This is a genomic window from Streptomyces sp. NPDC048479 (assembly GCF_040651435.1).
In the GTDB taxonomy this organism is placed as follows: Bacteria; Actinomycetota; Actinomycetes; order Streptomycetales; family Streptomycetaceae; genus Streptomyces.
This window is the reverse complement of the sequence record NZ_JBEZKA010000010.1, coordinates 225840-266487: the sequence shown is the minus strand read 5'-3', so window position 1 is coordinate 266487 and position 40648 is coordinate 225840. Positions and strand designations below refer to the sequence as shown.

The 40648-nt window shown below is 70.5% G+C and carries 37 protein-coding genes and 2 pseudogenes (1 of these 39 running past the window's edge); 18 read left to right on the top strand and 21 right to left on the bottom strand.

The annotated features are described in order from the left end of the window. Positions 1-563: pseudogene (locus tag AB0D12_RS18510) on the bottom strand (hypothetical protein); the annotation flags it as partial. A 310-nt stretch (positions 564-873) separates the two neighbouring features. Here AB0D12_RS18510 and AB0D12_RS18505 point away from each other — a divergent pair. Further along, positions 874-1527 carry a class F sortase gene (locus tag AB0D12_RS18505; protein ID WP_362683421.1) on the top strand — a complete coding sequence of 218 codons (654 nt, stop codon included), beginning with the start codon at positions 874-876 and terminating at the stop codon, positions 1525-1527. Between the two features lie 26 nt (positions 1528-1553). On the opposite strand, the gene AB0D12_RS18500 is transcribed toward AB0D12_RS18505, so the two are convergent. Next, the gene (locus tag AB0D12_RS18500) at positions 1554-2393 is read right to left on the bottom strand and encodes a polysaccharide deacetylase family protein (protein WP_362683418.1); all 840 of its coding nucleotides are present in this window, start codon (positions 2391-2393) and stop codon (positions 1554-1556) included. Between the two features lie 104 nt (positions 2394-2497). Next, positions 2498-5800: a bifunctional lysylphosphatidylglycerol synthetase/lysine--tRNA ligase LysX gene (lysX, locus tag AB0D12_RS18495; RefSeq protein ID WP_362683415.1), complete on the bottom strand. Its 3303-nt coding sequence runs from the start codon at positions 5798-5800 to the stop codon at positions 2498-2500. Positions 5801-5861: 61 nt separating this feature from the next. On the opposite strand from lysX, the pseudogene AB0D12_RS18490 reads away from it, so the two are divergent. The 6 genes and pseudogenes from AB0D12_RS18490 (at position 5862) to AB0D12_RS18465 (ending at position 10157) form a co-directional block, all read left to right on the top strand. Next, a pseudogene (locus tag AB0D12_RS18490) lies at positions 5862-6330 on the top strand (universal stress protein). A 153-nt stretch (positions 6331-6483) separates the two neighbouring features. Continuing rightward, complete coding sequence (locus tag AB0D12_RS18485) at positions 6484-7038, top strand: sigma-70 family RNA polymerase sigma factor (protein WP_362683412.1); 555 nt, start codon at positions 6484-6486, stop codon at positions 7036-7038. Between the two features lie 400 nt (positions 7039-7438). Then, entirely contained in the window at positions 7439-8197 is a 759-nt protein-coding gene (locus AB0D12_RS18480; RefSeq protein WP_362683409.1) for a hypothetical protein, read from the top strand. Continuing rightward, positions 8194-8583: a GntR family transcriptional regulator gene (locus AB0D12_RS18475; protein ID WP_362683406.1), complete on the top strand. Its 390-nt coding sequence runs from the start codon at positions 8194-8196 to the stop codon at positions 8581-8583. The genes AB0D12_RS18480 and AB0D12_RS18475 overlap by 4 nt, the downstream gene beginning before the upstream one ends. Before the next feature lie 178 nt (positions 8584-8761). Beyond that, complete coding sequence (locus tag AB0D12_RS18470; protein WP_362683403.1) at positions 8762-9427, top strand: hypothetical protein; 666 nt, start codon at positions 8762-8764, stop codon at positions 9425-9427. A 208-nt stretch (positions 9428-9635) separates the two neighbouring features. Further along, entirely contained in the window at positions 9636-10157 is a 522-nt protein-coding gene (locus AB0D12_RS18465) for a hypothetical protein (RefSeq protein WP_362683400.1), read from the top strand. Between the two features lie 80 nt (positions 10158-10237). Here the strand turns inward: AB0D12_RS18465 and AB0D12_RS18460 are convergent, their stop codons facing one another. The 5 genes from AB0D12_RS18460 to AB0D12_RS18440 form a co-directional block, all read right to left on the bottom strand. Further along, positions 10238-11458, bottom strand: a complete 1221-nt coding sequence (locus AB0D12_RS18460; RefSeq protein WP_362683397.1) for a histidine kinase — start codon at positions 11456-11458, stop codon at positions 10238-10240. Then, positions 11455-13191 carry a cation acetate symporter gene (locus AB0D12_RS18455; RefSeq protein WP_362683394.1) on the bottom strand — a complete coding sequence of 579 codons (1737 nt, stop codon included), beginning with the start codon at positions 13189-13191 and terminating at the stop codon, positions 11455-11457. The genes AB0D12_RS18460 and AB0D12_RS18455 overlap by 4 nt, the downstream gene beginning before the upstream one ends. A 23-nt stretch (positions 13192-13214) precedes the next feature. Then, positions 13215-13595 carry a hypothetical protein gene (locus tag AB0D12_RS18450; RefSeq protein ID WP_362683391.1) on the bottom strand — a complete coding sequence of 127 codons (381 nt, stop codon included), beginning with the start codon at positions 13593-13595 and terminating at the stop codon, positions 13215-13217. A gap of 85 nt (positions 13596-13680) precedes the next feature. Beyond that, complete coding sequence (locus AB0D12_RS18445; RefSeq protein WP_362683388.1) at positions 13681-13953, bottom strand: hypothetical protein; 273 nt, start codon at positions 13951-13953, stop codon at positions 13681-13683. A gap of 199 nt (positions 13954-14152) precedes the next feature. After that, positions 14153-14989 (bottom strand): LytTR family DNA-binding domain-containing protein, encoded by an 837-nt coding sequence (locus AB0D12_RS18440; protein WP_362683385.1) that lies wholly within the window; start codon positions 14987-14989, stop codon positions 14153-14155. Between the two features lie 298 nt (positions 14990-15287). Between AB0D12_RS18440 and AB0D12_RS18435 the strand changes: the two genes are divergently transcribed. Next, positions 15288-15962 (top strand): zf-HC2 domain-containing protein, encoded by a 675-nt coding sequence (locus AB0D12_RS18435; protein ID WP_362683382.1) that lies wholly within the window; start codon positions 15288-15290, stop codon positions 15960-15962. 72 nt (positions 15963-16034) lie between these two features. On the opposite strand, the gene AB0D12_RS18430 is transcribed toward AB0D12_RS18435, so the two are convergent. The 7 genes from AB0D12_RS18430 to AB0D12_RS18400 all read right to left on the bottom strand — a co-directional run bounded on the left by AB0D12_RS18430 (position 16035) and on the right by AB0D12_RS18400 (position 24217). Then, complete coding sequence (locus tag AB0D12_RS18430) at positions 16035-16895, bottom strand: DNA-formamidopyrimidine glycosylase family protein (protein ID WP_362683379.1); 861 nt, start codon at positions 16893-16895, stop codon at positions 16035-16037. Between the two features lie 37 nt (positions 16896-16932). After that, positions 16933-17784 (bottom strand): amidohydrolase family protein, encoded by an 852-nt coding sequence (locus AB0D12_RS18425; RefSeq protein WP_362683376.1) that lies wholly within the window; start codon positions 17782-17784, stop codon positions 16933-16935. 3 nt (positions 17785-17787) lie between these two features. Further along, positions 17788-18099, bottom strand: coding sequence for an L-rhamnose mutarotase (locus AB0D12_RS18420; protein ID WP_362683373.1), 312 nt, complete (start codon positions 18097-18099; stop codon positions 17788-17790). Further along, positions 18096-19073 (bottom strand): aldo/keto reductase, encoded by a 978-nt coding sequence (locus AB0D12_RS18415; RefSeq protein ID WP_362683370.1) that lies wholly within the window; start codon positions 19071-19073, stop codon positions 18096-18098. Before AB0D12_RS18415 ends, AB0D12_RS18420 begins: the two co-directional genes overlap by 4 nt. Positions 19074-19274: 201 nt before the next feature. Beyond that, complete coding sequence (locus AB0D12_RS18410; protein ID WP_362683367.1) at positions 19275-20654, bottom strand: wax ester/triacylglycerol synthase family O-acyltransferase; 1380 nt, start codon at positions 20652-20654, stop codon at positions 19275-19277. A 102-nt stretch (positions 20655-20756) separates the two neighbouring features. Beyond that, positions 20757-22832, bottom strand: a complete 2076-nt coding sequence (locus AB0D12_RS18405) for a SpoIIE family protein phosphatase (protein WP_362683364.1) — start codon at positions 22830-22832, stop codon at positions 20757-20759. Positions 22833-22885: 53 nt separating this feature from the next. After that, entirely contained in the window at positions 22886-24217 is a 1332-nt protein-coding gene (locus AB0D12_RS18400; RefSeq protein ID WP_362683361.1) for a DUF6777 domain-containing protein, read from the bottom strand. 142 nt (positions 24218-24359) lie between these two features. On the opposite strand from AB0D12_RS18400, the gene AB0D12_RS18395 reads away from it, so the two are divergent. From AB0D12_RS18395 to AB0D12_RS18385, 3 genes are read left to right on the top strand one after another with little or no spacing between them, the layout of a single operon-like run. Further along, the gene (locus tag AB0D12_RS18395; protein ID WP_362683463.1) at positions 24360-25178 is read left to right on the top strand and encodes a YndJ family protein; all 819 of its coding nucleotides are present in this window, start codon (positions 24360-24362) and stop codon (positions 25176-25178) included. Then, a complete protein-coding gene (locus AB0D12_RS18390; protein WP_362683358.1) occupies positions 25175-25705 on the top strand; it encodes a DUF1990 domain-containing protein in 531 nt (176 codons plus the stop codon). Before AB0D12_RS18395 ends, AB0D12_RS18390 begins: the two co-directional genes overlap by 4 nt. Positions 25706-25716: 11 nt before the next feature. Further along, on the top strand, positions 25717-27123 hold the full coding sequence (locus AB0D12_RS18385; protein WP_362683355.1) for a lipase maturation factor family protein: 1407 nt from the start codon (positions 25717-25719) through the stop codon (positions 27121-27123). On the opposite strand, the gene AB0D12_RS18380 is transcribed toward AB0D12_RS18385, so the two are convergent. Together AB0D12_RS18380 and AB0D12_RS18375 are read right to left on the bottom strand one after the other, a co-directional pair. Beyond that, complete coding sequence (locus tag AB0D12_RS18380; protein WP_362683460.1) at positions 27101-27226, bottom strand: alpha-L-fucosidase C-terminal domain-containing protein; 126 nt, start codon at positions 27224-27226, stop codon at positions 27101-27103. The two genes, AB0D12_RS18385 and AB0D12_RS18380, sit on opposite strands and share 23 nt — an antisense overlap. A gap of 889 nt (positions 27227-28115) precedes the next feature. Further along, positions 28116-28289, bottom strand: a complete 174-nt coding sequence (locus tag AB0D12_RS18375; RefSeq protein WP_362683352.1) for a hypothetical protein — start codon at positions 28287-28289, stop codon at positions 28116-28118. 251 nt (positions 28290-28540) lie between these two features. On the opposite strand from AB0D12_RS18375, the gene AB0D12_RS18370 reads away from it, so the two are divergent. Beyond that, positions 28541-29377 carry an SDR family oxidoreductase gene (locus AB0D12_RS18370; protein WP_362683349.1) on the top strand — a complete coding sequence of 279 codons (837 nt, stop codon included), beginning with the start codon at positions 28541-28543 and terminating at the stop codon, positions 29375-29377. On the opposite strand, the gene AB0D12_RS18365 is transcribed toward AB0D12_RS18370, so the two are convergent. The 4 genes from AB0D12_RS18365 to AB0D12_RS18350 all read right to left on the bottom strand — a co-directional run bounded on the left by AB0D12_RS18365 (position 29349) and on the right by AB0D12_RS18350 (position 32481). Next, the gene (locus tag AB0D12_RS18365) at positions 29349-30803 is read right to left on the bottom strand and encodes an SDR family NAD(P)-dependent oxidoreductase (protein WP_362683346.1); all 1455 of its coding nucleotides are present in this window, start codon (positions 30801-30803) and stop codon (positions 29349-29351) included. The two genes, AB0D12_RS18370 and AB0D12_RS18365, sit on opposite strands and share 29 nt — an antisense overlap. Before the next feature lie 167 nt (positions 30804-30970). Continuing rightward, positions 30971-31699 carry an SRPBCC domain-containing protein gene (locus AB0D12_RS18360; protein ID WP_362683343.1) on the bottom strand — a complete coding sequence of 243 codons (729 nt, stop codon included), beginning with the start codon at positions 31697-31699 and terminating at the stop codon, positions 30971-30973. A gap of 15 nt (positions 31700-31714) precedes the next feature. Beyond that, positions 31715-31864: a hypothetical protein gene (locus AB0D12_RS18355; protein ID WP_362683340.1), complete on the bottom strand. Its 150-nt coding sequence runs from the start codon at positions 31862-31864 to the stop codon at positions 31715-31717. Then, positions 31861-32481, bottom strand: a complete 621-nt coding sequence (locus AB0D12_RS18350; protein WP_327327390.1) for a helix-turn-helix domain-containing protein — start codon at positions 32479-32481, stop codon at positions 31861-31863. The genes AB0D12_RS18355 and AB0D12_RS18350 overlap by 4 nt, the downstream gene beginning before the upstream one ends. A gap of 538 nt (positions 32482-33019) precedes the next feature. On the opposite strand from AB0D12_RS18350, the gene AB0D12_RS18345 reads away from it, so the two are divergent. From AB0D12_RS18345 to AB0D12_RS18320, 6 genes are all read left to right on the top strand, one after another. Beyond that, the gene (locus tag AB0D12_RS18345) at positions 33020-35173 is read left to right on the top strand and encodes a hypothetical protein (RefSeq protein WP_362683337.1); all 2154 of its coding nucleotides are present in this window, start codon (positions 33020-33022) and stop codon (positions 35171-35173) included. 141 nt (positions 35174-35314) lie between these two features. Further along, positions 35315-36814: a GT4 family glycosyltransferase PelF gene (gene pelF / locus AB0D12_RS18340; RefSeq protein WP_362683334.1), complete on the top strand. Its 1500-nt coding sequence runs from the start codon at positions 35315-35317 to the stop codon at positions 36812-36814. Continuing rightward, a complete protein-coding gene (locus tag AB0D12_RS18335) occupies positions 36811-38172 on the top strand; it encodes a hypothetical protein (protein ID WP_362683331.1) in 1362 nt (453 codons plus the stop codon). The genes pelF and AB0D12_RS18335 overlap by 4 nt, the downstream gene beginning before the upstream one ends. Before the next feature lie 51 nt (positions 38173-38223). Next, positions 38224-39225: an SDR family NAD(P)-dependent oxidoreductase gene (locus AB0D12_RS18330; RefSeq protein WP_362683328.1), complete on the top strand. Its 1002-nt coding sequence runs from the start codon at positions 38224-38226 to the stop codon at positions 39223-39225. A gap of 69 nt (positions 39226-39294) precedes the next feature. Beyond that, positions 39295-40008: a nucleotidyltransferase family protein gene (locus tag AB0D12_RS18325; RefSeq protein WP_362683325.1), complete on the top strand. Its 714-nt coding sequence runs from the start codon at positions 39295-39297 to the stop codon at positions 40006-40008. 8 nt (positions 40009-40016) lie between these two features. Continuing rightward, a protein-coding gene (locus AB0D12_RS18320; protein ID WP_362683322.1) for an NAD(P)-dependent oxidoreductase crosses the window boundary here: on the top strand, positions 40017-40648 show its 5' portion. The gene runs 265 nt beyond the window's last position; only the first 632 of its 897 coding nucleotides appear in the window; it begins with the start codon at positions 40017-40019; its stop codon lies beyond the right edge, outside the window.

The following is a 40648-nucleotide window of genomic DNA, read 5'->3' as shown; positions in this document are numbered from 1 at the left end:
TTGTCATTGCGGATCCCGTTGTCGTTACGGATCCCGTTGTCGTTACGGATCCCGTTGTCATTGCGGATCCCGTTGTCGTTACGGATCCCGTTGTCGTTACGGATCCCGTTGTCATTGCGGATCCCGTTGTCGTTACGGATCCCGTTGTCATTGCGGATCCCGTTGTCATTGCGGATCCCGTTGTCATTGCGGATCCCGTTGTCATTGCGGTTCCCGTTGTCGTTCTGGTTGCCGTTCAGGCCGTTCAGGCCGTTGCACCTGACCGCCAGGTTGTACTGACCGGGAGTCGCATCGTTGTGGATCCGCGCGATGGCGGCCGAGATGCCCGAGCGCTGCTCGGAGAGGCGGGTCTGTGGGAAGGCGTTGGACGTGACCGTGCCACCGCGATTGCAACCCCGGACCGTGATCGTCAGGGTGCTGCCCTGGTGAGCCGCCTGCGGGCTCACGTTGACACGGATGGGATCGTTGTTCCGGATGTCGCCGCCCGCGGCGGCCAGCGGGGCAGAGAGCCCGACGGCCGCGCAGGCGGCCGCGGCCACTGCGAGAGCGCGTGAAGCACGCATCGTTGAACCTCCAGCGGAAGACGCCCCAAAGCGGGCGCTCCGGGAAATTCGACGAGTACGTCTTCCATGACGAACCCTCACTGGGGCGGGCAGTCGCCGCATTTCGGCGCTGGTCCACCCCGGTGAGGCGACACGCCGACGACGCGCCGCAAGATCTGACGGAGTAGCAGGTCACAGACCGTCAGAATTTTTATCTGCCTTTTGCTCGGATGGGTCACCATCGCAGGCCCCACCACCCATTCGCCCTTCCCTCCTCGCCGCTTTGACCGGGCGCACTTAGCGTGGCTACAGATGCCACGGAGGGAGAACTATGGGCCAGGACTATGGCGGCTGGAAATCGAGGAGACGCTCACCCTGGGGCGTTCTGGCGCTCGCCCTGCTCAGCGGGATCGCCCTGATAAGGAATGGCTCGGACGTCACCCTGGGACCGCCGCAGCCTGCCGCCGCGGCCGCACTGGCCGGCCGCGCGGTCGGCGAGACGTTCATTCCTCCCTCCGTCGAGCCGCTTGTGTACGCCCCCGCGGCACGGGTGAGGATCCCGGCGCTCAACGTGGACGCCCCGGTCGCGGATGTGGGCGTGGACCAGGACGGCTGGATCGCCGCCCCGCCGCCGCAGGACCCCAATCTGGCCGGCTGGTACCAGAACGGCGTCTCCCCCGGCCAGCGTGGTACCGCAGTCGTCGTCGGGCATGTCGACAATCTGTCGGGGCCCGCCGTCTTCTACGGCCTCGGCTCCATCCAGAAGGGCAACCACATCGAGGTGGACCGCTTCGACGGCAAGACCGCGGTCTTCGAGGTGTACGGCGTCGAGGTCTTCCCCAAGGATCAGTTCCCCGGCGCCCAGGTGTACGGCGACACCGGACAGCCGGAGCTGCGTGTGATCACATGTGGCGGCGGCTACTCGAAGGCAGGCGGGTACTCCGGAAACGTCGTGGTCTTCGCGCGCATGGTCAAGACCCTCTGAACCAGGACCGGCGAGCCGCAGCCGGTTCAGCGGCGCGGGACGGTGATGCGGTATCCGGCGTCCAGCAGCTCGGGCAGATAGCTGCGCAGCGCGGCGACGCTCTGCGAGCGGTCGCCGCCCGCGTCGTGCGAGAGGACGACGACGCCGGGACCCGCACCGTCCAGCACCCTGCGGACGATCGATTCGGTGCCCGGCTCCGTCCAGTCGAGGCTATCGACGGTCCAGGCCAGCGGCTCCATGCCGAGCTCCGCGCCGATCTCGAAGGAGAGCTTGTTCCAGGCGCCGTACGGCGCCCGGTACCAGAGCGGCGCGGAGCCCAGCGTCCGCTCGATCACCTCGCTGGTACGGCCCAGTTCGTCGCGGATCCCGGACGGCGGAAGCTTGGGGATCAGCGGGTGCGACCAGGAATGGTTGCCCACCACGTGCCCGTCGTCGGCCATCTCCCGGAGCAGGTCCCGGTTGCCGGAGGCCAGCTCGCCGCAGACGAAGAACATCGCCCGCACTTCGTGCTCACGCAGTGTGCTCAGGATGTCGGGGGTGTAGCGGGGGTCGGGCCCGTCGTCGAAAGTGAGCACCATGGTGCGGCCCGCCTCCGACATCCTGAGGAAGGGGCGCTGTCGCACCGGTGGCAGCGCCCGCCTGAAGTGCGGTGGCGTATACGCGGTCATGGGCTGCAGCCGGTAGGCCGACCTGTAGACCGGCGGGCCCGCGGCGGCCCGGGGACCGCCGGCCGGGGGCGTGGCGGCAGAGCCAGCGGGGGAATGCGCCTGCTCGGTACAGAGCAGCCCGGCGGTGGCGGCCGCGCCAAGACAGGCGGTGATACGGAGTACCGACCGCCGCCCCGGGAACATCTGATCCTTTTTCATGACTAACTGCTTGCACGGCTGTCGCTCCGGGCACCTCATCCACACCGGTTGCGCAGGCGAAACCCACCCGGTTGGAGCAGCGGAATGATGCGGGCAACGGACCCTCAGTTACGGCGGACCAGGGGGAAGGGCAGTGTCTCGCGGATGGTCAGCCCGGTGAGGAACATGACGAGCCGGTCGACCCCAATGCCGAGACCCCCGGTCGGCGGCATCGCGTACTCCAGCGCGTCGAGGAAGTCCTCGTCGAGCTCCATGGCCTCCGGGTCGCCACCCGCAGCGAGCAGCGACTGAGCGGTGAGTCTGCGGCGCTGCTCCACCGGGTCGGTCAACTCCGAGTAGGCGGTGCCCAGTTCCGTACCGAAGGCGACCAGGTCCCAGCGTTCGGCGAGGCGCGGGTCGCGGCGGTGCTGGCGGGTGAGCGGGGAGACGTCGGTCGGGAAGTCCTTGTAGAAGGTGGGCATCTTGGTCCGCTCCTCGACAAGGCGCTCATACATCTCCAGGACCACATCGCCGCGGGTGTCGTCGGGGATGTGCGGGACGCCCGCCCGGTCGCATATTGCTCGGAGCACGGTCTCTTCGGTATCGGCGTCGACCTCTTCGCCGAGCGCCTCGGACACCGCCCCGTACAACGTCTTGACCGGCCAGGGGCCCGAGATGTCGTGCTCGACGAGCTTGCCGTCCGGGCCGGCCTTGTGCGCGATCGCGGAGCCGAAGGCGGCGGTGGCCGCGCCCTGGATCAGTTCGCGGGTCAGATCGAGCATCACGTCGTAGTCGGCGAAGGCCTGATACGCCTCCAGCATCGTGAACTCGGGGTTGTGCTTGTACGAGACGCCTTCGTTGCGGAAGGTGCGGCCCATCTCGAAGACCTTCTCCAGGCCGCCCACGCACAGCCGCTTGAGATACAGCTCGGGGGCGATGCGCAGATACAGGTCGAGGTCATAGGCGTTGATGTGGGTGGTGAAGGGGCGGGCGTTGGCGCCGCCGTGGATCTGCTGCAGCATCGGCGTCTCGACCTCGAGATAGCCGCGCTCCAGCAGCCCCTGCCGCAGCGCCTGGACGGCGGTGGAGCGGTGGCGTACGACATCGCGGGCGTCGGGACTGGCGACCAGGTCCAGATAGCGGCGGCGCACCCGGGCCTCCGGGTCGGCGAGCCCGCGCCGTTTGTCGGGCAGCGGGCGCAGGCATTTGCCCGTCAGCTGCCACTCAGTCACAAAGACCGAGAGCTCGCCCTTGTCGCTGGCGCCGATCTCGCCGGTGGCGGTGATGTGGTCGCCGAAGTCGACGTCGGAGGTGAAACCCTTGATGACGTCACGGCCGGAGCCGTCACGGGTGAACGCGAGCTGGAGGTCGCCCGACCAGTCGCGCAGTACGGCGAAGACGACGCCGCCGAGGTCGCGTACGACCATCACGCGCCCTGCGACGGTGGTCTGCCGGCCGGTGCGGGTACCGGGGGCGAGCGCGGGGTGCGCGGCGCGGATCTCGGCGAGGGTGTCGGTGCGCCCGGCGATGTCCACGGGGTACGGGTCGGTGCCGTCCGCGCGCAGCCGCTCCAGCTTGCGGTGGCGGATGAGGACCTGCTCCGGCAGCCGCTGCTCCCCCGCCGCCGCGCCCGATTCGGGTCCCACCAGGCCGAGCGAGTCGATGGACGGCAGCCCCTCGGTGGTGACGGGCGTGATGACGCCCGGCCCGCTTCTGCCCTTCCCCCAGAGCTTGCGCAGGCTCGGTACGGAGACGAAGCCTTCGGCGATTCCGGAGGCGAGGCCGACGCGGGCGAGCGAGCCCGCGTCGCCGTAACAGAGGAAGCGCGGATACCACTCGGGCTGGTATTTGACGTTGGACCGGTAGAGGGCTTCCAGCTGCCACCACTTGGAGAGGAAGAGCAGCAGCTTGCGCCACACCCTCAGGACCGGACCCGCGCCGATGCGGGCGCCCTCCTCGAACGCCGAGCGGAAGACGGCGAAGTTGAGCGAGATACGGCGTACACCGAGTCTGGGCGCGTGGGCGCAGAGTTCGGCGACCATGAACTCCACCACGCCGTTGGGGGCGGCGCGGTCACGGCGCATCAGGTCGAGCGAGATGCCGTCCTTGCCCCAGGGCACGAAGGAGAGCAGGGCGATCAGATCGCCGTCTGCGTCGAAGGCCTCGACGAGGAGGCAGTCGCCGTCGTCCGGGTCGCCGAGGCGGTCGAGCGCCATGGAGAAGCCGCGCTCGGTCTCGGTGTCCCGCCAGGCGTCGGCCCTGTCGACGATCTGCCGCATCTCCTCGTCGGTCAGGGCGGAGTGCCGGCGGATCCGGGTGCGCGCCCCGGTCCGCTTGACGCGGTTCACGGCCTGCCGGGTGACGCGCATGTCGCGGCCGTCCAGGTCGAACCGGGCGACGTGCAGGATCGCCTCGTCACCGAGCTGGATGGCGCCGAGCCCGGAGCGCGCGAACACTTTGGCGCCCTCCTCGGACGCGCCCATGACTGCGGGGGCCCAGGCATAGCGTTTGGCCACCTCCAGCCAGGCCCCGACGGCGGGGGTCCAGGCCGCACGGTCGCCGACCGGGTCGCCGCTGGCCAGACAGACACCGGCCTCCACGCGGTAGGTGACGGCAGCCTTGCCGTTGGGCGAGAAGACGACGGCCTTGTCGCGGCGGGTGGCGAAGTAGCCGAGGGAGTCCTGGCGGCCGTACGCACCGAGCAGTGCGCGAATGCGGGGCTCTTCGTCACCGTGCAGGGCGGCTTCCAGTCGCTGCGAGCGGAATAGTGTGCTGGCCGCGCTGAGCAGGGCGATCGCGCCGAACAGCCCAGGGAGGAAGAAGAGCACGCGCGGCGGGCGGGCGTCGAACTGGTCGCTGGAGACCAGTCCGCCGAGCACCCGGTTGGAGGCCCACAGCAGCCGCTGGCCCTGCGGCAGCGAGCCGGGGAAGAGCTCGACCAGACCCCAGCTGACGAGTACCCCGGCGGCGAGCCCGAGAACCAGGACGAGCAGCGCGCGGCGCAGCGCACCGCGCCGGGTCTCGGCGTAGAACTCCCCGCGCGCGATGACCAGCACCGCCAGGGCGATCACGCACAGCACCAGGCTGGGGATCCAGGTCACGTCCTCGTCGAAGATCACCACCAGTACGTCCGTGATCAGCACCAGCGCCAGATATCCGACGACCAGCCACCACGCGGCCTTCTTACGGGCCCCGATGGCCGCTGCGAGCAGCAGCAGGAAGACGGCGTAGGCGAGGTTGGCGCTGACCGGGACGGCAATGCGGTCCAGGAACAGGGCGACGGGCCGCAGCAGTCGCCGCAGTGGAGGGATGAGCGAAAGGATGACGCAGAACACGCCCAGTGCGGCGAAGAACATCGCGAACGCCTCTGGCACCCTGCTGTGCAAGCCGCCACGGGCGGACCTGGGCGCCTCCACGGTGACAGTCATGTTTCGCACTCTAAGGAGACCATCGGCGGGCCGCCTGTCGGGAGCGGATAGCCTCAATGGTGTGACAGAGCAGCAGCCCCACCGCTTCGAACGCGGTACCGACGGCCCCAAGGTCATCGTCGTCGGTGTGGACGGATCCGACTCCTCACTGCGTGCGGCGTCGTACGCGGGCGGCCTCGCGCGACGACAGAAATGCCCTGCTCGCCATCGTGTACGTCCAGCCGGTAATGCCGGCGGGTGCGGCTCTCGGGGTCCCGGTCCCGGTCGGGGACATGACGGGCGAGATCGCCGAGGGGCTGGTGGCCGAGATCCGCTCCGCCGCCGAGCGGGTCAAAGGCATATGGGAGGTCCGCTGGGAGTTCCACACCTTCCGCGGTGACCCGTACAGCGGTCTTGTCGCGGCGGCCGACGAGCTGAAGGCGGACGCCGTGGTGGTCGGGGCTTCGGAGTCGGCGGGCCACCGGCTCATCGGTTCGGTGGCGGTACGGCTGGTGAAGGCGGGGCGCTGGCCGGTCACCGTCGTTCCGTAGCGGTCCCGTTTGCTTCCGGCCGACCGTTCACCGCACCATTCGTCGCTCCGTGCGACCGCTCGCCGAAGACCACTGTGCGCCGCCTGTCCCTTCACGCCTGGATGCGTTCGTATACGCACGTGGCAGCGACCTCAGCGCGAAAGGGTGTTGGCAATGGCGACCGCGACCGCGACCGCGACGACCGACGATCGGGCCATGGCGGAGCTGCAGCGTGAACACGGCCCCGCACTGCTGAGCTTTCTGCTCGGACTGACCTACGGGGACCAGCAGCGCGCCGAGGATCTGCTGCAGGAGACGCTCGTACGCGCCTGGCAGCACCCCGAGGCGTTCGACGGTCCGTACGAGTCGATGCGGCCCTGGCTCTTCACGGTCGGGCGCCGCCTCGCGATCGACGCCCGCCGGTCCCGGATGGCCCGTCCCACCGAGATCGGCGACGGTGTTCTGGCCACCACGCCCGACCCGGCGGACATCACGGAGAGCGCTGTCGCCGCGCTCGACGTCCGGGCGGCGGTCGGGTCGCTCAGCCCCGAGCACCGGGCCGTGCTGGTCCAGATCTACTTCCACGGGCTGAGCGTCAACGAGGCCGCCCAGGCACTCGGCATACCCGCCGGTACGGTCAAGTCGCGTTCTTACTACGGGTTGCGCGCGCTCGCCCGCTGCCTGCCGGGCTACAGCAGGCCCACCTCGTCGGCGACCGCCGGCCGCTAACGACGGCCGGGGCCGGCCGTCCGCCGTACCGCTCGTCGTGCCGTTCGACCGTTCGTCGCAGTTCGACGCCGTACTCATCGCCCCGTTCGGCCGCTGAGCACCCCGCAGGCCCGTGTGCGCCAGGTGGCGGACAACTCCCACGGGGGCGTCCCGCCGCTCTCTGCGACTCGGTGCGGCCCCGGCGACGCGGTCAACAGGACGCCCCAGGAGGAGAGTTACGGTGCCATCCACCCCGGCCCGTGGCAGTCTCGCGCAGCAACTCCCGCCGCGTGACCAACTGTTGTCCCCGACCGGCCCACGCGACGCCTGGATTGTGTCAGCCTCTTGACACAGTTCCCCTGCGGTCGGCAGATTGTGTCAATCAACTGACACGCTTGGCCGATGTGCATGGGGGTACGTCATGTCCGCTTCTCCGGAAACGCACACCACGTGGCGCAACTGGGTCGACGCGCCGGTCCGTTGGAGCGGACTCGTGGTCGGAGTCCTCGTCGGCAAGACGGTCACCTTCAGCTCCGAGGCCGATGTCGATCTGCTCTACGCCATCCCCGTTCTCGGGATCTGCGCCGTCGCCGGCGTGCTCGCGGCAGACCTGATCGCGCATCCGGCGGGAAGCGGCGTCCGACAGGCCACGGTGGCCCCACGTCGGATACGCGACCATATTCCCCGCGGACTGACGGCCGCGCTTGCTGTGCAGGCCGCACTCCTGCCGAGCCTGCTGGCCATCGCCGTCACTACGTCCGCCACGGACAGCGCCGGGCACGCGGGCCGGGCCCTTGCCATGACGTGCCGCGGCCGGCATCAGCTCATCGGGCCCTGGCCCGGGCCGTACTACGCCTGGCCGGTTCTCTGCGGCCTCGTCGTCGGCACCCTTGTGTGCGTTCCGGCTCTGCGGCGCATCACCATGCGCTCCGCAAGCGACGACCAGCGACGTATCCGGGCGCGCGCGATCGTCGGTGCGTGGGGGATGCTGGTGGCGGCACCGCTCTTCGCCGTGTCCTTGACCATGGCGACGGCCGTGCTCAGCCTGAGCTGCGGAGGATGGATGGAGAACGTGAGCCTCTGGGGGCTCGGAATCACCGCGTTCGCCTCGGCGCTGACCGCGGGATGCTGCCTGGGCGCCCTGCTCCTGCCACAGGCGCACATCAAGGCGCGGCCGTGACGGCCGACGGGCTCGTCATCCGGGTGGACCCCGCCACCCCCGTGCCGCCGTTCGAGCAGATCAGAAGGCAGTTCGCCGATCTGATCGCGGTGGGGCGCATGCGCGAGGGTGACAAACTGCCGCCCGTGCGCCAGCTCGCCTCCGACCTGGGACTGGCCAACAACACCGTGGTGCGGGCCTATCGCGAGCTGGAATCGGCGGGACTGGTGCACAGCCGGCGAGGATCCGGCACCCGCGTTGCGGCCACCGCCACAGGCACCGACGCCAGGGACAGGCTCGCGGAGCACGCCCGCAACTATGCGGCCGCGGCCCGGAATCTCGGCGTCACGGACGACGATGCGCTGGCGGCCCTCCGGCACGCACTCGCCACACCCGGCGGCGACTGACACCGATGAGCTTCCGCCACGGTCGTGGTCTTTCTGAACGTGTGCCAGGTCTTCCTCGGGCACCGCCGGGGAGCGCGGTGTGCTCAAGGCGATGCTGCGGCTGAACCCGGGCCCGGCGGTGCGCGTACTGACACGACGTACGTACTGCGTGTTCCGAGCCACCCCGAGGACGGTTCCTGTGACCGAGACGCCCCCTGCCCGGCGACCGGCGGTCGCCGAGACGGCGCTGGCCTGCCTGGCGCTCAGCCGCTGTCCCGACGCCGCGGCGGCCCGCGCGGCCCGGCGTGCGCGCCGCTGGCTGCGTGGCGCCGGGGCCCAATCCGGCTCCCCCGTCACCGAGTTGATGTTGATCCAGTCGGCGCTGCGGACACTGGCGCTGCGCGAGGGAAAGCCCGTCGATCTGAGCCATCCGCTGCTCGCCGCGCCCGGGTACGCGGCTCTGTCCCGGATCGTCCAGGCGGTGGCCCTCCATGTCGATCTGGGGGTCGTCGGCGGTGCGCCGCCCGGCCGGCTGGCCGGGCTGCTCGCCCACGACATCGCGACCGCCACGCCCTGCCCGTTCACCGGGCGGTCCGGCTCCCCCGCCCTGTGGGCGGCACGGCTCCTGGTGGAACATCCGGCGGCCGGCCGGCAGCCGGTGCGTGAGGCGGTGGCCCGTATCGCGGCTGCGCGGCGGGACGGCAGCCGCATCGAGGACGAGCCGCCCGCCACGGCCCTCGCACTCCTCGCACTGAGCGCGGCGGACGCGGGCAGCCCTGCGTGGCGGCGGTGCCGCGCGGGGCTGTTGCGCTTCCAGCTCCACGACGGCAGCTGGCGGTCCGGATGGGCAGCCGTGGCGACCTGACGCCACGGCTCGTTCCGGGCTGTGGCGAGGTCCCTTCCACCCCGGCCGCCCCGGTGGTGGCCAGCTCCCCCTGGGACCACGACAAAGGGGTGACCGTATGCGAAACCTCACGCTGAAGTTGAGTAAAGACGGGCCCTCAGCCGTGTTTCTCGGTGGAGGCTCGTGGTCGAGTCGGCATACGGCGTCGTCCGGGAAGAAGGTGGGAAGAGTGCAGCCCGAGAGTTCGAACGGCACCAGCAGCGGCGGGCTGGCAGTACCCATGGCATGGCTCTGCGCCGAGTACATCGCTGACGAGATGCTCCGCACGGGTGCTCTCGTGGGGAGCGGCTCGCTCGAGTTCCGTGCGGGAAGACAGACGCTGGCGCTCACCATCTATCTCTGCGACAGCGCGAACGAACTCGGGGGCGTCCGGGGGGTCTCCCGCATCGAAGAGTGGCTGTCGCTCACCTCGTACGGCCATCCCTGGCAGGAGTGGGTGCAGGAGCGGCTGGCCGCCCGGGAGGAGCGGGAGCGGGACCTCGACGCGGGGGCCGATGTGGATCTCGCGCTCGCGAGGGACGCCTGGAGCTGGCTGCGGCAGACGGAGCTGCTGGCCGCCGACCTCGGCGACAGCGGACCGCGGGCCCCGGCCGGCCCGCTGGACGGGCCAGTGGACGAGTGCGAGCAGATATGGACTCCGGCCTGGCAGTTGGGTCTGCCGCTGAGCCATCTGGCCATCCACCTCTTCTGAGGGCGACCGCTCGTAGTCGCTCATCGTCACCGGTCAGTACGAAACGGGTGGCGAGGCGACTCAATGTGGACGCGGAAATCTCATCCGCCGGCCCGGCGTCCGGCCGATGAGTGCACACCCGCCCGGTACTTGGGGATCCGCATCGTGATTTTCATGCCCGCACCGACGCCGGTCTCAATGACGAGTCCGTAGTCGTCGCCGTACACCTGGCGCAGCCGTTCGTCGACATTGGACAGTCCGATGCCCGACGAGGCCGGCCGCTGCCCCGCGAGGATCCCCCGCAGCACGGCCGGGTCCATGCCCACGCCGTCGTCCTCGATGGTCACCATGGCCTCGGCCCCGGCGTCCCGCGCCGCGATGGTGACCCGGCATTCGCCCCTGGAGTCCTCCAGGCCGTGCTTGACGGCGTTCTCGACGAGCGGCTGCAGACACAGGAACGGCACGGTCACCGGCAGCACTTCCGGGGCCACCTGGAGCGTCACCTTGAGCCGGTCGCCGAAGCGGGCCCCGGCGAGCGCCAAGTACTGCTCGATGGAACGCAGTTCATCGGCGAGATTGGTGAAGTCACCGTGCCTGCGGAAGGAGTAGCGGGTGAAGTCGGCGAATTCCAGCAGCAGTTCGCGGGCGCGCTCGGGGTCGGTGCGGACGAACGAGGCGATCGCGGCGAGCGAGTTGAAGATGAAGTGCGGCGATATCTGGGCACGCAGGGCACGGATCTCCGCCTCGATCAGCCGGGTACGGGAGCGGTCGAGCTCGGCCAGTTCCAGCTGTACGGAGACCCAACGGGCCACCTCCGTCGCGGCCCGCACCAGGACGGCCGACTCCCGCGATCCGTAGGCGACGAGCGCGCCGAGCACTCCTTCCTCGCCGGTCAATGGGGCGATCACGGCCCAGCGGAGCGGGCACTCCAGGTCCTCGCACTCGGTGTGCACACTCTGGCTGCGCCCGGAGTCCAGCATGTCGGCGACACGCACCATCACCCGCTGTTCATGGTGGTCGGCGCCGCGGCCGTCCCAGGCGAGCACGGATTCGCGGTCGGTGAGGCAGAGTGCCTCGGTGCCGAGCAGTGAGCGCAGCCTGCGGGCGGCCTTGCGCGCGGTGTCCTCGGTGAGGCCGGCGCGCAGCGGGGGCGCGGCGAGCGAGGCGGTGTGCAGGGTCTGGAAGGTGGCCCGTTCGACGGGCGTGCCGAGGTCGAGGTCGGGTTTGCCGCCCCGTCGTGCGGTCAGGCGACCGATCGCGATGCCGGCCGCGAGCAGTACCGCCCCTGCCGCGGCGAGTGCGGCCATGCCGATCCCGGTCATCGTTCGGCTCCTTCGGGCTGCGGCCTGCCGGCGAGGTCTTCCGGCAGATGCAGCCGCGCGAGGATGGCGGCGGCGCCGGGCGGTATGTGACGCGGGGTGGCCAGTGACACCAGCACCATGGTCAGGAAGCCGAGCGGCACCGACCACACGGCGGGCCAGGCCATCAAGGTGTGCGGCCAGCCCTCCGGCGCGAGGCCCGCGCGGGTGGCCATCACGGCGGTCAGCGCGGCGCCGCCGCCGATCACCAGTCCGGCGGCGGCACCGGGTGGCGTGAGCCCGCGCCACCAGATGCCGAGCACCAGCAGCGGGCAGAACGAGGACGCCGAGACGGCGAAGGCCAGCCCCACCGCGTCGGCGACCGGCACGTTGGTGGCCACGACGCTCGCTCCGAGCGGCACCGCCATGGCGAGGAGGGTGGCGAGGCGGAAGCTCCGTACGCCACGTGCGGGCAGCACATCCTGCGTGATCACACCGGCGACGGACATGGTCAGTCCGGAGGCGGTGGACAGGAATGCCGCGAAGGCGCCGCCCGCGAGCAGCGCGCCGAGCAGCTCCCCCGCGATGCCGCCGATGATCCGTTCGGGCAGCACCAGCACGGCGGCGTCCGCGTCGCCGGTGAGGGCGAGTTCGGGTGCGTAGATCCGCCCGAGCGCTCCGTAGACCGGCGGCAGCAGATAGAACGCGCCGATCAGCCCGAGGACGACCAGGGTCGTACGACGCGCGGCGCGTCCGTTGGGGCTGGTGTAGAAGCGGACGGCGACATGCGGGAGTCCCATCGTGCCGAGGAAGGTGGCGAGGATGAGGCCGTACGTGGCATAGAGGTGGTAGCCGTCGCGGCCGCCGGACAGCGGCTGGGACCAGCCGGCCGGGTCGGCCCCGGCGGTGGCCCGCGCGGGCACTTCGGAACCCTGCGGGAAGCGCAGCGTGGTGCCCGCCTCGATGCGGTGGGCGCCCCTGCCGAGGGTTATCTGCCGCTCCTCCTCGTACGGTGTGCCGTCGATGCCGCCGGAGACGGCGAGGGTGAGCGGCCCCTCGAGATCGATCCGGACGGTGTCGTCGACGCGTACGACGGTGTGTTCGCGGAAGAGCGTGGGCACGTCGAAGCGGGCGCGGGGCGCGTCGTCGCCGAGCCAGGCAGCAACGAGAAAGAGCGCGGGCACCAGCAGCGCGGTGAGCTTGAGCCAGTACTGGAAGGCCTGGACGAAGGTGATGCTGCGCATGCCGCCCGCGGCGACGGCCCCGGTGACGACGAAGGCGACGACAAGGCCGCCGACCCAGTTCGGCGCACCGGTGAGGATCTCCAGGGTCAGTCCCGCTCCCTGGAGTTGGGGCAGCAGATAGAGCCAGCCGATGCCGACGACGAAGAGGCTGGCGAGCCGGCGTACGGCGGCGGACTCGAGCCGGGCCTCTGCGAAGTCGGAGAGGGTGTACGCCCCCGAGCGGCGCAGCGGTGCGGCGACCAGCACCAGCAGAACGAGATAGCCGGCGGTGTACCCGACCGGGTACCAGAGCATGTCGGGGCCCTGGAGGAGCACCAGCCCCGCGATGCCGAGGAAGGAGGCGGCGGAGAGGTACTCGCCGCTGATGGCGGCGGCGTTGAGGCCGGGCTTCACCGTGCGGGACGCGACGTAGAAGTCGGAGGTGGTGCGGGATATTCGCAGCCCGAGCGCGCCGATGAGCACGGTGGCGAGCACCACGGCGGTGACGGCGGTCACCGCGTAGGTCTGGTTCACGTCGAGTCCTCCGGGAGCACCCGTCAGCGCCCTTCGACGAGCCTGGTGAAGTCCTGTTCGTTGCGTTCGGCCCGGCGTACGTACCAGCCCGCGGTCAGCCACATCACGGGGTAGACCGCCACGCCGAGCGCCGCCCAGACGAAGGGCTCCGGCGAGGAGAGGGTGCCGCCGAACGCGGCAGGGAGCGCGAAGAGCAGGGGCAGGGAGCCGACGAGCAGCGCGAGCGTCCCCAGCGCACAGAGCGCGGCCCGCAGCTGGCTGCGCATCAAGGAGCGTACGTACGTGGCGCCGAGAGTGGTCTGCTCGGTGATCTCGGACCGGGCGGGGGCGTGTCCGGGCGGTCGTTTGGCGCTGCGTGGCACGCCGGTGACGACCTCGCGGCGGGGTTGTTGCTCTGCAGACATCGTCGTCCGCTCCAGCGTCTCTCGGCGAACCTCGGGGGCTGTGGAGTCTACGCAGGAGCGATTACCGACGGTAGACGCCGGTCTCTCAGGGGCCCGTCCGCTGGGCGGCGCAGTCGCTGAGGGCGATCTCGAGCTCGACGTACGATTCCTCGGCCCTGCGGAAGGCGACTTCGAGGGCGGCTTCGGCGCGGGGGCCGACGAGTCCCTGGGCCGATTCCTGGATCTCGTAGAGCACATCCGCCCAGCGACCGGCCGCGCTCTTCAACGTCGCAAGGAGTGCCTCGAGGTCACGAGCGCTGGACACCCGGGTCGCCGGCAGGCTCCTGAGCTCCTCGAGCAGTGCTTCGATATCGGACATCAGGCCCCTTCTCCGCTTGCCCGATCAAGGTTAGGCGGCGTACAGGGGCGGCTGCCGCCGAATCCGGTGGCGGCTCTGTCAGCGGATGACGCCCGTCGCCGTACGGCCGTGCCGGGACGACGAGCGGCTCTCCAAGACCGTCGAACGGTCGACCGCGCGCGGTCGGGGTCCGGGGCGCGGCGGTCGGGTCGGTCGCGGTTCAGCCCCTGGCGTGCCGCATCAGCAGATCGCGCAGCTGACGCGCATGGCGGCGACTGACGGCGAGTTCGGCGGCGCCCACGCGGACAGTGGTCGCCCCGGCGTCGAGGCGCAGTTCGTCGATACGGGCGAGTGCGACGAGGTGACTGCGGTGTATCCGTACGAAGCCGCGGGAGGCCCAGCGCTCCTCCAGAGTGGAGAGCGGGATGCGCACCAGGTGGCTGCCGTCCTTGGTGTGCAGGCGTGCATAGTCACCCTGGGCCTCGACGTAGGCGATGTCGTCGATCGGTACGAAGCGAGTGACGCCGCCCAGCTCGACCGGGATCTGTTCCGCGCCGGCGGCCGGCCCCGGCAGGTCGTTCTGTGCCGCGGCGGGTGCGGTGTTCGGTATGTGAGCGGGTACGGCAGGGTGGCCCACCGGGTCGGGATACCGCGCCTCGCGCGCCGAGACGACCACGTCACGGACGCGCCGTACCGCTTCGGCCAGCCGCTCCCTGCGAACCGGCTTGAGCACATAGTCGACGGCCTTGAGGTCGAAGGCCTGTACGGCGAAGCCCTCGTGCGCGGTGACGAAGACAATCAGCGGCGGCCTGGCGAAGCCGGCCAGCAGTCTGGCGACGTCGAGTCCGGTGAGCCCTGCCATGTGGATGTCGAGAAAGACGACATCGATACCGTCATCACCGTCCGGGCCCGCGTCCAGGGCGCGGCTGATGCGTCGCAGCGCCTCGGTGGCGTCCGTGGCCCCTTCCGCGCTCCTGATGCGTGCGTCGGAGCGGAGGAGGTAGAGCAGCTCTTCGAGTGCCGGTTTCTCGTCGTCGACAGCCAGTACGCGCAGCATGCTGCGGAGTGTATGCGGGGCTCGATTCCGGGACTACGGGCTGTCGTCGGCGTGGCCGTCGAGCAGGTCCTGTTCCGAGAACATCGCCGGCAGCGCGGGTGCGTCGGCGATGTCGAAAAACCCTGGCCTGAAGGGAGTTGGGCGATCGAGCCCCGTCCCACTCCCGCACGGGTCCCCCGAACCCACAGGGGCAGTTGCGCTCATCGCGCACAAAGTTGAGCAGAGCGGCGGCCTGATGCGTACTCCTGGGCGACAGACCGCGTCAGACGCAGCACCGCAAGTGACGAATCGAGGACCCATGAGCATGCAGCAGCGGCACCGGGACGTGGCCGCCTATGCGCTGGGCGTCCTGGAGCCCGCGGACGCCTTCCGTTTCGAGGAGCATCTGTCCGAATGCGTCACCTGCACGGTACAGCTCTCCGACTTCGCCTCCCTTGCCGCGTCGCTTTCCGAACTGGGCGGTCCCGGCCGGGTCGAGCCGCTGCCCTCCGGGCAGCTGCTCGAGCGGCTCACCGACGAGGTCACGATGGTGCGGCGGCGGAGCTCCGGGCGCCGGCTGCGGCTGGTCGCGGCGGCCGCCGCGCTGATCGTCGGGGCGCCCGCTGCGGTGGTGGCACTCCAGGACCAGGCCGGCGGGCCCGCTGTCGGGCAGCGGGTGGTGGCCAAGGACCCCACGACCGGAGTCACCGCCTCCGCCGCGATCGAGAACCGGGCGTGGGGCACCGCCGTCGCGCTGCGGCTTGCGGGCCTGACCGGACCGGCCAAATGCCGGCTCGTCGCCATCGGCAAGGACGGCATTGAACATCCTGTCCTCAGCTGGTCGGTTCCGGCGGGCGGCTACGGGAATCCGGACTCGCCGGGGCATGAGCAGCCGCTGGACATCGAGGGAGGTACGGACGTGCCGAGCGGCGAGATCGGCCGCTGGGAGGTCCGTACCCTCGACGGACAGCCTGTCGTCACGCTCAAGGGATAGCTCCCGGAACTCCCGGAACTGCGCGGAACTCCGAATCCCCGGCTGAACAGGGCGCTTTCCGGCCGGGCGGTGCTACTTCAGCAGCCGCGAGAGCCTGCGGTCGGCGAGCGGTTTGCCGCCGGTCTGGCAGGTGGCGCAGTACTGCAGCGATGAGTCGCTGAAGGAGACCTCGCGGATGGTGTCGCCGCAGACGGGGCACAGCTGTCCGGTACGCCCATGGACCCGCAGGCCGCTCTTCTTCTCGGCCTTGAGCCGGCCCGCCGCTACTCCGCGCGAGCGCTCGACGGCTTCGCGCAGGGTGGAGCGCAGCGCCTCGTACAGCACGGTGGTCGCGTTCTCGTCGAGGTTCTGCACGGGCTTGAACGGCGACATCCTGGCGACGTGCAGGATCTCGTCGCTGTACGCGTTGCCGATGCCGGCGATGAGGCTCTGGTCGCGCAGAGCGCCCTTGATCTGCCGTCGTTCCCCGGCGAGCAGCGCGACGAAGGCGTCGCGATCGAAGTCGTCGGCGAGCGGGTCGGGGCCGAGCCGGGCAATGCCGGGCACCTCGGCCGGGTCGTGTACGAGATGGACGGCGAGGCGTTTGGTGGTGCCGGCCTCGGTGAGGTCGAAGCCGCCGCCGCCGGCCAGGACGGTGCGCAGGGCGAGCGGGCCCTTGCCCGGGCGTGGCGGCGCGGCCGGGAACTCGTCCTTCCACTGGAGCCAGCCCGCCCGGGCGAGATGAGTGACGAGATGGAGTCCGCCCGCGCTGATGTCGAGCCACTTCCCGTGCCGGTCCACGGCGGTGACGGTGGCGCCTTCGACGGCGGCGAGCGGCGGGTCGTACGTCTTGAGGACGCTGATCGCCAGCGGCAGGACGCGGGCGATCTCCTGTCCCACCAGGTGGCTGTCGAGGAACTCTCGCAGCGCTTCGACTTCGGGCAGTTCAGGCATGCATCCAGGGTGCCGCAGGGGCACGGCGGCCGCAGGTTCACAGCTCCCGCAGACCGTAGACGCGGCTCGCCGTAGTCTCGAACACCGCGCGGCGTTCTCCGTCACCCAGCCGGTGCGTGAGCGCGCGGGCCGCGGCGACCACCTCTCCGTAGCCGGCGGCCAGCCGGCACACCGGCCAGTCGGATCCGAACATCAGCCGGCCGGCGCCGAAGGCGTCGAGGACCGTGTCGGCGTACGGACTCAGATCCGGCGTGGTCCAGCTGGACCACGCCGCTTCGGTCACCAGGCCGGAGAGTTTGCAGACGGTGTTCGGCCGGGCCGCGAGTGCGCGCACATCGCTCGCCCAGGGCTCCAGTTCCTTCGAGGCGATGGGCGGCTTGCCCAGATGGTCGAGTACGAAGGTGAGCGCGGGCAGCCGGGCCGCCGCCTCGGAGGCCGCGGGCAGCTGCTTCGGCAGCACCACAAGGTCGTAGACGAGTCCGGCGCAGGCAACGGCGGCGAGACCACGCAGTACGTCGGGGCGGAGCAGCCACTCGGGGTCGCTCTCGCCCTGGACCTGGTGGCGGATGCCGACCAGCCGGTCACCGCCCGGGAGTTCACGCAGCGCCGCCAGGGTGTCGGCGACATCGGGCGCGGTGAGGTCGGTCCAGCCGACGACGCCCGCGACGAGGTCGCTGCCGTCGGCGAGGGCGAGAAACTCCGGGGTCTCATCGGCGACGGTGACCGTCTGGACGAGGACGGTGCCGCGTACGCCTGCGGCGCGCGCCTCGGGTGCGAGGTCGTCGAGGGTGAAGTTGCGGCGGATGGGGGCCAGGTCCGGACCGGTGATCCAGTCCTGGTCCCGTACGGAGAGGTCCCAGACATGGTGGTGGGCGTCGATGATCGCCATGGCTCACAGCTCCCAGACGACGGGCAGTCCGGCCGCGGCGCCGTCCGCGGAGTAGTCGTGTACGACATCGAGGAGTTCGGCCATCCGCGCCTGCCAGGCGATATTGACGGGGAGCTCTTCCAGTTCGGCCAGCAGCCGGGTGTAGTCGGCGCAGTCGAGGAGGTGGAAGAGGTCGGTGCCGCTGCGCCAGATCGTCCAGGAGGTGACTCCGGCGGCACGGATCGCGGCGGTCAGCTCCTCGGGGACCTCACGGTGCGCCGCCTCGTAGTCGGCGACGCGGTCGGCGCGGACCGTGGTGTGCAGGGCGACTCTCATCGGGCATCCCCGTCCTTCGGCAGCAGTCCTTCGGCGCGCAGTTCGTCCCAGAGCTCGGTCGGGACGGAGTGGCCGAGCAGCTCGGCGGCGTCCCTTACTTCGTCGGCGGACCGGGCGCCGACCAGTACACCGGCCACGGCCGGATGGCCGAAGGGGTAGTGGAGCGCGGCGGCGCGCAGCGGTACGCCGTGCCGTTCGGCGACGGCCTTGAGCCGCAGGGCCCGCTGCAGGATGCCGTCGGGCGCGGCCGTGTAGTCGTACCGGGCGCCGGGACGCGGATCGGCGAGCAGCCCGGAGTTGAAGACCCCGCCGACGACGACGCTCTTGCCGCGGGCGGCTGCTTCGGGCAGCAGTTCTTCCAGCGCGCTCTGGTCGAGCAGGCTGTAGCGGCCGGCGCACAGGACGGCGTCGACGTCGGTGTCGCGGAGGAAGCGGGTGAGCATCGCGGTCTGGTTCATCCCGGCGCCGATCGCGCCGACGACGCCTTCGGCGCGCAGCTGTTCCAGTGCCGGATAGCCGTGGCGGAAGGCGGCTTCCTCGTGGTCGTCCGGGTCGTGCAGATAGACGATGTCGATCCGGTCGAGGCCGAGCCTGACGAGGCTCTCCTCGATGCTGCGGCGCACTCCGTCGGCGCTGAAGTCCCATACGCGGCGGTGATCGGCGGTCACGGCGAAGCCGTGCGCGAGGTCGTCGCCGCGGGCCTCGCAGGGTTCGAGCAGCCGCCCGACCTTGGTGGAGAGGGTGTACGCGTCGCGGGGCCGGGCGCGCAGTGCCTCGCCGAGCCTGCGTTCGGAGAGGCCGAGCCCGTAGTGCGGCGCGGTGTCGAAGGTACGGATTCCCGTGTCCCATGCGGCGTCGATCGCGGCCGCGGCCGCCTCCGGTTCGACAGGGGTGTACAGATTGCCGACTCCGGCCCCGCCGAAGGACAGTTCAGTGATGTCGACCGCGCTGCGTCCGAGCGTGCTCCATCGCATCCCGCTGCTGCCCCCTCGCTGGCATTCACCGATCACGACGAATATTCATCGGATCACTTAAGGGCGTCAACACCCTTGAAGCGGTCAGATCTGGGGGTGGGCGTCCGACCTGTCCGATCTATCGGATCCATCAGGCCGGTGAGGATCAGGACTGGTGGGGATCGGGACTGGTGAGACCCGGGCCCGGCAAGACTTCCGCGTCTATCCGGCGACGGTGACGCTGAGCAGTTCTGCGAGCTCCTCACGCAGGCTCTCCGCGAGCCGGTCCACATCGGGCACGGCCTTTCCGTCGGCGACCAGGCCCACATGCACCTGACCGCCGTAGGTCGACATGGCGATCGCCAGGGACTGCCCGCGGGCCAGCGGCGCCATCGGGTAGACCTCGCGCAGCGGGCAGCCGCCGAGCGAAAGGGCCGAGCGCGGCAGCGGCACGTTTGTGACCAGGACGTCGAAGAGCATCCGGGCCGCGCCTCCGGCCAGTGGCGCACCGAACCGGTGGGCCAGCGGCGGCAGTTGATCGGCGACTACGGCCAGCGCACCGGCGCCGCGCGAAGGGCCCGCCGCCTTGTTGCGGTCCATGGCGGTGCGAACGGCGTCGAGCCGCGAGCGCGGGTCGGGGTCGGAGACGGGGAGCGGAAGCAGATACGCGGAGAATTTGTTGCCCGAGCCGGACGGGCTACCGGGCCTGCGCCTGGAGACCGGCACCAGGGCGCGCGGATCGGCGGCGGGCAGCCGCTCGTCCCGGTCTCCCATCCAGCGCCGCAGTGCGCCCGCCACGGTGGCGAGAAGTACGTCGTTGGCCGTGCCGCCCACCGCCCTGCGTACTTGCTGCACATCCTCCAGGTCGAGCACGGCGGTGCCGAGCCGTCGTGTGCCGCTGGAGCCTGCGGAGAGCGCGGGCACACCCCGGGGGTCGAACCTGCTGGCCCGTACGACGGAGGCGCCGACGCCAACGGCGCGGCCGAGCTCCTCGATACGGGCCCGGGCGAAACCGGCCACCTGCCAGGCATCTCCGGTCCACGACCGGGGCGGTACGGTGCGCGGCCGCCGTACGCCGACGGTGCGCGCGTCGGCGATCTGGTCGAAGATGCCTGCCCCGATGGCGACCGCGCGCATACCGTCGGCCAGCGCGTGGTGGAGCTTGACCAGTACCGCGAACGGCCCTTCGTTGCCGTCGTCCGCGCCCGTGAGGAGATACATCTCCCAGGGCGGCAGGCCGCGCTCGAGGGGCCGCTCCATCAGCTCGGCGGCGACGGCGGTGGCCTCGGCGGCGAAGTCGCCCCCGGGGAGGCGGACGTGGTGCACATGCCGTCGCACGTCGAAGTCCGTGGCCATGGCCCAGGCGGCGCCGCCGACGGGGAGCAGAACGTCACGCACCCGCATCCGCAGCCGGGGGATCGCCGCGGCACGACCGGCGAGCAGGTCGAGGAGGCGGTCGCCGCCCCGCGCGCCCGGCCCGGCGGCTGCCGTGGCCACGGCAGCGGGAGCGAAGAATGCCAGGGCGCCGAGATGCATCGGATGACCGGCGGACTCAAGGTGCCAGAACGCCAGGTCGAGAGGTGCGAGGAGCTCGCTGCTCAATGGTTCCTCATGTCCTAGAAGGCCAGGTGTGCGAAGTCAATCGCCTGCGGTCGGTTACGGTCAAGTACGATCAGTTCACGGACAGTTAACAACTGGTAATAATCAAGACTTCGGCCTCTCCGGAATCATGAACTCGCACCACACGCATTTGCCGCTTCCTCGCGATTCCACGCCCCACGCCTCAGCCAGCCGGTCCACCAGCATCAGACCGCGCCCGGACACACCCGACTCCCCCGCGTCGCGCCGGCGCGGCAGCGCACTGGAGCGGTCCTCGACCTCCACCCGCAGCCGACGCTCCACCCCGGACAGCACGCGGATGGTGACGATCGCCCCGCCGTCGGTGTGCATCAGCGCATTGGTGATCATCTCGTCGGCGGCCAGCTCGATCTCGTCCGACCGCTCGCGCGCCCCCCAGGCCCCGGTAGCCGCCCGGATCATGTGCCGGGCCGAGCGCAGCGCCTCGGGGTCGTTCTGCGCGACATGCTGCTGCAGTCGGCCCCCGGTCTGCGGGGTGTACGCGCCCTTGCGGCGGAGCAGCAGGATCGCCACATCGTCGTCGCCGCTCCGCTCGTCGACCACATCGCACAGCTGGTCGCCCAGCAGCTGCAGATCGCGCGGGCCGCCGCGCACCAGCGCGGTCAGCATCTGCATTCCGTCGTCGAGGTCGGCGCCGGGCACCTCGACCAGCCCGTCCGTGTAGAAGAGCAGGGTCTGTCCGGGGTCCAACTCGACGGTGGTGACCGGGTATTCGAGCCGGCCGAACTCCGCGGAGAGCCCCAGCGGCAGCCCGCCCTCCACCGGCAGCCGACGGGTGCCGCCGTCGTTGTCCCGGACCAACGGGTCCACATGCCCCGCGCGCACCAGTTGCATCACACCGGTGGTCAGATCGACCTCCGCGTACATACAGGTCGCGAACCGCTCGGTGTCGAGTTCATGGAGGAAGACGGAGGCGCGCGCCATCACGGTGGCCGGAGTGTGCCCCTCGGCGGCGTACGCCCGCAGCACGATGCGCAGCTGCCCCATCACCGCGGCCGCGTGTGTGTCATGGCCCTGCACGTCGCCGATGACCGCGCCGACCCGCCCGCCGGGCAGCGCGATGACGTCGTACCAGTCGCCGCCGATGTCCCTGCCCAGCCGCGCGGAGCGGTAGCGCACAGCGATCTGCGCCCCGGGCACGGCGGGGATCCGGCGCGGCAGCATGGCCTGCTGCAGACCCTGGGCGAGATCGTGCTCCTGGTCGTAGAGCACGGCACGCTGCAGGCTCTGCGCGATGCTGCTGCCGAGCGCGACCAGCACATTGCGCTCCTCGGAGCTGAAGCCGGTCCTGTCGCCGTAGAGGAGACCGAGGGCTCCGATGGGGCGGCCCTGCGCGATCAGCGGCAGATAGACGGCGGAGTTGATGCCGAGCCCTTCGATATGCGGCCACAGCCGCGGATAGGAGTCGGCGAAGTCCCGTTTGGACTCGATGAAGCGGGGCGTGAGCGTACGGACGACCTCGCTCATCGGGTACTCGTCGTCGACCCGCGTGTAGCGGGTGCCTGGCACGAAGGAGCCCTCGGGACCGTCGGCGACCAGATGGATCCGCCCGCCCGACTCCAGCAGCCCCATGACCAGGCTTGTCGCGCCGAAGTGCTCCAGACCGTGCGAGTCCCTGAGTACGTCGATGACTTCCTGCACGGTCCTGGCGTGGGCGAGGGCGGCTGTGGTGCTCTCGACGACGCTGGTCTGCCGACGCCGCTCCGCATCCACTTCGAGGCGTGCGGAGGAGTCGGCGAGCTCCTCGGTGGCGTCGCGGACGATGCCGATGATCCGCAGCGGCCGGCCCGCGCTGTCGCGCCGGATGAAGCCCTGGGTGTGGGTCCAGCGCAGGCTGCCGTCGCGGCAGCGGATGCGGAAGTACGCGCCGTAGTGCTGACTGCCGCTCTTGAGCGCCCGCGACACCAGGGCGTCGAGCCGGCTGGCCTCGTCCGTCGGCACCCGGAGCTTCAGGCTCCCCGGGTGGCCGTCGAACTCACCGGGGCGCAGGTCGAACACTTCGTGTCCGGCCGGGTCCAGGTTCATCAGCCCGCTGGCCAGGTCCCAGTCGAAGCTGCCCATGCGGTTGAGGTTCAAGCTCAGTTCCGGTTGGGCCGGCCAGTCGTCGGGAAGCGACGGGGCACCCGCTGCCCGATCAACCATGGGGCCACTCTGCCATCATTTGTCGGATTCTTCGACCGGTTCGGACGATCAGCTCAGCCCTGGAACGTGTCCGGCTCCGTCGACTCCGCGGAGGAGGTGAGGAGCTCCGTCGGGGCGGGCGGGAGCTCGTCCGTCACGGGCACATCCGGGGCTACGTCCGCGGCGACAGCGGGGTCAATGGCCGGGTCGATGGCCGGGTCGAGGAACGGGTCGATGAACGGGTCGATGGACGGATCGATGGACGGATCGATCGACGGGTCCACCTGCGGCTGCCCGGGCCCCGTCAGGGTCGGCGTGGGGCAGCCGGGCTCGAGCGGACTGGATACCGGCTCCTCACCCGGCTCGAGGGTGGCCGGTGCCGGGCAGTCCGGGATCGAAGGATCGCCGCTGCCCTGCGTGTCATCGCCCGGCCCGGCCGGGTCGCCCGGCTGGGCCTGGTCACTCGGTGCCGCCGGCGCGCTCGGCCCGGTCGGGTTGACCGGCTGAGCCTGGCCACTCGGCTGCCCTTGGCCACTCGGTGCCGCCGGCGCGCTCGGCCCGGTCAGTTCGGTGGACTGCGGGTTCGCGAAGACATCGTCCGGATGCACGGGCGGGAGCACAGCGGGTTTCCTGTCCTCTTCGCCGTCGGTCCCCACCCTCCGCTCGATCCAGCTGTTGTTGCGGACACTGACGATCACAAGGTTGTTGATCACCGTGGCGGTCGGCTTGATGACGATGACCTGCTCGGGCCGGTAGCCCGCCCAGGCCCGGCCCTTGTGCACGAGGGCGCCCTTGACGGCGACCGGTGGCTTCAGCGGGTTTCCGCCGACGCACCGGACGCGCGGCGCGCCGTACTGGTCCACCAGAACGGCCGTGCCCGCCTGCAGCACGGACTGATAGGTGGTGGTGGAGCCGTCACGGAACCCATGGCCGGTCACCCGGGTGTCGGCGCGCAGGATGACGGAGGTCAGGCCGCGCAGGAGGTTCGGGACGTCCGTCTGAGCGACCCCCATGCCCTGCGCGAACGCACGCGACTTGACCCGGTCGCGGCTGAGGAGGGTGACCTGCTGCCCCACGTCGCAACTGCCGATGGCCTCGGTGCCGCCGTAGAGACCGGGCGTCGAACCCAGGAACGTGCTCATCGCCGGGCCCGTGCCGGCCCGGTTGCCCGGCACGCTCGACCGGGGCGGCGGAGGCGGCAGAGGCGGCTTCATATTTCTGGCTGTCGATGCCGTGTACGGGTCCGGACCCTGGGCTGCGACCGGCTGGAGGAGGACCTCCCGCGAGTCGGCACCCGAGCCCGCGCCCGAAGAAGCCGCGTCGCCGGCGCCGCCGCAACCGGCGGCGAGAAGCGCGACGGACAGCGCGGCGACGGCCGCGTACCAACGACGAATTGGTGAACGCACAAAAGTCTCCCGCCTCTTCACCCTGAAATGTTCCTCAAGTTCTGCCGGATTCCCGCCACCCTCGCGACTTGAACGCGTTCAAGTAAGGGGATAGTCTCGGCCGAAATAAACTGAACACGTTCAAGTCCAGGGGGGGTACGTGATGTTCGTACTGGTCAACCTGATCGTGATGCTCGGGATGCTGGTGGTGGTGCCCGCTGGAGTCCGCCTCATCGACGGCGCCGAGCTCACGTCCATTCGGCGGACATGGCTCCTGTTCGCTGTTCCGGGAGGGGTCGCTCTGTGGCTGCCGCGCTCGACCGCAGCCACGGCACTCGCGGCCGTGTACGCGCTCGGCACACTGGCCCTCGCTCTGCACGCGCCGCGACGGCTGATCCGTACGCGCTCGCTCGCACCCGCCGAGATCGCGGTGCTCACCGCGCTGGTGACACCAGCGGTTGCCGGCCTGGCACTGGTCGCCGAGCGCTCGGGACACTCGCTCTTCGGCTTCAGCCTGCCGATCCTGGCGCTGACCGTGCCTCACTTCCACTTCGCCGGGTTCGCCGCCGCGCTGGTCGCGGGCCTGGTCTGCCGGGCTGCAGCGGGGCCGGCCGGACGCTTCGCCGCGCTGAGCGTGCCGCTGGGCACCCTGCTGGTCCTCGGCGGCTACTTCCTCGACGACTGGGCCGAGCTGCTGGGGGCACTCGTACTGACCGCCGGTATGTGGGCCGTGGCTCTGCTGACGTGGCGGGATGTCCGGACCGGCGGTCGGGACCGTTTCACCCGCACACTGCTGGCCGTCTCGGCCGCCGTACTGGTGGCCACGATGCTGCTCGCCCTGAGCTGGGCGCTCGGCGAGGCCACCGGACTGCCCCACCCCACTCTGACCTGGATGGCCGCCACCCACGGCCTCGGCAACGCCCTGGGCTTCGCACTCTGCTCGGTGCTGGCCTGGCGACGACTCAAGGAGACACCCGCATGAAAAGCGTCCGCAGGCAGACCGGCCGCACGCTCAACTACCCGGAGACCGGCGCCACCCGGCTCGGCCCGCTGCCCGACGGCTACCACCACCTCCACCACACCACCCGGATCGGCCGGGGCCGCGCCGCCTTCGAGGCCGCTGGCACAGCGGTCAGCACCTGGCGGATGCACCGCGGGTCGGGCGCCCAGGTGCGCACCGACGCGGTACAGGCGGAGCCGGGCGCCCGCCTCGAGGTCTCGGCCGGTGTCGGACAGCTGCGGTTCACCGCGCCGTGCGAGGTGATCTGGACCGCGTACGAGAGGAACCGGACGGGCTTCGCGTACGGGACGCTGACCGGGCACCCGGAGTGCGGCGAGGAGTCGTTCATCGTCGACATCCGGGACGACGGCTCGGTGTGGTTCACGGTGACGGCGTTCAGCCGTCCGGCGACCTGGTACACCCGGCTCGCGGGTCCGCTGGTTCCTGTACTGCAGAAGGCTTACGCCAGGCGGCTCAGTCACACACTGCGGCGGCTCGCCGCTCCCTGATACTGGAGGTAATGGAGTGGTTCAGCGACAGTGACTACTGGCTGAGCCGGCTGGTCTTCCAGCGGGCTCTGGCCGGCGTGTATCTGATCGCCTTTCTCACCGCCGCCCTGCAGTTCCGGGCGCTGATCGGCGAGCGGGGCATGCTGCCGGTGCCCGAGTACGTACGAGGGATACCGCTGCGCCGCGCGCCGAGCCTCTTCCAACTGCACTACTCCGACCGTTTCTTCGCCTTCTGCGCCTGGGCCGGCTGTCTGCTCTCCGCGGCCCTGGTCGCGGGCGCCGCCGACCGGATCCCGCTGGGGGCCGCGATGGTGTGGTGGGCGCTGCTGTGGGTGCTGTATCTGTCCATCGTCAATGTCGGACAGACCTGGTACAGCTTCGGCTGGGAGTCACTGCTGCTCGAGACGGGCTTCCTCGCCGTCTTCCTCGGCAACGACCGCACAGCCCCGCCCGTGCTGGTGCTGTGGCTGCTTCGCTGGGTGCTGTTCCGGGTGGAATTCGGCGCGGGGCTGATCAAAATCCGCGGCGACGAGTGCTGGCGCAACCTCACCTGCCTCTACTACCACCACGAGACCCAGCCGATGCCGGGGCCGTTGAGTTGGTTCTTCCACCATCTGCCGAAACCCTTCCACCGGGTCGAGGTGGCCGCCAACCATGTGACCCAGCTCGTGGTTCCCATCCTGCTGTTCACACCGCAGCCCGTCGCGAGCGTCGCGGCGGGCCTGATTGTGCTGACCCAGCTGTGGCTGGTGCTCTCCGGCAACTTCGCCTGGCTGAACTGGATAACGATCACTCTCGCGCTGTCCGCCGTGGACGGTTCGTTGCTCGCGGATCCGCCCGCGCTGCCCGCGCCGCCGCTCTGGTACGAGATCGTCGCGATCGCCGTAACCGTCCTGCTCCTTGGCCTCAGTTACCGCCCGGCGCGCAATCTGCTCTCCAAGCGGCAGTCGATGAACCGCTCCTACGACCCGCTCCATCTGGTCAACGCCTACGGCGCGTTCGGCACGGTCGGCCGGGTGCGCCATGAGGTGGTGATGGAAGGCACCGAGGAGACGGTGCTCCACCAGGGCACGGTGTGGCGGGAGTACGGCTTCAAGGGCAAGCCGGGTGACGTACGCCGGATGCCGCGCCAGTTCGCCCCGTACCATCTGCGGCTCGACTGGCTGATGTGGTTCGCAGCGCTCTCCCCCGCCTATGCGCGCTCCTGGTTCGGGCCTTTCGTGGAACGGCTGCTGGACGGCGACCGGGACACGCTGCGGCTGCTGGGGCACAATCCGTTCCCGGACGCCCCGCCCGCGTACGTCCGCGCCAGGGTGTACCGCTACCGGTACACGACCTGGCGCGAACTGCGGGCCACCGGCGCCTGGTGGCACCGGAGCTATGTACGCGAGTACCTCAGACCGACCAGGCTATTTTGAACACCCAGGCGTGCTTGCCGGCCAGGCGGGCCGCGGCGGGCACGTCGATCACCAACTTTCCGCCGGTCGTACGCCAGCTCAGCGGCCGGCCGTGGCCGAGCATCGTCACCTTGTCGCCGGGCTTGACGGGCACCGGCGCCTCGACGGTGGGCGATGACGACCTGGTGCGGATCCTTCTGTCCGGCCGGGTTGTAGCGGTACGGGGCGGTGAGCGCGCCGCTGCCCGAGTACCAGTCGGGGCCACCGAGCGCCGCGGTCTGCGTGGTGCCGTCCGCGTAGTGCACGGTCGCCTTGCCGGAGGCAGCTCCGTAACTTCCGGCCACCAGGAACAGACCGGAGAGATACCGGCCCTTGGGGAGTTCGATGCGCTGTCCGAGAGCGACGATGTTGTTCTTGGTGCCCGCAGTGGCAGCGGGGAGGAGATAGGCGATGCCGTCGATCTCCAGCTGTCCGGCGGGGAGTTCCTCGCCGGGGAAGGTGTAGCCGGAGCCGTCGAAGTTGCCACCGCGGGCGTCCGCGGTGTCGGTGCCGTCGTTGTCGAACCAGCGGTCGAGCGGTACAGGCACGGCGGCGGGGGCGGTGCCCCAGTCACCGCCCCAGTCACCGCCCGAGTCACCGTGCTGCTCGGGTGCTGCCGCTCGCGGGCTCGCATCGGCCGTGGCCGGGTGTACAAGGGCGGCGCCGACTGCCGCCCCCGCCGTCATTCCGAGTACATGGCGTCTGGGAAGTTCGGTCATGAGGTCCGATGATTGAAGCGTGACGGAGACCTGTCAATGCTCTTCACCGGGCAGAGGGCAACTTTCTCACCACAACCATCGGATGAATCACCGTGACCTGCGGGAAGGGCTGACGCGACAGTCGTGGGCCTCAGCGGATCTCCAGCGCCACTCACTCCGCCTCAGCCTGACGTTCGTACGCGCCGATGTTCGTACGCGCTGACCGTTCGTACCCCCTGCCGATGTGGCCAGGGGGTACGCGGCAAAGCGATCCGCTCAGTCGATGCCGGGCAGGATATGCGGCTCCGCGAGGTCTTCCTCGTAGCCGGCCAGCCGGATCGGTGCTGATCGGGCCCAGACTTCAAGGCTGCCGAGTTCTTCGGGCCGACCGGCCCGCTCGCCGCCTCGTTCGGGCGGTCGCTCTTCATGCTTCGTCACTTCTGTTGTCACCGCGCACTCCTCTGTGTCGCGTAACTGGGACAAGGGCAGTTCGGTCGCGGTGGCGCCGTCACTCGGGCGGGACCGCGGCCTGGTTGCAGACTTGTCCCAGGACGGCCAAGGGGTTTTCGTGGATCCCTTGGTGGCGTCCGTTCACCCCAGAGTAACCAAATGAGCGCGAGCCCGCTCGATGGGGCCTGTACATCGACTCAATTCCGGCCAACGGTCTGTCCCTGTCCGGGGCTTCATGGGATCGTACGCAGATGACTTCCGGGCGCGCACCACGCAGCCTCGAGGGCAGGACAGCCCTGGTGACCGGGGCTTCCCGGGGAATCGGCTTCGCCATCGCCCAGGCGCTGGCGGAGGCGGGAGCCGATGTCGTGGTCACCGCACGCGATCCGGACGGTGTGCGCACGGCCGTGGCGGAGCTGCGCGGCGCGGGTGCGCGGGCGGTCGGCTGCACCGGCAGCGTCGCCGATCCGGCCCATCTGGATCAGTGCACGGAGCTCGCGGTACGGGAGTTCGGACGCCTCGACATTCTGGTCAACAACGCTGCCACCAACGCGCCTTACGGTCCGCTGATGAAGGTCGATCCGGACGAGTGGCGGCAGACGTTCGTGGTGAATGTGGAGGCGGCGCTGCGACTGGTGCAGCTCGCCTGGCGGGCCTGGATGCGCAAGCACGGCGGGGCCGTGGTCAACATCTGCACCGAGGGCACGCATGGGGTGGGCCCGCAGGTCGGCGCCTACGGCACGAGCAAGGCGGCGCTGCTGCACCTCACACGTCAGCTCGCCGGCGAACTGGCCCCGGCCGTACGGGTGAACGCCGTCTCACCGGGGCTCGTACGCACCGAGATGGCGCGCTTCGTCTGGGAGGGCGCCGAGCGGCGAATCGCCGAAGGCCTGCCGCTCGGCCGGATCGGCGAGCCCGGCGACGTGGCGCGCGCGGTGCTCTGGCTCGTCTCCGACGCGGCCGAATGGGTGACGGGGGCCGATCTGCTGGTCGACGGCGGCACGAGAGTGCGCGCGGCGGCGGGCACCGGCTCGTACGCCGTCCACGAGCAGCTGCGGGCTACCAGTTCGCCGGAGCGTAGTCCTTGAGGAAGCAGCCGTAGAGCTCCTCGCCGTCCTCGCCACGCACGATCGGGTCGTAGACGCGAGCGGCGCCGTCGACCAGGTCGAGCGGGGCGTGAAAGCCCTCGTCGGCGAGGCGCATCTTGTCGGGGTGCGGGCGCTCGTCGGTGATCCAGCCGGTGTCGACGGCGGTCATCAGGATGCCGTCGGACTCGAACATCTCCTGGGCGCTGGTGCGGGTGAGCATGTTCAGCGCGGCCTTGGCCATGTTGGTGTGCGGGTGGCCCGCGCCCTTGTAGCCCCGGCTGAAGACGCCCTCCATGGCGGAGACGTTCACCACGTAGGTGCGCTTGGCCTCAGCGGCTGCCATCGCCGGGCGGAGCCGGCTGATCAGGATGAACGGCGCGGTGGAGTTGCAGAGCTGGACCTCGAGCAGCTCGACCGGCTCGACCTCCGAGACCGTCTGGACCCAGCTGTTGGTGTCGTGCAGATCGGGAACCAGACCACCGGCGTCGATGGCTGTGCCCGCCTCGATCCTGGCGAGCGAGGCGGAGCCGGTGACCAGTGCCAGGTCGGTGACGTCCTGGGCGGTCAGGGCCTCACCGCGGCCGACGGGCAGCGCGGCCTGGGCGCCGCTGCCGAAGGCGCCGATGACGTGGGAGCTGGGCAGCTCACCCGCGGGCAGCGGCGCGGACTCGGCGGCGAGGAGTTCGCTGTAAGCCTGCGGGGAGCGGCGTACCGTCTGCGCGGCGTTGTTGATCAGGATGTCCAGCGGGCCCTCGGCGGCCACCGAGTCGGCGAGCGCGACGACCTGCGCCGGGTCACGGAGATCGATGCCGACGATCTTGAGGCGGTGGATCCACTCGTCACGGTCCGGCATCGCCTTGAAGCGGCGGATGGCGTCGCCGGGGAAGCGGGTGGTGATGGTGGTGTGGGCGCCGTCGCGGAGCAGCCGCAGCGCGATGTACATGCCGATCTTGGCCCGGCCGCCGGTGAGGAGGGCGCGCTTGCCGCTGAGGTCGGTGCGGGCGTCGCGGCGGGCGCGGTTCTCGGCCGCGCACTTCTGGCACAGCTGGTGGTAGAAGGCGTCGACCTCTACGTAGCGGCTCTTGCAGATGTAGCAGGACCGGGGACGCTGGAGTATGCCCGCGATCTCGCCGGTGACCGACGAGGACGGCAGCAGGCCCTCCGTCTCGTCGTCGATCCGTTCGGCGGAGCCGGTCGCGGTGGCCTCGGTGACGGCCTTGTCGTGGGCGGTCTTGGCGGCCCGGCGGTCCTGGCGGCGGCGCTGCTTCACGGTCCGGTAGATGCCGGCCGTGGCCCGGCGTACCGTGATCGCGTCCGGGTGGTCGACATCCAGCTTGTCGAGCTGGTCGAGCACGCTCAGGCAGACGGCCAACCGCTCCGGGTCGATGCCCGGACCGAACACCGGGCTGTCCTCTGTCACCGTCATCGCTTTTGCCGTTCCTCGATCACTCGTACGCCGTAGCGCCCACGCAGCAGTTTCAAAAGCGCCACTTTACTGAGTGATGAGGTGTGGGCAAAATGCCGGGATCCGCACCGGTCCTGGCACGGCGAGGGGCCCGGCCGGGATCCGCACGGCCGGGCCCTTCTCCCCTGTCACGCAAAGAGGCCGGTGAGCCAAATGCGCCAGGCGTCCTCGTTCTTCTTGGCGTCAGCGCCACTGGCGAAGTCGTGCACGCTGACCCCGACCGGCGCTCCGAAGTGGTTCCGGCCGAAGACGCGGTACATGGCCTCGTCCGTGCGCAGCCCGATGAAGTACGGGTTACGGAAGTCGACGACCGCGTCGACCGGACCGGCGCCGGGCACCTCGACGCGCACCGTGGCCCCCTGGGCCGCGTCGTCCGGCAGTCCGAGCCCGCGGCTGACGACCTCGAGCCCGCCCGGGGCGTTGGAGGCGGCGGGAGCCTCGAGGGTCGCGAAGGTGGCGGTGCGGCCCGTGAAGTGCTTGAGGTACTGCTGCAGGGTGTGCAGATAGAAGTCGGTGTGCTTGTTGGCACCGTCGTACTGGTTGTCCCAGTCGTCGACGAAGATGCCGCTGTGCACATAGCGCACCCAGGAGCCGCCGCCCTCGCGCTCTTCGATGACATGCTCGAGCTGGTTGAAGGACTGCTGCGGCACGTCCTCCGGGCTCTCGGTGCGGCCGGTCAGATGCCGTGGCGGGTCCCATGCGGTGACGGTGCCGCCGAACGGCGCGGCGCCGCCCTCCCTCGGCTCGTACTCCATGGGCCACAGCCACCCGCCCGTGCCGGTGGTGATCGCGTCCCACACCTGCTCGGGACTGGCTTCGACCTCGAACTCGCGGACGATCTCGAATTCCTTGGACATGATGACTCCTGATATTCAGGCGCTCCTGGGCGCGTAGATCACGTGGTGGACGCCCGAGCCGAACGTCGTGGACCGGACGACCTCGAGCGGGGTCTTGGCGAGCCCCTCCTGGAAGGGGCGTCGCTTGCCGCTGCCGACGACGGGGCCGATGAGAAGCTTCCTCATGACGACTCCTCGATGGCCCTGGTGGCAGGGGGATCGGGCTTGACGGTGGGGTGGAGCGCGACGACGATCCGGTGCTCGCGGCCGCCCTCGGCGTTCTCGTCGTGGTACTTGGCGATCAGGGCGCCGACGCCGTGCGTCAGTTCCTCGACGAACGCGGCCCGGTCGGCGGCCGATGCGAAGCGGACCTCGCCGTCCAGCGCATAGGTCGCGAGCCGCTTGCGGGCCTTGGTGGCCCCGGTGATCAGGGTGCCGACATCACGTACGAGACGCGCGGCGACGGCGAGCATCCAGCGCGCCGAGAGCTGGTCGCGGAAGCGGGCCGGGTCCGGCTGCACCGCGGCCAGGGCGAGCGGCGAGATCACATACGAGGCCGCCGTGGCCCGCATCAGCCGCTCGGTGACATTGCCCTTCCTGCGCTCGCCGGCCAGCTCGACCAGGCCGTGCCGCTCCAGCGCCTTGAGGTGGTAGTTCACCTTCTGGCGGGGCAGTCCGACACGGCCCGCGAGCATGGCCGCCGACGCGGGCCCGGTGGCGAGCTCGGCGAGCAGCCGGGAACGCATGGGGTCCAGCGATACGGCGGCAGCCGCCGAGTCCTCGATCACGGTCACGTCCAACATGGCTCCACCCTCTCACCGACAAATAAATTTGTCCAGACAGAATCACTTGTCGGCCGAGGGGATTGCGGAATCCGTTCGTCCGCTCGGAGGCGCGGCCGCTGGTGCCGTGCGGAGCGTGTGGGCCCAGCGGGAAAGCCGGCGACCGGCCGTGCCCGCAGAGCGCGGCCGCCGCGCAACGTTGGCTGAATCCAGCGAGTCGCGCCCCAGAATCTTCAGTGGTCCAGACCCTTGGAGGTCACCCGGCGCCCGGCAACCGCTTTCGGACGTTCCGACCTGGATGCCCGATCGCGGGCCGGAAGCGGTCCGCCTTTTCGCAGGGCGCGAAAGGCGGTGATTCCCCGACCATCCCGGCAGCCGCTTCGCATCCACTTTGCGCCAGGTTTCACAATGCCCACACAGATCCCCCAAAAGGCACCTCACTATGTGATCCGACAGAGAGCGGGACACGCGGGGCGTCGCCGGGACACGTCGACCACCGCAGGGGGGCAAGGGCATACCGGGCCATGTCCGGCATGCCCTTCAGGGGAGGAACACATACATGGGGCGCACCGTCCGCACGGCTGCCTTGTCCACTACGAGCGCACTTCTGCTGGCGCTCGCCGCGCCTGCCACCGGGGCCGTCGCGGCACCGGTGCCGCGTATCGATCTGAAGGTGCTGGTGGTGGACGACGGGGGTCCCGCCACCGCAGCCATCGCCGCCGAACTCGACGGCTCAGGAACGCCGTACACCCTGCTCGATCTTTCCGGGACGAACCGGCCGGTGATCGACGCGGGCTTCCTCGCCGACACCGTGGACGGGCGTCCACGCGCCAAGTACCAGGCCGTGGTGCTGCCCAGCGACAGTCCCGCCGGAGTGGGCGCCGCCGAGCTGGCGGCGCTGGCCTCGTACGAGCAGAGTTTCGCGATCCCGCAGGTCGACGCGTACACCTACGCCCGTCCCGAGGTCGGTCTGGACTACCCGGTCAACGGCGGGTACAGCGGCTCGCTGGACGGTGCGCGGGCCGAGGTGACGGCCGCCGGCAAGGCCGGTCCCTTCGGCTATCTCGACGGGCCCGTGCCCTTCGAGAACAACTCCCCTTCTGTGGGCGAGAGTTACGCACATGTCGCCAGGCCCGCAGCGGGCGCGGACTTCACCAGCTACGTCGAGGCACCGCTGCCCGGCTCGCAGCAGCGCGGTTCGATCGTCGGCGAGTACCGCCACGACGGCCGTCGCGAGCTCGTCGTCACGTTCGTCTACAACCAGTACCAGCAGCAGTTCCGGCTGCTGGCCCGCGGCATCGTGAACTGGCTGACGCAGGGCGTCATGATCGGCGCGGCCCGCAACTACTTCGCCGTCCATGTCGACGATGTCTTCGCCGCCGACGACCGCTGGGACAGCGTGCTCAACTGCACGCCCGGCGACGTGGACTGCCCCCCGGGCCAGGGCGGCGAGCCGGACCCGATCAGGATGACGGCCGCGGACGCGCAGTACGCGGCCCAGTGGTCCGCCACCAAGGGCTTCACACTGGACATGGTCTTCAACGGCGGCGGCAGCGAGCTGTTCAAGGAGGAGAACGCCGGCAGCGACCCGCTCGCACAGCAGCTCACCGCCGACAGAAACGCCTACCGCTGGGTGAACCACACCTACAACCACCCCTTCCTCGGCTGCGTCCAGAACGTCACCGTCGTCCCCTGGGTGTGCACCAGGAACGCCGACGGCAGTACGCAGTACGTCAGCCAGGCCGAGATCTCCGCGCAGATCGGCGACAACCGGGCCTGGGGCCAGCGCGCCGGACTCCCGCTGCAGACGGACGAGTTGATCACCGGTGAGCACTCCGGAATGAAGATCCTGCCGCAGCAGCCGGACGACAGCCCGAACCTCGCGCCCGCACTCGTCGCCAACTCCGTCGGCTGGCTCGGTTCCGACAACTCCCGCGACCCCGCCCAGCGCCAGGTCGGCCCCGCCCGCACGGTGCCCCGCTATCCCATGAACGTCTTCTACAACGCGGGCCACACCCGCGAGCAGATCGACGAGTACAACTGGATCTACACCAGGGCCTCCGACGGCGGCAGCGGCATCTGTGAGACCGCGGCCAACTCCACGTGCCTGGAGGAGCCGCTCGACACGGGCACCGGATACGCGTCCTACGTGGTCCCGCTGGAGGCCCGCATCGGCCTCGGCCACGTCCTCGCCAACGACCCGCGGCCGCACTACATCCACCAGTCCAACCTGGCCGAGGACCGTATCGCCTACCCGGTGCTGAACCGCATCCTCGACGACTACGCGGCGCTGTACGCCGACAACACCCCACTGGTCAATCTGCGCCACCGCGACATCGGCGCGGAGCTGCGCGACCGTGCCGCCTGGAACACCGCCGTCAAGGCGGGCCAGGTGACCGCGTACCGCATCGGCGACGCCGTCACGGTGCAGGCTCCCAGTGGGGTACGGGTCACCGCCACGATGCCGGCCGGCACCCGGCAGAACCAGTTCCTGGGCACCACCGGCTTCGGCAGCCCGTACGCCGGTTCGGTCTCCGGCTGGGTCGCGCCCGGACTGCTCCAGGACCGGGTGAGCCTCTCCCTGCCCGCCGCCGCGACGCCCGCCGCCCGTACCGCGAAGACGCCGAAGGCCACGCCGGTCCCGCCGGCCGCACCACGGCTGCCGCTTCCGTCGGGTGTGCGCCAGCGCGTTCCGTACGGCGTGACGGGCTGACAACCGCAGCACCAGCCACAGACGAACTTCTCGCGGTCCCGGGGCCCAGCCCTGCCCCGGGCACCGCGGCATCCACGCGCCCCTGCCTGCCCGACGGGCGAGGCGCCCCTTCCCTTCTCGCACCCAGGGGAGCAGTTCCACATGGCCGAGCCACTTCGCGCGCCGCGGTCCGGCGCGCATCTGGTCACCCTCCTCACCGAAGGCACCTATCCACACAGCCACGGCGGCGTGAGCGTGTGGTGCGACCAACTCGTCGGCGGAATGGCCGACTTCGACTTCCAGGTCATCGCGGTGACCGGCACCGGGCGGGAGACCCTCGCCTGGGAGCTGCCCGCACATGTCTCGCCGCCCGTCTCCGTCCCCATGTGGGGGCCCGACCCGACCGGAGCCGCGCCGCGCGGCCGAAGGCTGCGGCTGCTGATGGCCGCGTACGAGAAGTTCCTGACCTCGCTCCTCGACCCGGCGGCCGAGGCGCACTTCGGACCCGCTCTGTACGAACTGGCCCGCTCGGCCCGTGACGGTGTGCTCGCACCCGCACTGCGCACCGACCAGGCCGTGCGCACCCTGGTGGGCGTCTGGAACCGGCCCGACCTGCCGGTGTACGCCTCCCGGCCCACACTGCACGACGCGCTGACCGCCACCGACCTGCTGGAACACGCACTGCGGCCACTGGCGGCAGCGCCACCGCAGCACGGCGTCGCCCACGCGGTCAGCGGCGGCATCGCGGTCCTGCCGGGGCTGGCGGGCAGGCAGCTGTACGGCGTACCGCTGCTGCTCACCGAGCACGGCGTCTATCTGCGCGAGCGCTATCTCGGCTACCGCACCGGCCCCTATCGCTGGCCGGTGAAGGCGCTGCTGCTCGGCTTCTTCCGGCTGCTCGCCGAGGAGACGTACCGCGTGGCCGCGCTGGTCACGCCCGGCAACCGCTACAACCGCCTCTGGGAGGAGCGCGGTGGCGCCGACCCGCAGCTCATCCGAACCGTCTACAACGGCGTCGACCCTGCGGCCTTCCCGCCCGCCGGACCCGAACCGGACGCGCCCACACTCAGCTGGGCCGGCCGCGTCGACCCGATCAAGGATCTTCAGACGCTGATCCGGGCCTTCGCGCTCGTACGGAAGGAGATACCCGAGGCGCAGCTGCGGCTCTTCGGTGGCACACCGCGCGGCGGCGAGGCGTACCGGGAGCGCTGCGAGGCGCTCGCCGCCGAGCTCGGACACGGCGATGCCGTCACCTTCGAAGGACGAGTGGAGGACATACGCGACGCCTACGCGGCGGGCAATGTCGTGATGCTCTCGAGCATCAGCGAGGGCTTTCCGTTCACGCTGATCGAGGCCATGTCCTGCGGGCGCGCCACCGTCTCCACCGACGTCGGCGGAGTGCGCGAGGCCGTCGGCGACAGCGGTCTTGTCGTACCGCCACGGGAGCCGGAGGCGATGGCCCGCGCGGCACTGGAGCTGCTGCGCGATCCGCAGCGCCGCGGCGCGATGGGCGAGGCGGCGCGGCTGCGGGTGATCGAGCAGTTCACGCTCCGGCAGACCGTCGACACCTTCCGCTCCATCTATCTCGAACTCGCCCTGGGCACCGCCGAATCGGCGAGCGGATCCACGGCGTCCCAGCAGACCGTCGGGGTACTCGCATGAGCGGCCCGCTACGCCTGGTGCCGGGCGAAGGCGACACCCTGCCGGCCGTACCCAGGCCGCGCAGCAGGACCCGCGCCCGGCCCAGCTGGGCGGCGGACCCGATCGACGAGCTGGCCGAGCGCCTGGTCGAGCAGGTCGCGGTCGCCGTCCACCCGTACGAAGTGGCCGCGCTGCTCGAATCGGACGGCCTGACGGGGGATCAGATCAGCGAACGCTACGCGCGTCCGGATCTGTTCACGCTCGCCGAGGACCTCTACGCACGGGTGCCGCGCCACTACCCGGAGCCGCCGCCCGCACCCGACCCCTGGCGGCCCGACCATCTGCGCTGTGCGCTGCGCGGTCTGGTCTTCGCACTGCCCGGGCTCGCGTATGTACTCGGCGCCGGGCTGTGGCACGGCACGGCGGACGTCTCCGGGCTGATCGCCGCCGCGCTGGCGGCCTGGGCCTGGAACCAGGCGCTCAGCCACCGCGCGTATCTGCGGCTCGCGGCCGAGGGGCGGGCCGCCGCCGGGCGCACCCTGCGCATCGGCGGCCCGGCCGGAGCTCTGGGGGCCGCCGTCACGGGTCTGCTCGTCTCGGGCCCCGGTACCGGCGCGGCGTTCGCCGCCGGACAGTCCTGCTATCTCGCCGCGGCGAGCGTTCTGCTCGTCCTCGGCCGCGAACGCGTACTGCTGCTCACCCTGCTGCCCGTCGCGGCAGGCGCGGCGGCGGCCTCGGTGTGGCGGCTCCCGGTGCCGCTCGCGCTGGGGCTGCTGCTCGCGACGGTGACACTCGCGGTCGCGGCCGCCGGGCATGCGATCCATGAGACGCTGCGGTCGGCGCCCACCGCCGCCGGAGCCAGGCCCAAGCTGCTGCGCTCCCTGCCGTACGGACTGTTCGGGCTGGCCGCAGGAGTGCTGGCGGCGCTGGCCGGGGCCGGCGATCCACGCTCGGTCGTCGTCCTCACGCTCAGCATGGGCTTCGCCGAGTGGCTGCTGTACCGCTATCGCTCGCTCGCCGTCGCCGCACTGCGCGAGAGCACCACCTCACGAGGCTTCACCCTGCGCGCCTGCCGGGCCCTGGCGCTCTGCCTCGGCGCGTATCTGGCAGTGCTCGCGCTCGGCGCGCTGGTCGCCGGGACCGGGATCGCGCCGCTGCTCGTCCTGGGCGCCGTGCTCTGGACAGCGCTGCTGCTCCAGGCGTTCTCGGTGGCCTGGATGCCTGCCGCCGTCTGTCTCGTCGCCGCGGCCGCCGAGGCCGCGGCGCTGCCCGCGGGGCTGCCACCGGGCCCTGTCCAACTGATCTGTCGTACCGCAGCGGCGGCCGTTCTGGTCGCCGGGGCCTGTCGGCTGTTCGGCCGGCCCACCGCACACCGCTGACCGTGTTCTGACAGCACCGCACCCGACCACCGAAACAGAGGAGCAGCTTTCGTGACAACCAACGCACTTGTCGCCGTCACCGGAGCCGAGGGCTTCATCGGATCGCATCTGACCGAGACGCTCGTCGCCGCCGGCTTCCGGGTCCGCGCCATGGCCCAGTACAACTCCTTCTCCTCCTACGGATGGCTGGAGACGCTCTCTCCCGACACCCTCGACCAGGTCGAGATCGTCCTCGGGGACGTCCGCGACCCCGGCTCGGTGCATCAGCTCGCCGAGGGCGCCGAGGCCGTCTACCACCTCGCCGCACTGATCGCGATCCCGTACTCGTACCGGGCCCCGCACAGCTACGTGGACACCAATGTCACGGGCACTCTCAATGTGCTGGAGGTGGTGCGCAAGCTGGGGATCCCCCGTCTGGTGCACACCTCCACCAGCGAGACGTACGGCACCGCGCAGACCGTGCCGATCACCGAGGACCATCCCATCAACACCCAGTCCCCGTACGCCGCTTCGAAGGCCGGCGGCGACCGGCTCGCCGACAGCTACCACGCCAGCTTCGACACTCCGGTGGTCACGCTGCGCCCGTTCAACACCTTCGGGCCGCGCCAGTCGATGCGGGCGGTCATCCCGACCGTCATCGGCCAGGTCGCGGCGGGCGAACGGGTCATCACGCTCGGGGATCTGCGCCCCACACGGGACTTCCTCTACGTGAAGGACACCGCACGTGCCTTTCTCGCCGTCGGCACCGCGCCGGCCGAGGACGTCGTCGGCCAGACCTTCAACGCAGGGACCGGCGGTGAGATCTCGATCGGCGAACTCACCCGGCTCATCGGCAAGTTGATGGACGCCGATCTCGACGTACGCGAGGACGAAGAGCGCATCCGGCCGGCGGGCTCCGAGGTGATGCGGCTGGTCGCCGACGCCGCCCGGCTGCGCGCGGCCACCGGCTGGCAGCCCGAGCTCGACCTGACGGACGGGCTCGCGCACACCATCGGCTTCTTCCGCGACCCGGCGAACCTGGCCCGCTACAAGACCGGCATCTACAACGTCTGACCGCGCTCGACCACCGCGTCCGAAAGCGCCACCCAACAGAACACCGACAGTACTGACAGGGGAGTCTTCATGCACGCAGTGATCCTCGCCGGAGGCAAGGGCGTCCGCCTCCTCCCGTACACCACCGCGTTACCGAAGCCGCTGGTGCCCATCGGTGACCAACACGCGATCCTCGAGATAGTGCTGCGCCAGCTCGCCGCCGCCGGCTTCACCAGCTGCACCATCGCCATCGGCCACCTCGGACACATCATCCGCGCGTACGTCGGCAACGGCTCCCAATGGGGCCTGCGCGTCGGCTACTCCACCGAGGACAGCCCGCTCGGCACCATGGGCCCGCTGCTCACGATGATGGACCGGCTGCCCGACGAGTTCCTCGTCATGAACGGCGACATCCTCACCGACCTCGACTACGGGGACGTCATCAGGCAGCACCGGGAGTCCGACGCACCGCTCACCATCGCCACCTACGCCCGCAAGGTCGCCATCGACTTCGGGGTGCTCACCACGGAGTCGGGCAAGGTCGTCGGCTTCGCCGAGAAGCCGAGCATGGACTACCGCGTCTCCATGGGCGTGTACGGACTCAACCGGGAAACCCTCGCCGGCTACACGCCCGGTCTGCCGCTCGGCTTCGACGAGCTCGTACTGGACCTGCTCAAGGCCCAGAACCCGCCGCACGCCTACGACTTCGACGGCTACTGGCTCGACATCGGCCGCCCCGACGACTACGACCGGGCGAACGCGGAGTTCACCACCCACCGCGGTCTCCTCCTCAAGGGAGCGTGAGAGGTTCCGTGCGCATCCTCCTCCTGGGCTCCACCGGATTCCTGGGCGGGCACACCGCCGAGCAGTTGCGCGCCCTGCCGGGCGTGCGGCTGCTCGTCGGCGGGCGGTCCGCGGCAGCCGATGTGCCCTTCGACCTCACCGCCGGTCCCGGCGTCCTCGCGGACGCGCTGCACGCGGCCTCTCCCTCCGTCGTCGTCAACTGCGCGGGCGCGGTGGCCGGCAGCGCCGTACACCTCACCGACATCAATGCGCGCGGTCCGGCCGCGCTCTGCGAGGCGCTGCGGGACGCGGCACCGGGCGCCCGGCTCGTCCATCTCGGATCCGCCGCGGAGTACGGGCCGACCGCACCCGGCTCGCCCGTCGCCGAGTCGGCCGCCACCAGACCGGTGAGCCCGTACGGAGCCACCAAGCTGGCCGGTACGGTCGCCGTCAACTCCTGTGGACTCGACGCGGTCGTGCTCCGCGTCTTCAACCCCGTGGGTCCCGGCGCGCCCGCCGCGGGGCTGCCCGGACGGCTCGCCGGCGAGCTGCGGCGGGCCGGTGACGAGGGTGCCGTCCAGGTCGGCGACCTGTCCGCGCACCGTGACTTCATCGACGCACGGGACGTCGCGGACGCGGCCGTCCGCGCGGCGACGGCTGC

What these genes read in the sequence shown, in the direction of transcription:
- AB0D12_RS18505 (WP_362683421.1), top strand. Translation starts at nt 874, where the DNA reads ATGGGCCAGGACTATGGCGGCTGGAAATCGAGGAGACGCTCACCCTGG.
- AB0D12_RS18500 (WP_362683418.1), bottom strand. Translation starts at nt 2,393, where the DNA reads ATGAAAAAGGATCAGATGTTCCCGGGGCGGCGGTCGGTACTCCGTATC.
- lysX (WP_362683415.1), bottom strand. Translation starts at nt 5,800, where the DNA reads ATGACTGTCACCGTGGAGGCGCCCAGGTCCGCCCGTGGCGGCTTGCAC.
- AB0D12_RS18485 (WP_362683412.1), top strand. Translation starts at nt 6,484, where the DNA reads ATGGCGACCGCGACCGCGACCGCGACGACCGACGATCGGGCCATGGCG.
- AB0D12_RS18480 (WP_362683409.1), top strand. Translation starts at nt 7,439, where the DNA reads ATGTCCGCTTCTCCGGAAACGCACACCACGTGGCGCAACTGGGTCGAC.
- AB0D12_RS18460 (WP_362683397.1), bottom strand. Translation starts at nt 11,458, where the DNA reads ATGACCGGGATCGGCATGGCCGCACTCGCCGCGGCAGGGGCGGTACTG.
- AB0D12_RS18450 (WP_362683391.1), bottom strand. Translation starts at nt 13,595, where the DNA reads ATGTCTGCAGAGCAACAACCCCGCCGCGAGGTCGTCACCGGCGTGCCA.
- AB0D12_RS18445 (WP_362683388.1), bottom strand. Translation starts at nt 13,953, where the DNA reads ATGTCCGATATCGAAGCACTGCTCGAGGAGCTCAGGAGCCTGCCGGCG.
- AB0D12_RS18440 (WP_362683385.1), bottom strand. Translation starts at nt 14,989, where the DNA reads ATGCTGCGCGTACTGGCTGTCGACGACGAGAAACCGGCACTCGAAGAG.
- AB0D12_RS18435 (WP_362683382.1), top strand. Translation starts at nt 15,288, where the DNA reads ATGAGCATGCAGCAGCGGCACCGGGACGTGGCCGCCTATGCGCTGGGC.
- AB0D12_RS18430 (WP_362683379.1), bottom strand. Translation starts at nt 16,895, where the DNA reads ATGCCTGAACTGCCCGAAGTCGAAGCGCTGCGAGAGTTCCTCGACAGC.
- AB0D12_RS18425 (WP_362683376.1), bottom strand. Translation starts at nt 17,784, where the DNA reads ATGGCGATCATCGACGCCCACCACCATGTCTGGGACCTCTCCGTACGG.
- AB0D12_RS18420 (WP_362683373.1), bottom strand. Translation starts at nt 18,099, where the DNA reads ATGAGAGTCGCCCTGCACACCACGGTCCGCGCCGACCGCGTCGCCGAC.
- AB0D12_RS18415 (WP_362683370.1), bottom strand. Translation starts at nt 19,073, where the DNA reads ATGCGATGGAGCACGCTCGGACGCAGCGCGGTCGACATCACTGAACTG.
- AB0D12_RS18405 (WP_362683364.1), bottom strand. Translation starts at nt 22,832, where the DNA reads ATGGTTGATCGGGCAGCGGGTGCCCCGTCGCTTCCCGACGACTGGCCG.
- AB0D12_RS18395 (WP_362683463.1), top strand. Translation starts at nt 24,360, where the DNA reads ATGTTCGTACTGGTCAACCTGATCGTGATGCTCGGGATGCTGGTGGTG.
- AB0D12_RS18390 (WP_362683358.1), top strand. Translation starts at nt 25,175, where the DNA reads ATGAAAAGCGTCCGCAGGCAGACCGGCCGCACGCTCAACTACCCGGAG.
- AB0D12_RS18385 (WP_362683355.1), top strand. Translation starts at nt 25,717, where the DNA reads ATGGAGTGGTTCAGCGACAGTGACTACTGGCTGAGCCGGCTGGTCTTC.
- AB0D12_RS18380 (WP_362683460.1), bottom strand. Translation starts at nt 27,226, where the DNA reads ATGCTCGGCCACGGCCGGCCGCTGAGCTGGCGTACGACCGGCGGAAAG.
- AB0D12_RS18370 (WP_362683349.1), top strand. Translation starts at nt 28,541, where the DNA reads ATGACTTCCGGGCGCGCACCACGCAGCCTCGAGGGCAGGACAGCCCTG.
- AB0D12_RS18365 (WP_362683346.1), bottom strand. Translation starts at nt 30,803, where the DNA reads ATGACGGTGACAGAGGACAGCCCGGTGTTCGGTCCGGGCATCGACCCG.
- AB0D12_RS18360 (WP_362683343.1), bottom strand. Translation starts at nt 31,699, where the DNA reads ATGTCCAAGGAATTCGAGATCGTCCGCGAGTTCGAGGTCGAAGCCAGT.
- AB0D12_RS18355 (WP_362683340.1), bottom strand. Translation starts at nt 31,864, where the DNA reads ATGAGGAAGCTTCTCATCGGCCCCGTCGTCGGCAGCGGCAAGCGACGC.
- AB0D12_RS18350 (WP_327327390.1), bottom strand. Translation starts at nt 32,481, where the DNA reads ATGTTGGACGTGACCGTGATCGAGGACTCGGCGGCTGCCGCCGTATCG.
- AB0D12_RS18345 (WP_362683337.1), top strand. Translation starts at nt 33,020, where the DNA reads ATGGGGCGCACCGTCCGCACGGCTGCCTTGTCCACTACGAGCGCACTT.
- pelF (WP_362683334.1), top strand. Translation starts at nt 35,315, where the DNA reads ATGGCCGAGCCACTTCGCGCGCCGCGGTCCGGCGCGCATCTGGTCACC.
- AB0D12_RS18335 (WP_362683331.1), top strand. Translation starts at nt 36,811, where the DNA reads ATGAGCGGCCCGCTACGCCTGGTGCCGGGCGAAGGCGACACCCTGCCG.
- AB0D12_RS18325 (WP_362683325.1), top strand. Translation starts at nt 39,295, where the DNA reads ATGCACGCAGTGATCCTCGCCGGAGGCAAGGGCGTCCGCCTCCTCCCG.